The 57,671-nt window shown below is 68.0% G+C and carries 43 protein-coding genes and 1 pseudogene (1 of these 44 running past the window's edge); 20 read left to right on the forward strand and 24 right to left on the reverse strand.

What is annotated here, in order from left to right; translation table 11 throughout:
* Positions 1-139: 139 nt before the first annotated feature.
* Positions 140-1,627 carry an acyl-CoA synthetase gene (locus ACYVDG_RS26170; RefSeq protein WP_460759133.1) on the reverse strand — a complete coding sequence of 496 codons (1,488 nt, stop codon included), beginning with the start codon at positions 1,625-1,627 and terminating at the stop codon, positions 140-142.
* Positions 1,628-2,130: 503 nt separating this feature from the next.
* Here ACYVDG_RS26170 and ACYVDG_RS26175 point away from each other — a divergent pair.
* From ACYVDG_RS26175 to ACYVDG_RS26205, 7 genes are all read left to right on the forward strand, one after another.
* Complete coding sequence (locus ACYVDG_RS26175) at positions 2,131-4,977, forward strand: cellulosome protein (protein WP_460759136.1); 2,847 nt, start codon at positions 2,131-2,133, stop codon at positions 4,975-4,977.
* A gap of 120 nt (positions 4,978-5,097) precedes the next feature.
* The gene (locus ACYVDG_RS26180) at positions 5,098-6,168 is read left to right on the forward strand and encodes a LacI family DNA-binding transcriptional regulator (protein ID WP_460759139.1); all 1,071 of its coding nucleotides are present in this window, start codon (positions 5,098-5,100) and stop codon (positions 6,166-6,168) included.
* Positions 6,169-6,253: 85 nt separating this feature from the next.
* The gene (locus ACYVDG_RS26185; RefSeq protein ID WP_460759142.1) at positions 6,254-7,501 is read left to right on the forward strand and encodes a sugar ABC transporter substrate-binding protein; all 1,248 of its coding nucleotides are present in this window, start codon (positions 6,254-6,256) and stop codon (positions 7,499-7,501) included.
* A gap of 34 nt (positions 7,502-7,535) precedes the next feature.
* Positions 7,536-8,525 carry a carbohydrate ABC transporter permease gene (locus ACYVDG_RS26190; RefSeq protein WP_460759146.1) on the forward strand — a complete coding sequence of 330 codons (990 nt, stop codon included), beginning with the start codon at positions 7,536-7,538 and terminating at the stop codon, positions 8,523-8,525.
* Positions 8,522-9,337 carry a carbohydrate ABC transporter permease gene (locus ACYVDG_RS26195; RefSeq protein WP_460759150.1) on the forward strand — a complete coding sequence of 272 codons (816 nt, stop codon included), beginning with the start codon at positions 8,522-8,524 and terminating at the stop codon, positions 9,335-9,337. The genes ACYVDG_RS26190 and ACYVDG_RS26195 overlap by 4 nt, the downstream gene beginning before the upstream one ends.
* Before the next feature lie 80 nt (positions 9,338-9,417).
* Positions 9,418-11,451 (forward strand): glycoside hydrolase family 127 protein, encoded by a 2,034-nt coding sequence (locus ACYVDG_RS26200; RefSeq protein WP_460759153.1) that lies wholly within the window; start codon positions 9,418-9,420, stop codon positions 11,449-11,451.
* Positions 11,452-11,628: 177 nt separating this feature from the next.
* The gene (locus tag ACYVDG_RS26205; protein WP_460759341.1) at positions 11,629-12,618 is read left to right on the forward strand and encodes a LacI family DNA-binding transcriptional regulator; all 990 of its coding nucleotides are present in this window, start codon (positions 11,629-11,631) and stop codon (positions 12,616-12,618) included.
* A 5-nt stretch (positions 12,619-12,623) separates the two neighbouring features.
* Here the strand turns inward: ACYVDG_RS26205 and ACYVDG_RS26210 are convergent, their stop codons facing one another.
* Positions 12,624-13,310: an RraA family protein gene (locus ACYVDG_RS26210; protein ID WP_460759157.1), complete on the reverse strand. Its 687-nt coding sequence runs from the start codon at positions 13,308-13,310 to the stop codon at positions 12,624-12,626.
* A 42-nt stretch (positions 13,311-13,352) separates the two neighbouring features.
* Here ACYVDG_RS26210 and ACYVDG_RS26215 point away from each other — a divergent pair, with 42 nt between their 5' ends.
* On the forward strand, positions 13,353-14,375 hold the full coding sequence (locus ACYVDG_RS26215) for an FMN-binding glutamate synthase family protein (protein WP_460759161.1): 1,023 nt from the start codon (positions 13,353-13,355) through the stop codon (positions 14,373-14,375).
* Here ACYVDG_RS26215 and ACYVDG_RS26220 read toward each other — a convergent pair.
* On the reverse strand, positions 14,354-15,535 hold the full coding sequence (locus ACYVDG_RS26220) for a low temperature requirement protein A (RefSeq protein WP_460759164.1): 1,182 nt from the start codon (positions 15,533-15,535) through the stop codon (positions 14,354-14,356). The two genes, ACYVDG_RS26215 and ACYVDG_RS26220, sit on opposite strands and share 22 nt — an antisense overlap.
* Before the next feature lie 62 nt (positions 15,536-15,597).
* Here ACYVDG_RS26220 and ACYVDG_RS26225 point away from each other — a divergent pair, with 62 nt between their 5' ends.
* A complete protein-coding gene (locus ACYVDG_RS26225) occupies positions 15,598-16,035 on the forward strand; it encodes a PPOX class F420-dependent oxidoreductase (RefSeq protein WP_460759167.1) in 438 nt (145 codons plus the stop codon).
* Positions 16,036-16,107: 72 nt separating this feature from the next.
* Here the strand turns inward: ACYVDG_RS26225 and ACYVDG_RS26230 are convergent, their stop codons facing one another.
* From ACYVDG_RS26230 to ACYVDG_RS26245, 4 genes are read right to left on the reverse strand one after another with little or no spacing between them, the layout of a single operon-like run.
* Entirely contained in the window at positions 16,108-17,838 is a 1,731-nt protein-coding gene (locus tag ACYVDG_RS26230) for a dipeptide ABC transporter ATP-binding protein (RefSeq protein ID WP_460759170.1), read from the reverse strand.
* Positions 17,835-18,719: an ABC transporter permease gene (locus ACYVDG_RS26235; protein ID WP_460759173.1), complete on the reverse strand. Its 885-nt coding sequence runs from the start codon at positions 18,717-18,719 to the stop codon at positions 17,835-17,837. Before ACYVDG_RS26235 ends, ACYVDG_RS26230 begins: the two co-directional genes overlap by 4 nt.
* Positions 18,716-19,672 carry an ABC transporter permease gene (locus ACYVDG_RS26240; protein WP_460759176.1) on the reverse strand — a complete coding sequence of 319 codons (957 nt, stop codon included), beginning with the start codon at positions 19,670-19,672 and terminating at the stop codon, positions 18,716-18,718. The genes ACYVDG_RS26235 and ACYVDG_RS26240 overlap by 4 nt, the downstream gene beginning before the upstream one ends.
* A gap of 3 nt (positions 19,673-19,675) precedes the next feature.
* Positions 19,676-21,292 (reverse strand): ABC transporter substrate-binding protein, encoded by a 1,617-nt coding sequence (locus ACYVDG_RS26245; protein ID WP_460759181.1) that lies wholly within the window; start codon positions 21,290-21,292, stop codon positions 19,676-19,678.
* Between the two features lie 240 nt (positions 21,293-21,532).
* Here ACYVDG_RS26245 and ACYVDG_RS26250 point away from each other — a divergent pair, with 240 nt between their 5' ends.
* Positions 21,533-23,320, forward strand: coding sequence for a gamma-glutamyltransferase family protein (locus tag ACYVDG_RS26250; protein ID WP_460759184.1), 1,788 nt, complete (start codon positions 21,533-21,535; stop codon positions 23,318-23,320).
* A 42-nt stretch (positions 23,321-23,362) separates the two neighbouring features.
* Here the strand turns inward: ACYVDG_RS26250 and ACYVDG_RS26255 are convergent, their stop codons facing one another.
* Complete coding sequence (locus tag ACYVDG_RS26255) at positions 23,363-24,547, reverse strand: FUSC family protein (RefSeq protein WP_460759187.1); 1,185 nt, start codon at positions 24,545-24,547, stop codon at positions 23,363-23,365.
* 457 nt (positions 24,548-25,004) lie between these two features.
* On the opposite strand from ACYVDG_RS26255, the gene ACYVDG_RS26260 reads away from it, so the two are divergent.
* The 4 genes from ACYVDG_RS26260 to ACYVDG_RS26275 are packed head-to-tail and all read left to right on the forward strand — an operon-like array spanning position 25,005 to position 28,123.
* Complete coding sequence (locus ACYVDG_RS26260) at positions 25,005-26,033, forward strand: acyl-CoA dehydrogenase (RefSeq protein WP_460759190.1); 1,029 nt, start codon at positions 25,005-25,007, stop codon at positions 26,031-26,033.
* Positions 26,023-26,799: a PIG-L deacetylase family protein gene (locus ACYVDG_RS26265; RefSeq protein WP_460759193.1), complete on the forward strand. Its 777-nt coding sequence runs from the start codon at positions 26,023-26,025 to the stop codon at positions 26,797-26,799. Before ACYVDG_RS26260 ends, ACYVDG_RS26265 begins: the two co-directional genes overlap by 11 nt.
* Entirely contained in the window at positions 26,796-27,407 is a 612-nt protein-coding gene (locus tag ACYVDG_RS26270; protein WP_460759198.1) for a class I SAM-dependent methyltransferase, read from the forward strand. The genes ACYVDG_RS26265 and ACYVDG_RS26270 overlap by 4 nt, the downstream gene beginning before the upstream one ends.
* Entirely contained in the window at positions 27,404-28,123 is a 720-nt protein-coding gene (locus ACYVDG_RS26275) for a glycosyltransferase family 2 protein (RefSeq protein WP_460759201.1), read from the forward strand. The genes ACYVDG_RS26270 and ACYVDG_RS26275 overlap by 4 nt, the downstream gene beginning before the upstream one ends.
* 16 nt (positions 28,124-28,139) lie before the next feature.
* Here ACYVDG_RS26275 and ACYVDG_RS26280 read toward each other — a convergent pair whose 3' ends face one another.
* Together ACYVDG_RS26280 and ACYVDG_RS26285 are read right to left on the reverse strand one after the other, a co-directional pair.
* Positions 28,140-30,167 (reverse strand): CocE/NonD family hydrolase, encoded by a 2,028-nt coding sequence (locus ACYVDG_RS26280; RefSeq protein WP_460759205.1) that lies wholly within the window; start codon positions 30,165-30,167, stop codon positions 28,140-28,142.
* A gap of 19 nt (positions 30,168-30,186) precedes the next feature.
* Entirely contained in the window at positions 30,187-31,464 is a 1,278-nt protein-coding gene (locus tag ACYVDG_RS26285; RefSeq protein WP_460759209.1) for an ATP-grasp domain-containing protein, read from the reverse strand.
* A 385-nt stretch (positions 31,465-31,849) separates the two neighbouring features.
* Here ACYVDG_RS26285 and ACYVDG_RS26290 point away from each other — a divergent pair, with 385 nt between their 5' ends.
* Complete coding sequence (locus ACYVDG_RS26290; protein WP_460759213.1) at positions 31,850-33,754, forward strand: calcineurin-like phosphoesterase C-terminal domain-containing protein; 1,905 nt, start codon at positions 31,850-31,852, stop codon at positions 33,752-33,754.
* A 414-nt stretch (positions 33,755-34,168) separates the two neighbouring features.
* Positions 34,169-34,375 (forward strand): annotated as a pseudogene (locus ACYVDG_RS26295) (hypothetical protein); the annotation flags it as partial.
* Between the two features lie 140 nt (positions 34,376-34,515).
* Here ACYVDG_RS26295 and ACYVDG_RS26300 read toward each other — a convergent pair.
* The 10 genes from ACYVDG_RS26300 to ACYVDG_RS26345 form a co-directional block, all read right to left on the reverse strand.
* On the reverse strand, positions 34,516-35,277 hold the full coding sequence (locus ACYVDG_RS26300) for an amino acid ABC transporter ATP-binding protein (RefSeq protein WP_460759217.1): 762 nt from the start codon (positions 35,275-35,277) through the stop codon (positions 34,516-34,518).
* Positions 35,278-35,279: 2 nt separating this feature from the next.
* Entirely contained in the window at positions 35,280-36,122 is an 843-nt protein-coding gene (locus tag ACYVDG_RS26305; protein WP_460759220.1) for an amino acid ABC transporter permease, read from the reverse strand.
* A 113-nt stretch (positions 36,123-36,235) separates the two neighbouring features.
* Positions 36,236-37,132, reverse strand: a complete 897-nt coding sequence (locus ACYVDG_RS26310) for a transporter substrate-binding domain-containing protein (RefSeq protein WP_460759224.1) — start codon at positions 37,130-37,132, stop codon at positions 36,236-36,238.
* 35 nt (positions 37,133-37,167) lie between these two features.
* A complete protein-coding gene (locus ACYVDG_RS26315) occupies positions 37,168-38,250 on the reverse strand; it encodes an NAD(P)/FAD-dependent oxidoreductase (protein WP_460759229.1) in 1,083 nt (360 codons plus the stop codon).
* A gap of 236 nt (positions 38,251-38,486) precedes the next feature.
* Entirely contained in the window at positions 38,487-39,674 is a 1,188-nt protein-coding gene (locus ACYVDG_RS26320; RefSeq protein ID WP_460759232.1) for a PucR family transcriptional regulator, read from the reverse strand.
* A 166-nt stretch (positions 39,675-39,840) separates the two neighbouring features.
* Positions 39,841-41,178, reverse strand: a complete 1,338-nt coding sequence (locus tag ACYVDG_RS26325; protein WP_460759235.1) for a GntP family permease — start codon at positions 41,176-41,178, stop codon at positions 39,841-39,843.
* Positions 41,179-41,334: 156 nt separating this feature from the next.
* Positions 41,335-42,180 carry a fumarylacetoacetate hydrolase family protein gene (locus tag ACYVDG_RS26330; protein WP_460759239.1) on the reverse strand — a complete coding sequence of 282 codons (846 nt, stop codon included), beginning with the start codon at positions 42,178-42,180 and terminating at the stop codon, positions 41,335-41,337.
* An 18-nt stretch (positions 42,181-42,198) separates the two neighbouring features.
* Positions 42,199-43,371 (reverse strand): L-rhamnonate dehydratase, encoded by a 1,173-nt coding sequence (gene rhmD, locus ACYVDG_RS26335; RefSeq protein ID WP_460759245.1) that lies wholly within the window; start codon positions 43,369-43,371, stop codon positions 42,199-42,201.
* Between the two features lie 3 nt (positions 43,372-43,374).
* Positions 43,375-44,400: a zinc-dependent alcohol dehydrogenase gene (locus ACYVDG_RS26340; protein WP_460759250.1), complete on the reverse strand. Its 1,026-nt coding sequence runs from the start codon at positions 44,398-44,400 to the stop codon at positions 43,375-43,377.
* Positions 44,401-44,575: 175 nt separating this feature from the next.
* Entirely contained in the window at positions 44,576-45,364 is a 789-nt protein-coding gene (locus ACYVDG_RS26345) for an IclR family transcriptional regulator (RefSeq protein ID WP_460759255.1), read from the reverse strand.
* Between the two features lie 1,099 nt (positions 45,365-46,463).
* Between ACYVDG_RS26345 and ACYVDG_RS26350 the strand changes: the two genes are divergently transcribed.
* Positions 46,464-48,509 carry a BCCT family transporter gene (locus tag ACYVDG_RS26350; RefSeq protein WP_460759259.1) on the forward strand — a complete coding sequence of 682 codons (2,046 nt, stop codon included), beginning with the start codon at positions 46,464-46,466 and terminating at the stop codon, positions 48,507-48,509.
* 89 nt (positions 48,510-48,598) lie between these two features.
* Here ACYVDG_RS26350 and ACYVDG_RS26355 read toward each other — a convergent pair whose 3' ends face one another.
* The 3 genes from ACYVDG_RS26355 to ACYVDG_RS26365 all read right to left on the reverse strand — a co-directional run bounded on the left by ACYVDG_RS26355 (position 48,599) and on the right by ACYVDG_RS26365 (position 52,205).
* The gene (locus tag ACYVDG_RS26355; RefSeq protein ID WP_460759346.1) at positions 48,599-49,180 is read right to left on the reverse strand and encodes an Hsp20/alpha crystallin family protein; all 582 of its coding nucleotides are present in this window, start codon (positions 49,178-49,180) and stop codon (positions 48,599-48,601) included.
* Between the two features lie 449 nt (positions 49,181-49,629).
* Entirely contained in the window at positions 49,630-51,006 is a 1,377-nt protein-coding gene (locus ACYVDG_RS26360) for a sodium/glutamate symporter (RefSeq protein WP_460759264.1), read from the reverse strand.
* A 29-nt stretch (positions 51,007-51,035) separates the two neighbouring features.
* Positions 51,036-52,205: an NAD(P)/FAD-dependent oxidoreductase gene (locus ACYVDG_RS26365; protein ID WP_460759267.1), complete on the reverse strand. Its 1,170-nt coding sequence runs from the start codon at positions 52,203-52,205 to the stop codon at positions 51,036-51,038.
* A gap of 68 nt (positions 52,206-52,273) precedes the next feature.
* Here ACYVDG_RS26365 and ACYVDG_RS26370 point away from each other — a divergent pair, with 68 nt between their 5' ends.
* Positions 52,274-53,170: a MurR/RpiR family transcriptional regulator gene (locus tag ACYVDG_RS26370; RefSeq protein WP_460759270.1), complete on the forward strand. Its 897-nt coding sequence runs from the start codon at positions 52,274-52,276 to the stop codon at positions 53,168-53,170.
* Positions 53,171-53,700: 530 nt separating this feature from the next.
* Here ACYVDG_RS26370 and ACYVDG_RS26375 read toward each other — a convergent pair.
* Positions 53,701-54,585 (reverse strand): aldo/keto reductase, encoded by an 885-nt coding sequence (locus ACYVDG_RS26375; protein ID WP_460759274.1) that lies wholly within the window; start codon positions 54,583-54,585, stop codon positions 53,701-53,703.
* Positions 54,586-55,118: 533 nt separating this feature from the next.
* Between ACYVDG_RS26375 and ACYVDG_RS26380 the strand changes: the two genes are divergently transcribed.
* Together ACYVDG_RS26380 and ACYVDG_RS26385 are read left to right on the forward strand one after the other, a co-directional pair.
* On the forward strand, positions 55,119-56,741 hold the full coding sequence (locus tag ACYVDG_RS26380; protein WP_460759277.1) for an ABC transporter substrate-binding protein: 1,623 nt from the start codon (positions 55,119-55,121) through the stop codon (positions 56,739-56,741).
* Between the two features lie 4 nt (positions 56,742-56,745).
* Positions 56,746-57,671 carry the 5' portion of an ABC transporter permease gene (locus ACYVDG_RS26385; RefSeq protein ID WP_460759280.1) on the forward strand. The gene runs 40 nt beyond the window's last position, so 926 of the gene's 966 nt are visible here — the first part of the coding sequence; its start codon is at positions 56,746-56,748; its stop codon lies off the right edge, out of view.

The raw sequence follows: 57,671 nt of genomic DNA on the forward strand, positions 1-57,671 counted from the left end.
CTTGGTCTGCGGATGTTGAAGCCGTCCTGGCAGCGGTTGAGATCAGCTTGACGAACCGCCGGATGCGTGGTTCGCATGTCCGGTGGTGTGGGAGGCGGGTCGGGCGACCCGACCCGCCTACCCGATTCCGCTTCCCTGGTCAGGTATGGAGCTCCCGCTTGAGGATCTTGCCCATGTCGTTGCGGGGCAGCGAGTCGACCACGTGCAGTCGTCGGGGGCGTTTGTGCGGTGCCAGCTCGGCGGAGACCAGCTTCGCGAGCTCCTCCAGGGACGGCGGGGCCAACCCGCCCGGGACGATCCAGGCGGCGACGCGTTCGCCCAGGTCCCGGTCGGGCTCCCCGGTGACGGCCGCCTCGGCCACACCCGGATGGGAGAGCAGCACGTTCTCGATCTCTCCGGCACCGATCTTGTACCCGCCGCACTTGATCAGGTCGGTGCTCTTGCGGCCGACCAGCCGAACGGACCCGTCGCCGTCCCACACGGCCATGTCCCCGGTGCGGAACCAGCCGTCCGACATCGCCTCGGCCGTGGCCTCGGGCCGGTTGAGGTAACCGCTGAACAGGTTCGGGCCGCGCACCTGGACCTCGCCGATCTCGTCGGACCCGCCGCCCCCGCTCTCGTCCGCCCCGGATACGCCGTTCCCGGACCCGCCGGGCTCCAGAGGCGTGCCCCCGTCGTCGACCAGGCGCACCTCCACGCCTTCCAGCGGGGTGCCCACTGTGCCGGGGCGCGAGAGGCCGCCGGGGCGGACACTGGTGTTCATCAGGGTCTCGGTCATGCCGTATCGCTCTACCACCCGGTGGCCGGTCGCGGCGGTCAGGCGCTCGTGGTCGGACACCGGCAGCGCGGCCGAGCCGGACACGAGCAAGCGCGCTCGGGCCAGGTCCCGGGCCAGCGACGGGTCCTCGGTGACGGCCTCCGCGAGGCGGTGGTACATGGTCGGGACGCCGAAGAGCACCGTGCCTTCGGCGAAGGACCGGGCAGCCGCGACGGGGTCGAACCGGCCCAGGTGGCGCAGGTGCCCGCCCAACCGCAGCGGTCCCAGAACCCCCAGTACCAGGCCGTGCACGTGGAAGAGGGGTAGCGCGTGCACCAGCACGTCGTCGGCGGTCCAGTCCCAGGTCCGGGCGAGGGTGTCGAGGTTGGTCCGCACCGCACGGCGGGACAGCAGGACCCCCTTGGGCGGCCCCGTCGTGCCGGACGTGTAGACGATCAGCGCGGTCCGCTCGTCGTCGACCCGCCGTACGAGCGGGGGAGTGCCCGGTGCGGGCGCTGCGTCCACTGCCAGGCGGGGTAGCGAGTGCACGGCCTCGGGCAGGTCCTCGCCGCCCTCCTGGGGCGAAGGGGAGTGGAGAAGCAGGTCCGGAGCACTGTCACCGACCACGTGCCGCAGCTCGCTCTCCCCCGAGCGCGGGTTCAGCGGCACGGCCGGAACGCCGGCCAGCACCGCCGCGGTCACGGCGACGCACGTCTCGAGGGTCGGGGTCGCCCACACGGCGACTCGGCCGTCGCGGGGGAGCTCGGCGGCCAGCCGGGAGGCGGTCTCGGAGAGCTCCCGGTAGCTGAGGGACCGGTCGCCGAAGCGCAGTGCGGGCCGGTCGACGGGCTCGGTGACGAGGGGGAGCAAAGGACGGTTCCCTTCGGGGCGCGGACAGGACGGGGCAGGGCACGATCCCCGGGGTATCCCCTTCGTACCCTGGGCCGCCCGCCGGGGAAACGGTCGCGCGCGGGCGGCCTCCGACCGGTGGGAAGCGGTCGCGGTCCGTGCGGTCCGTCGGGGGTGCCGACCAGGTCCGGGAGACCAGCTCGGAGCGGGTCGTTACCGCTCACATTCCGCAGGATCCCCTCAGGCGAACACCACCGCGGATCGGTGTTGTTGACCTTGCGGCGAGCGGGACTTCTACGCGAATCATCTGACGAAAGGGGGTTGACCGTGATGATGTTCGCGTTAACAATTGGCGCAATCGCAAGCGTGACCCCCATACCTGGCGTGTTCGGGCGACCGCGGGTCCGCGCTCATCGTCGAACCGGTTCGACGAAATCGTTCGGAAACAGAGAGGAATCAGGGGATCCCCGTCCGTGGAACGGATCGGAACCCGGCAGGTACAGCCACAACAGGAGCAGCCCCCCATGGTGCCCAAGACGTCGAAAAAGCCCCTCTTCTGCCTGTTCTCGGCCGCGCTCGCCAGCACTCTGGCCGTGAGCCCCATGACAGGAGCCACCGCCTACGCGGGCCCTCCGCCGGGCTCCACCAGCGATCAGTATCCCGCTGACGTCCAAGCTGCAGTCGACAACCCCGCATTGGTGGGAGACGTGAACCACAGCCCGCGGATCAACGACCCCGACGCCCAGCGGCTCACCGTGGACCTGGCCGCTGGTACCGGAGATTTCCACGGAGGAGCCTCCGGCCTCCTGTACGGCCTCTACGGCCCGGGTCTGCCGACCGACAACCTCATCGAGGGGATGAACGTGCGCACCGTGGCCACCAAGGGCCAGGACGGCGCACAGCACCCAGGGTCGGACGCACTGGAGGTCCTGCCCTCCCTGGCGGAGGCGACGGACGGCGACATCTACGTGCGGACCACCGACTACTACCGCGGCTTCCCCTACGAGTGGCCGGGGGAGACCCCGGAGGAGAAGCTCTCCGGCTACATGGAGGTCGTCGAGACCCAGCTCGGCCAGATCCAGGAGCTGGACCCGGCCCTGCTGGACAACATCGTCATCGAGCCCTACAACGAGCCCGAAGGCAACATGTTCGGGGACGGTGAGTGGAGCTACGACGGCACCAGCTGGCTGGACGACCCCACCGACTTCTTCCGGGCCTGGGACGACACCTACGCGCTCATCCGCGAGGAACTGGGCGACGTCCGCATCTCCGGCCCCAACACCAGCATCCTGTTCGACGAGGTCGAGGGGTTCCTCGAGCACACCGTCGCGGCGGGGACGGTGCCGGATGTCATCACCTGGCACGAGCTCAGCCACCCGGACCAGATCCGCGGATCCGTCGAACGCTACCGCGGCTGGGAAGCGGAGGCCTTCGCGGGAACGGAGTACGAAGGCACAGAGCTCCCGATCAACATCAACGAGTACGCCTTCAACTACCACACCTCCGTCCCCGGGCAGATGATCCAGTGGATGTCGGCGATCGAGGAGTCCAAGGTCGACGCCATGATCGCCTTCTGGAACATCAACGGCAACCTGTCGGACAGCGCGGTCCAGGCCAACCGGGCCAACGGCCAGTGGTGGCTGTACAACACCTACGGCAACATGACCGGGCAGACGGTCGAGGTGACCCCGCCCCACCCCGGCGAGAACTACACCCTCCAAGGGGTCGCCACCCTGGACGAGGAACGGGCCCTGGCCCGATCGGTCTTCGGCGGCTCCGACGGCGCGGCCCGGGTCGCGTTCGACAACGTCCCCGAGGAAATCTTCGGATCCAGCGTCCACGCCTGGGTGCGGGAGATCCCCTGGACGGGGCAGATCGGCGACGCCGCCCAGCCCCAATTGATCGCCGAGGAGGTCGTCGACGTCCGGGACGGTTCCGTCACCTTCGACTTCGGCGACGTACTGCCTTCCCTACAGGAGTCCTCGGCCTACGAAGTCGTGCTCACCCCCGCCGGCGACGGCACCCCCACCGGTGAGCCCCCGTTCCAGTGGCAGGGATCGTACGAAGCCGAAGACGCCGAGTACACCGGCAGCGGTTACAGCCTGAACGGCCCCGAGGGGTCGCCCGAGGACGTCTCCAAGTACTACACGTCCGGCGGCTACAACGTCGGGGGGCTCAGAACCGGGTCGGACGGTGTCCTCGACTTCACCGTCGACGTCCCCGAGACCGGGACCTACGACCTGAGCGTCTTCGCCAACTCCCTCTACACCGACGATCTGGTCGAGGACCAAGGGCCCACCAACGTGTTCCTCCGCGTCAACGGAGAGGAGGAGCAGGAGCTCTTCCTGCCCCTGGCCTACAACTGGGTGGTCTGGGACCACACCGACACCACCGTCGAACTCCAGGAAGGGGAGAACGTCATCTCCCTGGCGGCGGAGAGCCTCGACGGTGAGGGCGCCACCCAGGGTGACGCGATCATCGACCGCATCACCCTTGACCTGCCCTCAGGCACGGAGGGCAGTACCTACGAGGCCGAGACGGCCGTCCTCGAGGGGGCCACACCGGTCTACCGGGACGAGCGCCTGCAGGGGCAGGACGTATCCGGCTCCGGCGCGGTCGAGGTCGGCTCCGGAGACAGAGTCACCTTCTGGGTCTACTCGGAGGAGGACGCCGAATCCCTCCTCGAGGTCCACTCGCTGGGTGACGGGGCGGCCGACCTGTCGGTCAACGACCGGGGCGTCGCCCGGGTCAGCGAAGGGACGACCGCCACGGCGGTGTCGCTCTCCGGCGGGGTCAACAAGGTCACCGTGACCGGCGACGAAGGAGCTGTGCTGGTCGACCGCCTCGATGTCACCGACGGTGAAGGGCACTTGGCATCGAACGTCCACGATGCCGAGGAAGCCCGCATCGAGGGTTCGGCGGAGGTCGTGGACCTCTCACTTTCCGACACCGGGTCGGCGGTCGACGGCATCGGCGGTGAGCCCGGCAACCAGAACACGCTCACCTTCGACGTGGTGGCCGCGGAGGCGGGTTCCCACGTCATGCGGGTGCGCTACGCCAACCCGGAGACCTCTCCGTCGACGCACTACAACCCCAACCCCGTCGCTCGCAGGGCCGACATCTCGGTGAACGGAGCTGAGGCCGAACCCGTCCTGTTCCCCCCGACCTACCACGCCAACAACTTCTGGGAGCTCAGCGTCCCGGTGGAACTGGAGGAGGGGGCCAACACCGTCACGTTCGCCTCCGAAGAGCTCCCCGACTTCGACGGCGACTCCTACGCGTCCGAGACCTGGCCGGACTTCCTGCTGCGGTCCCAGTACGCGCCGGTCATCGACAACATCACCGTCACGAGGCTCGCCGCGGACCTCTGACGGGACTGACGAGTACGCGTGGCACCACACGGGGCAGCCGGGTCCCGCAGGACGTCCTCCGGGACCCGGCTGCCCCCTTCCCGAACACTCAGCGAACCGGTTCGACCGGCTGGAGGGCCAATGGTCACCATCGGCGACGTGGCACGGGAGGCGGGCGTCTCCAGGAGCACCGCGTCCTACGCCTTCTCGAACAAGCGCCCCATCTCGGCCGAGGTGCGCCAGCGTGTGGCGGAGGCCGCCGACCGCCTGGGTTTCACCCCCAATGCGGGCGCGAAGGCCCTGGCCACCGCACAGACCATGGTGATCGGCCTGCTCGCCCGGTTCCTGGACGACGAGTTCGCCCCGGCCATGCTGCAGTACATCACCGGTGTGTCCGACAGCGCCAGGAAACTCGGATACGACACCCTCCTGGTCAGCGAGACCGACGGTGCCCGTGCTCTGCGGCGGATCACCCGCTCCAGGAAGGTGGACGGGGTGGTCCTGCTCAACGTGGCCGAGGACGACGACCGCCTCCCGGTCCTGCGGGAGGCACCGCAACCCGGAGCCCTCGTCGGACTGCCCGGGGAAAGCTCCGGTGTGGACGTGTTCGACCTGGACTTCGAGCGGGCGGGGCGCCTGATGGTCGACCACATGCACCGGCTGGGCCACCGGGAACTCATCTTGGTCTCACAGCCCGAACACGTGGTGGAGCGGGGCGGCGCGTACGTGTGGCGCCTCCAGAACGCCGCTCTCGACCAAGCCCGCCAGCACGGGGTTCGCCTGCACGCCGTGTTCGGTGAAGCCCAGCAGCCCGCCATCGGCCGCAGGCTCAACGCCCTCCTGGACACCTATCCGGCGGCCACGGGTCTGCTTCTGAACAACGAAGCCGCGGCTGCCGCGCTGCCGTCCGTTCTGCACGGTCGCGCCAGGAGCGTTCCGGAGGACCTGTCGGTCGTCGGCCGCTACTCCGACGAGTTCGCCCGTACCTTCTCCCTGCCCTACTCGTCCGTCGAGAGCGCACCCCGGGACCTGGGGCACATGGCCGTTCAGCAGCTCGTCCGCCGTATCGAGAGCACCGCACACAGAGCCGAACCATGGGTGACCCGGCTCCTGCCCCCGGAGCTCGTCGACCGGGGCAGCATCGGCCCCCCGCCCGCCCGCGCAGAACAGGAAGCGCACGGGCCGAGGAATCCACCCGTTCCCCGCCGGTAGTCACCGGCCGCTCACCGTCGCCCGCACGCGTCAGCGACCGCGGGCCCAGCAACAGCGAACGACGGCAACCCCCTGAGAGGTAACGATGAAACAGCACGGCAACCGAGGGCGGAACCTCGTCCGCGCGGGAGCTGTCACCGCTTCCGTCCTCCTGCTCGCCTCCTGCTCGTCGGCGGACGGTGACGCGCCCGCCGACACCTACGCCTGGTGGGACCCCTACCCCCAGCACGAGGATGCCTCCGACTGGGCCCAGCGGGTGGACGCGTGCGGCGAGGAGGCAGGGGTGAGCATCGAGCGCGCGGCCTACGACACCACGGACCTGACCAACCAGGCGCTGTTGGCCGCGCAGGAGGGGGCGTCTCCGGACGTCATCCTGCTGGACAACCCGGCGGTGCCCACCCTGGCCGAGACGGACATGCTCACGACCATGGACGAGTTCGGCCTCGACACCTCCGAGATCGACGACAACCTCCTGTCCGCGGGGGTCGTCGACGGCGAGGCCTACGGCATCCCGGTCGGTGCGAACACGCTCGCGATCTTCTACAACGAGGCCGTACTCGACGAAGCCGGGGTGGACCCGGAGTCGGTCACCGATTGGGAGTCCCTCACCGCGGCCCTGGAACAGGTGTCCGGCACCGACTACCGCGGCGTCACCTTCGCCGGGATCGGCACGGAGGAGGGATCCTTCCAGTTCCTGCCCTGGTTCTGGGGTGCCGGCGCGGATCTGCGCGATCTGGACTCACCCGAGGAGGTCGAGGCACTGGAGCTGTGGCAGGGCTGGCTGGGCGAGGGGTACGCGCCCGACTCCGTGCTGACCAACTCCCAGAACACCGTATGGGAGGAGTTCCTGACCGGTGAGTTCGCCTTCGCCGTGAACGGCACCTGGCAGGTCGACAGTGCCGCCGAGGCCGACTTCCCCACAGGGGTCATCACGCTGCCCGGACAGGACGGCGGTATCGCGCCCACCCCCACCGGGGGTGAGTTCATCACCGTTCCGGTCCAGGGCGACGAGGAGCGCTACGAGGTCACGACGACGATCGTCGAGTGCATGACCACGCCTGAAGGACTGGTGGAAACCGCCAACACCTTCGCCTACTACGTTCCGCCCACCACTGAGGGACAGGAGACGCTTCTGAGCGAGGACGGCGAGCTCGAGCCCTGGGTGGATGCCGTCCGCAACGCCAAGGGGCGCACCGGTGACGAGCTCGGATCCGACTACCCGCTCATCTCCGAGGCCCTGTGGAACGCCGTGCAGAACACCCTGAGCGGGTCCATGACCGCGGAGGAGGCGCTGGCGCAGGCTCAGGAAGAGGCGGCCGCCCAGATCGACTGATCCACCTCTCGGACGACCTTAGGAACAGCACGTCATGAGTTCGACGCTGCGGAACACCGGGTCACCGTCCCAGCGGGAGCAAGCCTCCGCCGATTCCGTCCCGTCCCGTGACCAAAGGGGTGCGCGACGGTCTCGGCGGAGACTCCCCGGGCGGCGGTGGGCCGCGATCGCCTTCATCTCACCACTGATCGTCTACCTGGCGGCCTTCTACGCCTATCCGCTCTACAGGAACCTCGACCTCAGCCTGCACGACTACACCCCCCGGGCTTTCGTGCAGGGCGAGGCGGACTTCGTCGGTTTCGCCAATTTCGCCGAGATCGCCTCCTCGGGAACCTTCGGTCCGGCCCTGTGGAACACGGTCCTGTTCACGCTGGTCTCGATCACGGCCCAGTACACGATCGGACTGGCGCTGGCGGTCTTCTTCAAGGCCCACTTCCCGCTCTCCGCCGGGTTGCGCGCCGCCTTCCTGATCCCCTGGCTCCTGCCCATGATCGTCTCGGCCTCGACCTGGTCGTGGATGCTCAACAGTGACAACGGCCTCGTCAACTCCGTGCTCGGCACGTTCGGTATCGGCCAGATCAACTGGCTGACCTCACCCGAATGGGCGCTGGTCTCGGTCATCATCGCCAATATCTGGCTCGGGATCCCCTTCAACCTGGTGATCCTCTACGCCGGGTTGCAGAACATCTCCGACGACCTCTACGAGGCCGCTGAGCTCGACGGGGCCAATGCCTGGCAGCGGTTCTGGCACATCACCGTGCCGATGCTGCGCCCGGTCTCGGTCATCACGCTGCTGCTTGGCCTGGTCTACACGCTCAAGGTGGTCGACGTCATCTGGATCATGACGCTCGGCGGCCCGGGTGACTCCTCCACCACCCTGGCCATCTGGTCCTACCGCAGGGCCTTCGGTACCGGGCAGCCCGACTTCTCCCAAGCCGCGGCCGTGGGCAACCTGCTCATCGTCATGGCCCTGGTCTTCGGGTTCGTGTACCTGTACCTGCAGCGGCGGGAGGAGAGGGCGTGAACGCACGGCGCGCGTGGTGGAAGACTGCGCTGGGAGTCCTCTTCACGGGGATCATGCTCTTCCCCGTGTACTGGATGTTCAACATCTCCCTCACCCAGACCGAGGACCTGCGGGCGGACCCGCCGCACTGGTACCCCAGAGAACCCACACTCGACGGCTACGCCGCGGTCTTCGAGCAGCAGCTGCCCCACCTGGGCACCAGCCTGATCATCGGCCTGGGCTGCGTACTACTCACCCTGCTGGTCTCCCTGACCGCCGGGTACGCCCTCGCCAAGCTGTCCCCGCCTGGGCCCGGCGTGATCGGTTTCCTGCTCCTGGTGGCGCAGATGATCCCGAGCGTGGTCATGGCAATGGGTTTCTACGCCATCTACGTCCGCCTGGGCTGGCTCAACACGGTGTGGGGCCTGATCGTCGCCGACTCGACGATCGCCGTCCCCTTCGCGGTGATGCTGTTCACCGCCTTCATGTCCGGGATCCCCAAGGACATCATCCAGGCGGCGAAGGTGGACGGGGCCAGCACCTGGCGCATCTTCCGTTCCATCGTGCTCCCGGTCAGCCGGAACTCCATCCTGACCGTCTCGCTCTTCGCCTTCCTGTGGGCGTGGTCGGACTTCATCTTCGCCTCCACGCTCAACCGGAACGGGGACCTCATCCCGATCACCCTCGGGATCTACAACTACATCGGCAACAACACCACACAGTGGAACGCCATCATGGCCACGGCCGTGGTCGCCTCCATCCCCGCGGCCGTCCTGCTCGTGGTGGCGCAACGGTACGTGGCCGGCGGAGTGACCGCGGGAGCGGTCAAATGAGCCACCGGGTGCGCAGAGGAAGCGCGCCCGGCCGCAACCCGTCGGCACAGCCGACCGAACAGCAACGTCAGGAGACACGCGTGACCGCCCAAGAGCAAGCAATCTCTGCCGGACCCGCGGGGGGAAGCCCCGTCGTCCCCTCCCGCGGCCGTCACCGCCCCCTGGGTCTGGACGAGATCACCATCGACTCGGGCTTCTGGGCGACGCGACAGCTCGCCAACTCCCGCAACACCCTGCGGCACTGCGAGGAGTGGATGGAGCGGTTGGGCTGGATCGGCAACTTCGACAGGGTCGCCGACCACACCACCGGTCCGGACCGGCCCGGATGGTGTTTCTCCGACTCCGAGGTCTACAAGCTCATGGAAGCCCTGGCCTGGGAGCACGGGAGGACCGGACGCCCCGAACTGGACGCCTCCCTCCGACGGCTCACTGAGCAGGTGGGGCGCGCCCAGGACGCCGACGGCTACCTCAACACCTGCTACGGCCACGGCGGCCAAGAAGCCCGCTACAGCGACCTCGAGAACGGCCACGAGCTCTACTGCACCGGCCACCTGCTCCAAGCGGCGGTCGCCCGGGTGCGCACCCGCGGACCCGGGGACCGGCTCGTCGACATCGCGAGAAGGGCCGCCGACCACGTCTGCGAAGTCTTCGGCCCCGACGGGAAGCACGGCCTGTGCGGACATCCCGAGATCGAGGTCGGACTGGCCGAACTGGGCCGGGCCCTAGGGGAGGAACGCTACATCGAACAGGCCCGGATCTTCCTGGACCGGCGCGGTCACGGGACGCTACGCGGGGACCGGGTGCCGTTGGGAAGCGCCTACTTCCAGGACGACGTACCGATCCGGGACGCGCAAGCCCTGCGCGGACACGCGGTCCGCGCCCTCTACCTCGCGGCCGGAGCGGTGGACGTGGCCGTCGAACAGGCAGACGGGGAACTGCTCAAGGCCGTGGAAAGGCAGTGGGAGCACACGGTGGCCCGGCGCACCCACATCACCGGCGGTATGGGCTCACGCCACCAGGACGAGGGGTTCGGAAAGGACTGGGAGTTGTCGGCCGACCGCGCCTATTGCGAGAGCTGTGCTGGCATCGCCTCGGTCATGGTCTCGTGGCGGCTGTACTTGGCCACCGGTGAGGCCCGGTACGCCGATGTGATCGAGCGGACCCTCTTCAACGTGGTGGCGACCTCGCCCAGCCAAGAAGGAACGGAGTTCTTCTACGCCAACCCGCTCCACCAGCGTGTCAGCGCGGACCGAACGGACCTGGACGCCCTCTACACCAGGGCGGAGGGCGGCATCCGCTCCCCATGGTTCGACGTCTCCTGCTGCCCCACCAACCTCGCCCGCACCCTGGCCACCCTGCAGACCTGTGTGGCCAGTGCCGAACCGGAAGGGCTCAGCATCCTCCAGTACGCCGGCGCGAGTCTGCGCGCACCTTTGGACGACGGTCGGGCCATCGGCGTGGACATCCGGACGGACTACCCCGACGACGGGACCGTCACCGTCCGGATCACGGATCCTCCGCCGGGCGCGGTGACCGTTCGCCTGCGAGTCCCCTCCTGGGCGCGGGGAGCGGTGATCGAGGAGGCCGGAGTGCGCCGAACGGTCGACCCCGGGTTCGCGGTGGTGGACCGCGAGCTGGTCCGAGGCGAGGAGATCGTGCTCCACCTGCCGATGGAACCCCGCGTGACCTGGCCCGACCCGAGAATCGACGCCGTTCGGGGCTGCGTGGCGGTCGAACGGGGGCCGCTGGTGTACTGCGCGGAGTCGGTGGACCTGGCTGGGGTGAGCGACTTGGACGAGGTGATGGTCGACCCCTCCGTCCCACCGGCCGACCACGGAGGACGGGTACGCGCCCGCGGGGCGGTGCGCCCCTTGGCGGCCACCGATCCGCAGTGGCCCTATGCCTCGGATCCCGCCGAGGGGAGGGGTGAACCCGTCGACGTGGTGCTTTCCCCCTACCACCAGTGGGCGGAACGCGGCCCGACCGCCATGCGGGTCTGGTTGCCCGTGGTCCCCGGCGCGGACACGGGTAGCGTGTCCGCGGACGAGCGAAACCGGGGTGGTGGCGGACCGCCGGTCGCCAACGCGCACGTGGTACCGGAAAGCGGGAGCTGAGGTCCGGGTGCCGTCATCGGCGGGGTAGCCGTTGCTGGTGGGTATCCGCACGGGCGTACGGATACCCATCGCATAGCCTGGTCGCCGTGGACATGGACAGTGCGGCAACAAGGGCATGCAAGGAGTAATCGGGTGGACCACTCCGCTGAGGTCATCCGGGGGGAACGCCAACCGTCGATGGCGGACGTCGCCCGACTCGCCGGCATCTCCCACCAGACGGTTTCCCGGGTTCTCAACGGGCACCCCAACGTCCGTGAGCGGACGCGTCTGCGTGTGCGCGCTGCTATCGAGGAGTTGGGGTACCGCCCCAACTGGGCGGCACGCGCCTTGGCGACCGGCAAATCCCAGCACATCGGTGTGGTAGCCCAGAACTCGACCCTGTTCGGGCCCACGTCACTGCTGGCGGCGTTCGAACTCGCCGCCGCGGCGCACGGGTTCGTGGTGAGCGTACGCAGAGTCAGAGTCCTGGACCGGGGCTCCATCGCCCAGGCGGTGGAACACCACCGCGAGCAGAGGGTCGCGGGAATCGTGGTGATGGCGCCGACGGCGGCTGCGGGTGAGGCGCTGGCCGAGGTACCGACGGACATCCCCTTGGTCACGGTGGACGGCGACCCCGAACGCAGTTCCCCCTTGGTGACCGTGGACCAGGAGGCCGGTGCCCGGCTGGCGACCCGTCACCTGTTGGACGCCGGACACGCCACGGTGTGGCATGTGGCCGGTCCCGCTGACTGGTTCGACGCGGCCGGACGGATAGGGGGCTGGCAACAGGCTCTGGAGACGGCGGGGGCGGAGGTGCCTCCGGTCAGCCCGGCCGACTGGAGCGCCGCTTCGGGATACCGGGCGGGACTGCTGCTCGCCCGCATGTCCGAAGTCACCGCGGTGTTCGCCGCCAACGACCATCTGGCCCTCGGGATCCTGCGGGCCATGTCGGAGCAGGGGCGCTCTGTTCCGGGGGAGGTGAGCGTGGTCGGGTTCGACGACGTCCCGGAGGCCCCCTACTACATCCCGCCACTGACCACCGTTCGCCCCGACTTCGACAACGTGGCCACCGAGGCTCTCAACCTGCTGATGGACCGCATCGCCGAACCCCGGGACGGCGCCAGTCGTAGGACCATCACACCCACGCTCGTCGAACGGAGCAGCGTGGCCGCACCGCCCGTGGCCTGACCGGTTTACTGTTCGTTACTGCGCTGCTCGCCCCTGCGCAGCGCTTCGGGATCCTCGCCCCTGATGACCGGCAGAAACCCCTGGTCCGTGCGCCGGATACGCTCGGCCTCGGCGAGGATCCGGTCCACGGAGGCCTCGGGGATGACGAGGGCACCGGAGCGGTCGGCGAAGACGTGGTCACCGGGGTGGACCGTCACACCGCCCACCTGCACGGGGACGGCGGCGGCGTAGGGCGCTACGGTGTCACCGCCCCACCGGGTGGCCTCCCCGGAGCACCAGGTGGTGAAGTCCTGGCCGGCGAGTTCGTCGAAATCGCGCAGGCGCCCGTCGGTGAGCAGCCCGGACAGCCCGTTGTTGGCGATCCGGGACAGCTTCGTGGCGCCTCCGTGGGAGGCATCCGGGTAGCCGCCGCTGGACATCACCAAGACCTTTCCCGCGGGGTCCTCACCCACGGCCCGGTAGAACCACCCGGCGAAGCCCAGCCGGTTTCCCTCGTCGAAGTCGTCGCGGTAGGGGAGGAAGGCCACGGTCGCGGCCGGGCCGAACAGGACCCGCTCCGGGGTGGGGCTGACGAGGTCGAGGACGTGCGCGCGGTGCCCGTGCACGCGGGTCATGGCGTCGACCAGGTCGGCGCAGCCCACTCCTTCGGGTACCGCACAGGTCGCGGACCCGTCGGTGCTTTCTTCCGCCATGACAGCCCCCGTCCGTCGGCGGGCACGGGCGGACCGTGCCCGGTGGTCCCGCAGGTCATCCTTCGCGCCCCGGTCGCTCCGGTCAACCGCCTTGACGGGTTCGGCGCCCTGTCGGAGGAGGCCAAGACCGCCCTGGCCACCGGCGCCGACCACGCGGGAACGGGTATCTGCTCCGGCGAGGGCGGCATGCTCCCCGAGGAACAGGCGGCCAACGGCCGGTACTTCTACGAACTCGCCTCGGCCAGGTTCGGCTTCTCGATGGACAAGGTCTCCCGCTGCCAGGCCTTCCACTTCAAGGGGGGCCAGGCCGCCAAGACCGGGACCGGCGGACACCTGCCCGGGCACAAGGTCCGGGGCCGCATCGCCGAGGTACGCGAGCTGCCCGAAGGGGAAAGCGCCGTATCGCCGGCGCGCTTCCCCGACCTGACCCCGCCCGCCGACTTCAGGGAGGTCGCCGCGCGGGTCCGCGAGGCCACCGGGGGCATCCCCGTCGGTTTCAAACTCTCCGCGCAGCACATCGAGCGCGACATCGACGCGGCCCTCGACATCGGTGTGGACTACGTGATCCTGGACGGGCGCGGCGGCGGTACCGGGGCTGCCCCGCTGCTGTTCCGCGACAACATCTCCGTGCCCACCATCCCCGCGCTCGCCCGGGCCAGGCGCCACCTCGACCGTTGCGAGCGCGGCGACGTCACCTTGATCATCACGGGCGGACTGCGCCTGCCCGCCGACTTCACCAAGGCGCTGGCCTTGGGGGCCGACGCCGTCGCCGTGTCCAACGCGGCCATGCAGGCCATCGGCTGCCTGGGGATGCGCGCCTGCCACACCAATAAGTGCCCCGTCGGCATCGCCACCCAGGACCCGAAGCTGCGCGCACGCCTGCCCGTCGACGAGGCCGCCGAACGCCTCACCCGGTTCCTGTTCTCCTCGGTGGACCTCATGAAGGTCATGGCGCGCGCTTGCGGCCACGACCACCTGAAACGGCTCAACCCCGACGACCTGGTGGCGTGGAAACGCGACCTCGCCGACCTGTCCGGGGTCGCCTACGGCGGGGCGGGCGCCTGACGCCGCCGTTCGAGCTGGACCACGCCCGCGGTCACGGACGCCACCAAGGCCAGGGTGACCAGGGTCGGCAGGAACGGTCCGAGCGCGAACACGGCCAGGAGCGTGCCCGCCGCGACGACGCGTTTGACGCTGAACGCGCCGGTGGTGCGCAGAGTGAAGGCGATCTGCCCGAGCAGGTACAGCGTCACGCCCCCGATGAGCGCGACCAAGGGGAGCCCCGTGAACGGTTCGGAGAGCCGGTAGCCGGGGTCGCCGACGAACTCCAGCGCCTTCTTGAGCCCCAGAGCGGTGAGCAGAATCCCGGTCACCAAGGGAAAGTGCAGATAGCTGTAGGCATCGCGCGCCACACGGGGCTGTTCGGCCTCCGGAACGGCCTCCACGGCCCGCCCGGCCACCGGCGCGTTGACCTCGAAGTAGGCGCGCCACAGCGTCCCGGCCAGGACCAGCCCCAGGATGGCCGCGGCGACGATCGGCCACGACATGGGGAGTCCGGCGACGCCGAAGCCGATCGACAGCAGGGATTCGCCCAGGGCGATGATGATGATCAGTCCGTGGCGCTCGGCGAAGTGCTCCGCCGAGTGCAGGCGCCAGCCGCGTGCCCCGCCGAGGAAGTTGCCGAGGTAGTCGGCCAGCAGCGCCGCGCCCCACAGGGCGGTCTGGGTGGCCCCGTCGGTCCCGGCCGCCAGCAACAGCAGCCCGGTGGCGGCCAGCATCGACGGGGTGAAGCGCAGGAGCTGGGCGCGCAGGCCGTCGTCCCCGCGCGCCGCCGCCCAGAACAGGACGAGGTGCACTGTACGGAAGACGAAGTAGCACCCGGCCAGCAGCAGTGGTCCGGACAGCCCACCGGGTGCGTCGTCGAAGGCCTCGGGGATGGTCAGCGCGAACACGAACATCGTGGCCATGGCCACGAACATGCCGAGCCGGCCCAGGCCCTGGTCGGCCTTGACGACATTGCCCAGCCAGGCGAAGCAGACCCAGCTCCACCAGAGGATGCCGAGGACGAGCATTCCGCGCAGCAGCTGGTGCCAGCTCAGGTCGGCGGCCATGAACTCGGTGACCTGGATCAGGGCGAAGACGAACACCAGGTCGAAGAAGAGTTCCATCGGCGTCACCGCGACATTCCTGCCCGTGAGCTGCAGTCGTCCGCGCGGAAAAGCCATGACGGCATTCTCTGGCGGTCGGGCACGCCGTGTCGAATCCGGATGGCGTTATCGTTGGACGTATGAGTACTGGAGCGTTCGACCCGCGGCAACTACTCGCCGAGCGGAACCTGGGCATCCTCGCCACACTCCACCAGGACGGCCGCCCCCAGCTATCACCGGTGACTCCCTTCTACGACCGCCCCGGTGAACGCATCCTCATTTCGACGCGCGCGGGGCTCGTCAAGGCGGCCAACCTCGAACGCGATCCGCGGGCGGCGCTCAACGTCACCAGCGGCGACGGCTGGTCCTGGGCCACGGCAGAGGGCACCGCCACCCTCACCGGACCCGGGAGCGACCCGCACGACCCGGCCGTCGAGGCGCTCGTCGCCTACTACCGCGCCGCCGCCGGCGAACACCCCGACTGGGACGAGTACCGCTCCGTCATGGTCTCCGACCGGCGGATCCTCCTCACCATCGCCGTCGAGCACGTCTACGGAGCTTCCGTCGGGACTGAGTAGGGGCCACCCGCGGCACCGCGTAGGCGGCAGCGGGGCGCCCGCGGTCCGCTGCCCGCGGGCACCCGAGCCCTGCTAACGCACCCCGGTACGTTTCCGCTGGACTTCGGGATCGGGGACCGGGGCGGCGCTGATCAGCTGCCGGGTGTACTCGTGCTCGGGTGCGGACAGCACCTGCCGGGCCGCTCCCTGCTCGACGATCTCCCCGCGACGCATCACCGCGACCCGGGAGGCCAGCAGTTCCACCACGGCCAGATCGTGGCTGATGAACAGGCACGCGAAACCCAGGCGCCGCTGAAGACCGGTGAGCAGCTCCAGCACCTCGGACTGGACCGACACGTCGAGGGCGCTGGTGGGTTCGTCCGCGATGAGCAGCGAAGGCCCGAGCGCGAGCGCCCTGGCCAAGGCGACCCGCTGGCGCTGACCGCCGGACAGCTGATGGGGGTAGCGCTCCCGCATACCGGGGTCGAGCGCCACGTCACGCAACAGGTCGGCGACACGGCTGTGCAGATCTGCCCCGCGGGCGACACGGAAGCGGCGCAGCGGTTCGGCGATGGCGTCGCCGATGCTCATCCGCGGGTTGAGCGACGAGGCCGGGTCCTGGAAGACCATCTGCATCCGTCTGCGCAGCGGCCGCATGGCACGCCGGGACAGCCCGGAGATGTCCGTGCCGCCCACGGAGACGGTTCCGGAGGTGGGACGGGTGAGACCGGCGGCGCACCTGCCCAGGGTCGACTTGCCTGAACCCGACTCTCCGACCAGCCCCACGATCTCGTCGGCCCCGACCGTGAGTGAGACCCCGCGTACCGCCTTGAAGGACCCGAAATCCACCTTCAGGTCGCGGACCTCCAGCGCCGGGGCGGGCGGCTGCCCCTGACCTTCCTCCGGCGCGGACCGGTCGTCGGGGCCCGCTGCACTCTCCTCCGTGGACGCCCGTTCATGCACGAACACCCGCCCCTGCTCCGTCGCGGCACGGGCCGACCCCAGGTGCGGGACGGCCGCCAACAGCTTCTGCGTGTAGGGGTGCTCAGGGGCCCGGAGCACCTGGTGCACATCACCGGTCTCCACGACCTCACCGCGGTGCAGCACCGCGACGCGGTCGGCGATGTCGGCGACGACACCCATGTCGTGGGTGATGAGGAGGATCGCGGTGCCGAGCCTCCGTCGGAGATCGCGCAGCAGCTCCAGGACCTCCGCCTGGACGGTAACGTCGAGCGCCGTGGTCGGTTCGTCGGCGATGAGCAGCCCGGGGTCGCAGGCGAGCGCCATCGCGATCATCACCCGTTGGCGCTGGCCTCCGGAGAGCTGGTGCGGATAGCTGCCCAGACGGCGCTCGGGGTCGTCCAGCCCGACCAGTTCGAGCAGCTCGGCGGCGCGGGTGCGAGCGGCAGCCCGGGAGAGTCCCATATGTAGGCGCAGCACCTCGCGGATCTGCCAACCCACCGTGAACACCGGGTTCAGCGACGTCATCGGCTCTTGGAAGACGAAGGCGACCTCCTTGCCGCGTACACCGCGCAGGTCGCGCTCTCCCAGCCCGATCAGCTCCCGGCCGCGCAGCCGGGCCGATCCCTGTACGGACGCACCGTGCGGGACCAAGCCGAGCATCGCCATGGTGCCCATGCTCTTGCCCGAACCGGACTCGCCGACCAGCGCGAGCACCTCACCCGAGCGCACCTGCAAGTCGATACCGGATACGGCACGGACCGGGCTGTCGCGGTCCTCGCCGGGCAGGTCGACGGTGAGGTCCGAAGCGCGCAGTACCGGCTCCGTGTCCGGCTCCGCGCCGTCGTGGCGGATGGCGGTCATCGGCGCCTTCCCTTCGGGTCGAGTGCGTCACGCAGGCCGTCGCCGAACAGGTTGAAACCCAGGGTGAGCAGGACGAGCACCAACCCCGGGAACACGGCGAGCCAGGGGGCCTGCGCGAAATAAGCCTGCGAGCTGGACAGCATCGTGCCCAGCGACGGGGTGGGGGGCTGAACGCCCAGACCGAGGAACGAGAGCATGGCCTCACCGATGACGGCGGCTGGGATCCCGACACTGATCTGGACCAGCAGGGCGTTGGCGGCGTTGGGCAGGATGTGCCGGAACAGCACCGCGAAGTCTCCGGCCCCTCCGGCGATCGCGCCGTCCACGAAGTCCTCCTCCGCGAGCCGCATGGCCTCACCGCGCATCACCCTGAGCACGGTGGGGATCTGCGAGACGCCGATGGCGATGGCCGCGTTGACCAGCGAGGGTCCGAGGATCGCCGCCAGGCCCACCGCCAGCACCAGGAAGGGGAAGGCCATCACGGCGTCGTTGACCCGGGAGATCAGCGGGTCGACGTAGCGGCGGTAGTACCCGGCGAGCAGCCCCAGCGGAGCGGCGATCACCAGCGCGAGCAGGACCGCCGCCGCTGCGACCAGGAGCGAGGAGCGCACGGCGTACATCACGCGCGACACCTGGTCGCGCCCGAGCTGGTCGGTGCCGATCGGATCGGCGGCGCCGGGCTGGGCCAGGATGCGGTCGAAGTCGACGGCGGCCGGATCCTGGGGCGCGATCACGGGGGCGAGGAGTGCGACGGTCACGAAGGCCGCGGACAGCACCAGGCCGACCAGGCCCGCGGGATTGCGCCACAGGCGGTGCCAGACCGACCGCCGGGTGGTCGCGGGGTCCGGCGCCCCGGTGCTCTGTGTGGTTTCAGCGCTCACCGGCGGCCTCCCTGGACGCGGATGCGGGGATCGATCAGCGAATAGCACAGGTCCACGAGCAGGTTCACCAGGATGTAGCCGATCGCGGTGACCATGACGGTCGCCTGCACCACGGGGAAGTCACGGGTGAAGACCGCTTCCACCATCAGGTTGCCGAAGCCCGCGAGCACGAAGATCTGTTCGGTGACCACCGCACCGGAGATCAGAGCCCCGAGCTGCATGCCCAGGATGGTCAGCACGGTGATCATGCTGTTGCGCAGGCCGTGCACCAGTACGACCCGGCTGGGGCCGAGCCCTTTGGCGCGGGCCGTGCGGATGTAGTCCGACCCGAGCACTTCGATCATGGACGACCTGGTCTGCCGGGTGACCACCGCCGCCAGCCCGGTGCCGAGCACCACCGCCGGCATGAGCATGCTGGCCAGGTTGCCGCCGACCGAATCGGTCAGGGGCACGTATCCCGACGCCGGCAGCCAGCCCAGGGCCACGGCGAACAGCAGAATCGCCATCAGGCCCAGCCAGAAGTTCGGTACCGACATACCGACCAGCGAGAACGCGTTGGCGGCCCAGTCCGCGGGCCGGCCCTTCCAGACCGCCGCGACGACACCCGTGAGGATGCCGATCGTCGCCGCGACCAGCAGGCTCAGGAGGGCCAGTTCCAGCGTGACGGGCAGCCGGGTCAGGATGGCCTCGGACACCGGCAGGCCCGTGCGTACCGAGTCGCCGAAGTCGAAGCGCAGCATCTGCCCGATCCAGATGAGGTACTGGACCGGTAGCGGCTGGTCCAGTCCCAGACGGTTGCTGATCTCCTCCACGGCTTCGGGGCTGGGATCCTCCCCGGCGAGCAGCATAGCCGGGTCGCCGGGCATGGCCCGTACGCCCGCGAACACGGCGATGGAGACCAGGAGGAGCGTGACGGCCGACTGCCAGAGTCGACCCAGAAGATAGCGTCCCATGCCTCACCCCTGACCCTGGACGTGTCCGGCCTCGGCCGCGCGGATCAGGCCGTCGGGTCGGAGCTCGATCCCGGCGACACCGTCGTGGTGGGCGTTGTAGAGACGGTTGCGAAAGAGGTAGATGATGGAGTTGGTCTCCTGCAGCTGGGGGACCAGCTCGTCGTAGAGCTCCGTGCGGCGCTCGTCGTCGGTCTCCGAGGCGGCTTCGACGATCAGTTCGTCGGTCTCCTCGGTGAAGTGGCCCGAGTAGTTGTTGCCCCCGCCCTGCAAGTGGAACTGGCCGATGTTGCCGTCGGGGTCGACCCGCCCCGACCATCCCTGGATGTAGGACTCGAAGTCGCCCGCCTGCGCGGTGGCGATGGACGAGGCGAACTCGGTGGGCCGCAGCCGGACGTCGAAGCCGACTTCGCCGGCCATGGACTGGATGACCTCGCCCAGCAGCACGTTGGTGGGGTCGTTGGGGATCATCATCTCCATCGTCACGGGGGTGTCCACACCGCTCTCCTCCACCAGCTCGGCGGCTCGTTCCGGGTCGTGGTCGGGGCAGGCCAGGGTGGCTTCCGTCGCGAACTCGCTGATCGGCGGGATGGGTCCGCAGGCGGGTTGGTAGACGCTGTTGAAGACGACCTCGTTGATGGCCTCCCGGTTGAGGGCCAGGGACAGGGCCTCGCGCAGCTCAGGGTGCTCGGCCAGCGGTCCGTCGAACTGCCGCGGATCGTTGCCGACCCCGTCGGCGTTGAGCACGTTCACGGTGAGGCCCATGTACTGGAGGGAGGGCTGGCTGAGCAGGTGCAGCCCGTCCTCCTCCTCGACCTGGGCGACCTCGTGCGGATCGACTTCCTGGATGACGTCGAGCTGCCCGGAGCGCAGGTTGGCCAGCCGGATGGTGCCGTCCGGGATGGCACGGTAGATCAGCCGGTCCAGCAGCACGTTCTCGGAGTCGTAGTAGTGCTCGCTCCTCTCCAGAACGACGCGGTCCTGGGCGACGCGCTCGACGTAGCCGAAGGGCCCCACGCACTCGGGGGCCTGGGCGAAGTCCTCACCGAGCTCGTCCATGGCCGCTGGCGACATCACCATGCCGGCCCGGTCCGCGAGCGTGGCCGGCAGCGCGGGGTCCGGGCGCGACAGGCGCAGCACCACGGTGGAGTCGTCGGGGGCCTCGACGGATTCCACGGATTCGAGTTCGGTGGCCCGTACCGAGCCCGGGAGTTCGCGGTGCCGGTCCAGGCTCTGCTTGACGGCGTCGGCGTCGAAGGCCGTGCCGTCGTTGAACAGGACCCCGTCCGCGCGCAGGGGGATGGTGACCTGGAGCCCGTCTTCGGAAGTCTCCGGCTGTCCGTCGGCCAGTTGGGGGACCAGGTCCAGGTCTGGGTCGACGTCGTAGAGCTTCTCGCACATGGCGTCGAAGATGTGGCGGCCGACCAGGGTCGTGGCCAGTGTCGGGTCGAGCGCGTCGGGTTCCTGGTCCAGGCCGATGACCAGATCGCCCCCTTCGACCAGCTGCCCCTCCACGACGCCGCGGTCCGCGGCGGCGATCTCTTCGGGGTTGACCAAGGGTGTGCACCCGCTGAAGAGCAGGGCGGCGGCGACCGCGGCGCAGCCGGGAACGGTGGGCGGCACACCCCGTCGCCGCTTCGGGAACGGCCCCGTCCGCCGGTGTGGTGTGGGGGGCTGGCGCAACGGAGAACACCTCCGTTCTGGGAAGGGGATCGCCTTCCCTCGTTGGGGCTTTCTTCAGGCAAATGCGACCATATACAGTATCCAGAGTTTGTGGGTCACTATTGAGTTACGACTAGTAGTTCCCGGTGTGCCGATATCCGGCGGACCACCCCGTCCCCACTGGTAGGAGTCTTGGACAACATGCGCGAGTTCACCACCCGGCCCGAGTTGCGCGGAAACTTCGGAATGGCCGCTTCCACGCACTGGATCGCCAGCGGTGTGGGAATGGCGGCTTTGGAACGCGGGGGGAACGCCTTCGACGCGGCAGCCGCGATGGGTTTCACCCTGCAGGTGGTCGAACCCCATCTGAACGGGCCCGGCGGCGAGGCCCCGATCGTCTTCAAGGCAGTCGGCGAACGCGCTACCGTGCTCTGCGGTCAGGGGCCCGCCCCGGCCGCGGCGGTACCCGAGGCGTTCGAGGGCATGGACCGGATCCCTGGCAGCGGCGTGCTGCCCGCGATGGTCCCGGGTGCCTTCGACACCTGGCTGCTGCTGGCACGGGACCGAGGCCGCATGTCCCTGCGCAGCCTGTTGGAGCCGGCCATCGGCTACGCACGCCGCGGCTACCCCCTCATGCCGCAGATCGTCGACAAGATCGCCTCGGTGCAGCAGGTCTTCACCCAACTCTGGCCGACCTCGGCGGAGCTGTGGCTTAAGGGCGGGGACGTTCCCGCCGCCGACTCCTTCCACCGCAACCCGGCCCTGGCGGACACCTACGAGCGGATCCTCGACGAGGCAGAGACCGTCGGCAGCCGCAGGGACCTCCAGTTCGACGCGGCCCGGCGGATCTGGCGGGAAGGGTTCGTCGCCGAGGCGATCGTGGATTTCCTCGCCGAACCCGTGGCCTCGGGCGACGGCCGCTACCACCGCGCCCTGCTCACCGGGGACGACCTGGCCGGGTGGAGTGCCTCCTACGAGGACACGGTCAGCGTCGACTACGGGGGGCTGACCGTGCACAAGACCGGTGCCTGGGGCCAGGGGCCGGTCTTCCTTCAGCAGCTGCGCCTGGCCGAGGCACTCGGGCTGGGCGGCGCGGAGGGGCCCGGCGTCCTCTCACCCGAGTTCATCCACCTGGTCACCGAGGCGGCAAAGCTGTCCTTCGCCGACCGCGACGCCCACTACGCCGACCCCCTGTTCGCCGACGTTCCGCTGGACACCCTGCTCAGCCGGGCCTACGCGGAGGAGCGGGCCCGGTTGGTCGCGGCGGAGGCGTCAATGGAGCTGCGCCCCGGCTCCCCTGACGGGCGCGAGCCCTTCATCCCGCCGCTGTGGCTGGCGGGGGAGACACCCGGCACCGACCGGGCCAGCGGAGAGCCGACCGTGGACCGGACCGGAGACCAGCGCGGCGACACGTGCCACCTCGACGTCGTCGACTCGGAGGGCAACATGGTAGCGGCGACCCCGAGCGGCGGATGGCTCGCCAGCTCGCCGACCATCCCTGCGCTAGGCTTCGCTCTGGGGAGCCGCGGGCAGATGTTCTGGCTGGACGGCCGCTCTCCGGGGGTGGTCGCCCCCGGCAAGCGGCCGCGGACCACGCTCACCCCGACCCTCGTCACCCGCGGGGACGAAGGGGTGATGGCACTCGGTACACCCGGCGGCGACCAGCAGGACCAGTGGTCGCTCACCTTCTTCCTCCGGCTCCTGCACGGCGGCATGAACCTCCAGGAGGCCATCGACGCGCCGATGTTCCACAACAACGCGTTCCCGGGATCCTTCTTTCCACGCGAGATCGCGCCCGGGGAGCTCGTGGTCGAGGACCGTGTCGGCGAGGCGGCCGTCTCCGAGCTGCGGCGCAGGGGCCACCGGGTCACCCACGGCGGTCCGTGGTCGCTGGGACGCATATCCGCCGTCTCCCGCGACCCCGAGAGCGGCGTGCTGCGCGCGGGCGCCAACCCCCGCGGCATGCAGGGTTACGCGGCGGGCCGCTGACCGGCCGGAGGTATGTACTCTGCATCCGGACCGAACGGCGGGTTAACGGGATCTGGTGCCGCCTGAACGGTGGACGTAGTGCTGCAGCACGTCCCGACAGTGCTCGAACTCGTCCATGAGCCGCTGTGCCTCGATCAACAGCACGCCGTATGGCTGCGTCAGGTCACCGAAGGGCGGAGCGCCCTGCGTGCCCTCGGTTTCGGCGAGCACGGAGCGGCATGTCTGGGCGTGCTCGACCAGTTCGGCGACGTCCCGGGTCTGCTGGGACAGGCGGGACTCGTCCAGGCGGCCCAGTACACGGGTGATCTCCGAAATGGCGGTCAGGAAGTTTCCGTAGGAGTCCAGGAACTCCCGGTAGGTGGACGGGCTCTCGTCCTTGCTCCACACATGGATACTGCGGGCGAGTGAGTTCAGCTGGTACGCCGCGCGTTCCAGCGAGGCGACCAGTTGCCGGTAGCCCTCGAACGAGGTGGTCCCGCGGTTCTTGCGCCGAAGCCGGGAGGGGTTGAGGTAGACGCTCTCCCAGGCCCTTTCCAGTGCCGCGTGGGCCTGGCGAACCATGGAATCCAGCCCGCTGGCACGCTGGCGCCAGCGTTCCGCGTCCTCCTCATCGAGATCATCGGATTCGCGCAGGCCGCGCGCGATATCCGTGAGCAGGTGGCACTCGGTTTCGGCGAGGGTGCGGATCGCGTACTCCGCGCTGTGGAAGCGTAGCGGTGGGAAAACCAGGAAGTTGACGGCTGTGCCGATGCAGCAGCCAACGACCACGAGCAGCTGGATCTGGGCCAGGTCGACCAGGCGTTCAGTGTTGTTGCCGGCCGCGACAAAGGTGGCGAAGGCAAAGAACGCCCCAGTGGCGACCTGCGGCCCTTGTGCGCCCAAGGTACGCCATCGCCCGATGCCCAGCGCGAAGAGCGTGACGATCACGAAGGTGAGGATGTTGGGGCCGACGGTGAAACCGAGTACGGCCTGGACCGCGATTCCTAGAGCGACGGCGCCGACGTAACGCAGTGACTGACGGAGTGACTGGTAGACGGTGACCTGCATGATCAGCACCGCGGAGAAGGGTGCGAAGGCGGGTGAGGCAGCGTCTATCAGATAGCGGGCGACGACCCAGGCGAGTACGGCAGCCAGTGTGCTCTTTCCGATGAGTAGCAGCGTGTGCCGTTCGTAGGCGTCCGAGTGGATCGCCCTGCCGAGCCACCGCCGCTGTCCTGGATTGGTCACAGGAATCCTCCGCCGTTTCATCCGCGTGGAGTGCGGTCGCCGAGACCAGTCCCGTCACCCTCCGGTGAACGGTGGATCAGGTGGTCCCGGTGAGACCTCTACCCGGCAACGGCTTCCCTGGCGGCACGGTCCAAAAACGGGCCGGATCCAGGCTCTTGGCCATAACCGCGGGCGGATTCGATCGGTAACCGACACCGCCCCTGCGTGGGACCATCCGACCACCCATGGCCTCCGCTTGAGTTTGTCGCGGCGTGGCCTCGGGCAGCGGTCAGAAGTACGTCCCGCCGAAACAGGGGAGCAGAGGTGATCTGCGAGCCGTGGGATAGGGCAGGCACTTCCCGCATGGGCCTGCTGAGCCGGTACCGCGCCCATGCGCCTGACCGTGTCGACATGGCTGGCCCCTGGGGGAGAAGGAGTACTGGAGGGACGCTGCCGGGCGTAGGAGGGGAGCGATGCGTTGAGAGCGTCGGAGACCGTGGGCGAGGAGGCACACGAGGAGGCATCTTCGGTGTCCGGAATCGAGGAACCGCAGACCCGGGGCGTTGCCGACAGGCTGGTGGAGGAAGTCGTCTCGGGCGGGCTCGACCTGCCGCTCCCCGGGTCCGGCGCCACGTGGTCGCGTTGGGAGCGCCTGCAGACCCTTGCTCGGGAGGACCTCTCCCTGGCGAGGCTGGCCGAAGGGCACACCGACGCCCTCGCGATCCTGGAAGAGCTCGGTGGCCCGGCCGTGGGACCCGGGGAGGTGTGGGGCGTCTGGGCCGCGCATCCCCCCGCCGCGACTCTGAAGGCGGAGCAGTCGGGCGGGCGTTGGACGGTCCACGGTGCCAAACCGTTCTGTTCCGGAGCCCGTGTGTGCACGAACGCCCTGGTCAGTGCAGATGTCGAAGGGGGAGAGCGGGCCTTGTTCGCGGTTCGGACGGCCGGAACGGATCCGCAGTCGGGCACGTGGGCCTCCGCGGGGATGGCCGCAAGCGACACACTCACCGTCCGCTTCGCGGGTCAGCGTGCCGAACCGGTGGGCCGACCCGGCGACTACGTGGACAGGCCGGGGTTCCACCACGGGGGCGCGGGTGTCGCCGCCTGCTGGTACGGGGGTGCTCTCGCCGTGGCGCGTCCCCTGGCTGACCGAGCCGACGGGGACGGCGCCGACCCCCACCTGCTTGCCGCGTTCGGCGAGGTGGACCGGGACCTGTACATCTCGGAGACGGTATTGCGCCGCGCCGCTCGGGAGATCGACGAGAACCCCGGAGCCCGCACCGCAGCGCTCGCCGCCCGGGTGCGTGCGGTCGTGGCCGATACCTGCGCACGAGTGCTGCGCCGTGGTGGGGAGGCCCTCGGGGCGGGTCCGCTCGCGGGCGACCCCTCCTACGCGCGCGCCACTGCCGACCTGGCGGTGTACGTCCGCCAGCACCACGGGAACCGGGACCTGGCCGCGCTGGGCGTTCTCGCGGCCGACCGCTGGAGGAGAGAGGCAGATGACCACTGACACGGGGGCAACTGACACGGGGGCTTCCCCGTGTCCGGTGCGGGAGACCGGCACGCCCGAGGAGGAGTGGGCCCGGTGGCCGGGGTTCGACCGTCTGCCGGGACTGGACCTGGGCGGCGTGCGTGACGTGGTCGTCCTCGCGCCGCACCCTGATGACGAGACGCTCGGGTTCGGTGGGGGCATCGCCGTACTGGCCGCCGAAGGCGCCCGTCTGCGGATCGTCGCCGTCACCGACGGCGAGGCCTCGCATCCGGACAGCTCCGTGTTCACGCGCGAGCAGCTCACCGCCCGACGCGCCGCCGAGCGCACGGACGCGCTGGTGGAGCTGGGTGCCGGTGGCGCGGAGGTGGTGCGCCTCCGGCTGCCCGACGGGGGTGTGTGCCAGCGGGAGCGGGAGCTGTCCCAGCGGCTGGAGGAGCTGTGCGGAGGTGCGGACCTGTGCCTGGCCCCGTGGGCGGGCGATCCGCACCCCGACCACGAGGCGGTCGGCCGGGCCGCCCTCGACGCCACCCGGACACTCGGGCTCCGGCTCCGCTCCTACCCGGTCTGGGCCTGGCACTGGTCGCGCCCCGGTGACGGAGCCCTGCCGTGGGACCGGGCAGTCCGCCTCGACCTGACCCGGGACGCCCGGCGCCGCAAGGACTCCGCCATCAACGCCTTCACGACGCAAACCAGCCCGATCGGGCCTGACGAGGCGGACCAGGCGATCCTGGAACCAGCGATGCTGGCCCACTTCGCCCGCGACCACGAGGTGGTGTTCACATGACGGTCAGCCGAACCTACTTCGAGGCTATGTACTCCGCTTCCGACGACCCGTGGGGGTTTCGGACCCGCTGGTACGAACAGCGCAAGCGGTCCCTGACCATGGCTGCACTGACACGCGAGAGGTACGGGCGCGCGTTCGAGCCGGGCTGCGCGATCGGCCTGCTGACCAGGGAGCTTGCGCTTCGCTGCGATCACGTCCTGGCATGGGAGGGTGCGGCCGCGGCCACCGCACAGGCCCGCGAGGAGCTGAACGGCATCGCCAACGTCCGGGTTCGGCGCGCGCATGTGCCCGAGGAGTGGCCGGAGGGCCGGTTCGACCTCGTCGTCCTGTCGGAGGTCCTCTACTACTTCGACGACGCGGACCTGGCATCGGTACTGGTCGGCGCCCGTGACTCGCTGGCCCCCGGCGGAACGCTGCTCGCGGTGCACTGGCGCCATCCGGTCCCCGAGCACGCCCGATCGGGAGACGACGCGCACCTGGCGCTGACGACCGTTCCCGGGCTGGGGCTGGTGGTCGAGCACGTGGAAGAGGACTTCCGCCTCGATCTGTACCAGACCACGGAGGGCGGACGGCCGGAGTCCGTGGCCCGGGCCGGAGGGCTGGTGTGATCCGCGGCCTCGCGGTGGTGATCCCGGCCCACCAGGAGGAAGCGCTCCTAGGCGCCTGTTTGGCGTCGGTGAACACGGCACTGGACGCCTCACCCCTTGCTGCGCGAGCACGCAATGTCATCGTCGTTGCCGACCACTGCACGGACCGGACCGCTCGCATCGCCCTGGACTCGGGCGCGCACGTGGTGACCACCCACTACGGCAACGTCGGCGCGGCCCGCCGCGAAGGCGCCCGTCGCGCGCTTCGGTTGGCCAAAGGCCTCGACCTCGACGCGGTATGGCTGGCCTCGACCGACGCGGACACGCTCGTGCCCCGGTCCTGGATCACCGAGCAGTTGCGGCACGCACGCGACTGTGACGCGGTGGTCGGCACCATCGAGGTGGGGGACTGGTCCATGCGCGCTCCAGGTTCGGGGCGCTGCTTCGACCTGGTGTATCCGCACAGCGGGTACGGATCACACCCCCATGTCCACGGCGCCAACCTCGGTGTCCGGGCGTCCGCCTACACCGACGTCGACGGCTTCCCTCCGCTGCCCTGTTCCGAAGACCACGCCCTGGTGTCGGCGTTGGAGGCCGCGGGCCATCGGGTCCGCTGCCCCCGGGATCTGGCCGTGGTGACCTCCGCGAGGACGGACTCCCGGGCTCCCGGGGGCTTTGGCGACTACCTCACCCGCTTCCTGGAGGCCGGGGGCGGCACGTTGTCGCTCGAGGTGTGATCGGTGCTGCCCCGGCTCAGACGTGGTCTCTCGGGATATCCGAGCTGTAGATCTTCGACGCCACCCGTTCGCCCCCCTCGTAGGCGTCGAGGGTCGCGTGCAGGTGGAAGTGGGTCGCGGTCGAGGTGAGCTCCGTGCGCGTGACGGTCTCCGCGGACCAGTCGCCCCTGCGGAAGCCCAGGGTCCAGACGGTCTCCCCGCGCACGGAGTCATAGTCGTTGCCGACCCACCCGTAGTTCTCCACCGCCCTTCTGGTCACCTCGAGACCGATGCCGTCGAAGAGGACCGTGCCCAGGTCCTTGACCACGTTCAGCGAGGAACGGTACTGGACGAGGTCGCGCGTGATGTCCCACCGCTGCTCGCCCGGTGCGAGCTGCCGGGTCTCGATGGGGGCCGTCCCCTCGGGCTCCTCGAAGGGGGCCGGTTCGGGCCCTGAGGCCTCGCCGTGAGCGCGCACGGGCAACAGGGCCCGGGTGTGCTCGCCGGGGTAGACGGCCAGCATCACGGGTTCGGGGGAGGGCCACGCGAGCGGCCAGTAGGAGGTCGACACCGCGATCCTGAGGCGGTGTCCGGGCGGGAATACCTGTGCGATGCCGTTGAGGGGTACCGAAACGCGGTACCGGCGTCCCGGCTCGAGCTTCTCCGGTTCCTCGTCGCTGTTCGCGTGGGTGAGGTTGAGCAGCCCGTAGGTGACGCGTGTGGCCTCGCCGTCGGGGGCGACGTCCGAAAGCCGGACAGCGACCATCGCGTCCGGCCGGTCCACGGACAGTTCCAGCTCAACCACGGGTGAGCCCAGGATCTCCACCGGCTCCGTGAGCGGGCCGCTGTCGAAGACCATCGACCCGCCGTCCTCCTCGCGCTGGTCGTAGGGCAGGTCGGGTGGGGCGTTGTAGGAACACCACTTGCCGGCGTACTGGCCCGTGGACAGCGGGGAGGACAGGGTCAGGGTCGTCCGCTCGGGCTCCACGCCCTCCGCCAGCATCCGGCCAGCCGACAGAGGGCGGACCTCCGGCACGACGCTCGGCGAGGGCCACGTGTTCTCCCCGACCCAGCGCCCCGGACGCTCGTCGTAGGTGGTCGAGGGCTCGACGCTGTCCTGCATCCAGGCGCGCAGCATCGGCGCGTCCATGACGTCGTTGTCGATGTCCTTGAGCCACCGGTCCCACCAGCGCACCAGTTCCTGGAGGAAGCCGATGGCGGGGCCGGGCTGGCCGAGGTGGGGATACTTGTGCGACCAGGGCCCGAGGAGACCCAGCCGCGGCACGTCCAGTCCGGCGATCAGGCGGAACACGGAGTTGGAGTAGCCGTCCGCCCACCCGCTCACGGCCATGACCGGCACCCGTACAGCGCTCAGGTCCTCGGCGACGGAACCGTGCTTCCAGTACTTGTCCCGCCGCTGGTGCTGCAGCCACGTGTCGAGCCACAGGCCGCTGTGCTCCAGCCGCTCGTGCCACATCTGGCGCCAGCGCTCACCGACCAGCTCCGGGTCGGGGGGACAGGAGTTGTAGGCGAACATGGTCGAGGCCCACGACAGGTTGTCACCCAGCAGGCACCCGCCCATGTAGTGCACGTCGTCGGAGTAGCGGTCGTCGGTGGACGAGGCCGTGACGATGGCGCGCAGGCTCTCGGGCTGGCGGGCCGCGACCTGGAGGGCGTTGAAGCCTCCCCAGGAAATGCCCATCATCCCCGTGCGCCCGTCGCACCAGGGCTGCCCGGAGATCCAGGAGAGCACTTCCTCGGCGTCCACGAGTTCCTGCTCGAGGTACTCGTCCTGGAGTACCCCCTCGGAGTCGCCGCTGCCGCGCAGGTCGACGCGGACACAGGCGTAGCCGTGCCCGGCCGTGTAGGGGTGGTGGATCGAGTCCCGTTGAGCCGTGAGGTCGCGGCGCCGGTAGGGGATGAACTCCAGGATGGCCGGTACCGGGGTTTCCTCGCTGTCCACGGGCCGCCACACCCGGGCGGCGAGTCGGGTCCCGTCGCTCATGGGGACCAGTACGTACTCGTCCTCTCGGACCTCGTTCGGCAGCGTGCTCACTGTCCGCATGGTGTCGCCCCCCTTGTGCTCAGCGCTGGTCGGCGTCCTGGATGTCGAAGCGGAGTGCGTGCGCGCATTCCCGGTACTTCTCCTCGGCTTCCTCGGGACTGTGTGCGCCCACGAAGACGTCGGCGAGCTCATAGCTGTAGCTGTCCTGTCCGGGCAGCTCGGAGAGCCACTCGCCCGGCTGGGCGGTCACCTCGATGGAGACCCCGGGTATGCGCTGCTGGATCTGCGCGATCTCCTCCTCGGTGGGCACCGAGTGCACGAAACCGTCCCGGAAACGGCGCAGGAACCACTTGGACGCGAAAGCGTACTCGCCGCCGCTGCTGTGCTCGGGCTCCTCTCCCAGCGCGATGCGTAGGACCGCGTCGTGGTTGGCTACTCCGTCCACGCTCTCGAACATCGCGGCGTGCGACTGGGAGTGCCTGGGGTTGATCTCGAGGAGTGTGATGGTGTCCGAGGAGAGGTCGTGGAAGTACTCGACGTTGAAGGCCGTGTTGTCCAGGCGCATCCGGGTGATGACCCGTTCGGTCAACCCGATCAACCGGTCGCGGACCTCCTCCGGTTGTCTGGAGGGGTACTCGTAGCAGAGAAAGCTCGACGTGCCCGAGTAGCACTCGGAGTCGATGACACCGTAGATGTGCGGCGTGGACCCGTGGACGTAGCCCTCCACCGTGACCTGTCGTCCCTGCGCTTCCTCCTCGGCCAGCCCGGCCGTGCCCCCGGCCTCGGCCACTTCGGGAGGCAGGCGCACCTTGTCCATGATCCACTGGAAGGGTGCTCCGATGCGGCTCGCACCCTGGCGGATCTGCTCGACGGCCTGGCGGTATTCAGCGTCGTCGGTGACTCGGAAGGCCAGTTCGGAGGAGAACGCCTTCACCGGCTTCAACCACATCGGGTAGGACAGCTCTTCAGGGATGTGCGGGGCCTCCAGGTCCACCTCGGCGAAACGCGGGACGACCTCGGGGACCACGGCCCGCTGCTCCAGACGGCTCCAGTACTTGTTCTCGCACCTGACGATGGCGGCCAGCGGGGCATGGGGCAGGCCCCGCGGCTCACACAGCAGGGGGACCAGGGAACTGACCGGGAAATCCCAGTAGCCGATGATCCCGTCGACGGGACCGTCGAAGGACTCCAGCTGCTTCTCGGCCTTGGCGAGGAGAGCGGGCATGTCCAGCTCCCCCTGGTTCAGCTCCGCCAAGTCGAGCAGCGGGAGGAAGCTGTATCCCTCCGCCCCGGGGAGGGAGCGGAGCGCTTCGTGGTTGTGCTCGTCGAGTCCGAGGACGAAGACGTTCTTGCTCATCACATCCCACTCTCGGGATCAGGGTCACGGGGTGCAGCCGGAAGCGTCCGGGTGCCTATACGTTCCCGCTGCCCGCCCGCCGCAGACATGAAGCACCGCCCCCCACCTGATCGCTCATGCGCGATGGTGTTCCGGCCCGCGGGGACACTGGGCGGGCCTACGCCCACACCCTCGCCCTCGGCGCAGCGGGTGCCCGCATCGTCGCGAACACCACCTGGGCAGCGTGCCCTCTGGGAGCGCCGCTTCGGCGGTGCTTCCAGTCGTCACCGAACGCTGGTCGACTGTTGGTCGGCAACTCGAACCTCGTTCAGCCGCGTCGACAAAAGTTGCTCTCCGCCGGTCCCACCGACCGGTTGTGTCCCCTAACGCATCGGAGAGCAACCGCATGCTCACGAACAGCCCCCGATATGCGCACCCGCGGCGCGCCCCGCTGACGCGCCGCTGGTTCCGCACCACGTTGGCGGCCTCAGTAGCCGGTGTCATCGCCGGTTCCGTGACCGTGACGCCCGTGCCCGCGGCCGCCTCGCCGACGGAGGACTGGGACGACATCGCCTACCGCGGCGAGGTCGAGGTCGTACAGACCGAGGACGGCCCCGACGACGGTTCGGTCCTGACCGGCACGGTGTTCGTCGACGCCGACGGAGACGGCGCCAGCGAAGGCCAGGACGGCCTGGCCGGTGTCACGGTCACCAACGGCGTCGACGTCGTCGTGACCGACGACGACGGCCGGTACGAGCTTCCCGCCTTCGACAACATGACCGTGTCCATCACGCAGCCGTCGGGCTACCAAGTGCCGATGGACGAGTTCAACGTCCCGCAGTTCCACTACAACCACCTGCCCGAAGGGTCCCCGGACCTGCGCTACGGGGGCATCGAACCCACCGGGCCGCTGCCGGACGAGGTCAACTTCCCGGTCGCCGAGAGCGAGCAGGCCGGCGCGGACGAGCAGAGCTGCGTCATCGCCGGTGACCTGCAGGTCTACGACCTGGACGAGGTCGAGTACGCGCGTGCCGGTGCCATCAAGGACCTGTCCGAGCGCGAGGACTACGCGGGCTGCGGCTCGCTGTTCGTCGGTGACGTCGCCGGCGACGACCTCTCGCTCTACCCGGACATCAAGGAGCTGGCCGGTGAGACCAACGGTCCCGCCCGTTTCCTGCCGGGCAACCACGACCTGGACTTCGACTCCCCGGACCCCGAGCACTCCTTCGACACCTTCCGCGCGGAGCTGGCTCCGGAGTACTACTCCTACGACGTCGGAGACGTGCACTTCATCGCGCTGAACTCCGTCGAGTACCCGTGCACCGCGGCCGACGACAGCCCCGAAGGGATCGACGAGCACTGCTCCGACCCCGAGGGCGACCCCTCCTACAACGGCCGCATCGGCGACGACCAGCTCACCTGGCTCGAGCGCGACCTGGAGAACGTCGCCGACGACAAGCTGGTCGTGCTCGCCGGCCACATCGGTCTGCTCAACTACGCGGACGAGGGTTCCCCGGTGCACCAGGTCGACCAGGTCGCCGAGGTGCACGAGCTGTTGGAGGGCCGCGAGGCGGTGACGGTGGCCGGACACAGCCACACCATCGAGAACCTCGAGGCAGGCGACGACGTCGAGGGCTGGCGCGACCTCTTCGGTATCGAGGGCCTGCCGTTCCCGCACATCACCGCGGGCGCGATCTCGGGTGACTGGTACTCCGGCGAGGTCGGCGACGACGGCTACCCGACGGCGATCGGCCGCGACGGCGGCCGTCCCGGCCTGACGACGCTGGACGTCGAGGGCAACCAGTTCCAGGAGCGCTACACCGTCACCGGTGAGTCCGACGACGTGCAGACGCAGCTGGGTATCAACAGCCCGACCTACCGCGAGTGGTTCGACGAGCGCCAGGAGTGGAACGAGGACCCCGTCGGGGAGGCCCCCGAGCTCGACGCGCCCCTGGTGGTCGACCGTACCGACCTGTCCGAGGGCACCTGGCTGACGACCAACTTCTTCTTCGGCTCCACCGGCTCGACGGTCGACGTCAGCCTCAACGGCGGCCCGGACGAGGAGGCCGCGCGCACCCAGCAGCTGGAGGGCGAGGCGGTCAATGTCGGCGCTGAGTACTCCGACCCGTACGCGGTCTCGCAGCAGCTGGTGCACGGAGGCAGCGTCGCCGACCGGACGATGCACCTGTGGCGCTACGACCTGCCCGAGGGCCTCGAGACCGGTGAGCACACCGCCGAGGTGACTGCGACCGACTCCTACGGGCGTGAGTTCACCGACGTCCTTGAGTTCGAGGTCGCGGAGCAGCTGTAATCGGCTTGCCCGCCCGGAGGGCCGTCTCCTGTACGGCGGATTCCAGCAGTCTGCGCAACACGTGAAGTCGGTTGGCCGCCGTAAGAGCCTAGCGAGACGCTCGGCTGGGGTATCCCAGCCGAGCGTTTTGCGTGGGCGGGAGTTCAGCTGTTCAGGCTGATCGCCCTCGCGGCCGGGGCCACCCATCTCATGTCGGCCGGTGCCTACGATCTCGTTCCCGTACCTCAGGGGAGGGAGGCCGTCGATCCGGATCCGTGCTGTTGCACCGGCGCCGATCCGGTGGGGCTGGTCCACGACATCTCCGGGCCGCCGGTCTAGGCATGACGGTCGTCGCCGAGGTCGACCCACACGCTTTCACCACTGGCCGTGGCCCGGGCCGGCGAGCCACGGCCGGGCCTCAGGGACGCGGAAGTGGTGCTCGACACGGTCGACCAGCTCCCCGCCGTTGCCGCCCAGCCGCTGGGTCGGATAACCCGTGTCCCAAGTCAGCGGATCAGTTCTCAGGCCTGGCACCGGGGGTACGAGGGCACGCCGCTCACTGACGGTTGCTCCGCCGCGCTGGTGGCCCGCATCGGCGAAAGGCTGGAAAGGACGACGCACACGACCTTCATGGGCCACGTAGTCGAAGCCGACCACGGCGATGACGCCCCGATGATCTACAGCGCGGACGGTTTCTACGACGGAGACCGCCTGCCGCCCTTGCAGCGAATCTCGGTACGTGCCCGTGGTGGCTGCCCGGTGCCGACCGGGCGCCACCGGTCTCACTCGACCTTCGCCAGGAAAGTCCGTGTCCGGTCCTGGAGCGGTGCGTGCAGCACTTGTGCGGGTTTTCCGTACTCAACCAGGTGGCCGTCCGCCAGGAACGCGACGTGGTCACTCACCTCGCTGGCGAATCCCATCTCGTGCGTGACCACGACCATCGTCATGCCGTCCGAGGCCAAGTCACGCATGACTTCAAGGACTTCGCCCACCAGTTCAGGGTCTAGGGCGGAGGTGGTTTCGTCGAACAGCATCAGTTTCGGCTCCATGGCCAGAGCGCGGGCGATAGCGACCCGCTGCTGCTGACCTCCGGAGAGGGTTCCGGGGCGCTTCGCGAGATGATCGCCGAGTCCCACCCGGTCCAACAGCCCGACAGCGCGCTTCCGCGCGTGCTTCTTGCGTACCCCGGCCGCGTGGACCGGGGCCAGCATGACGTTGTCTAACGCTGAAAGGTGCTGGAAGAGATTGAACTGCTGGAAAACCATGCCGATAGGTCTGACCTGACGGGCGACCTTTCGTCGGGGAAGTTCATGGAGTTCTGTTCCCTCAGGGCGGTAGCCAATGGTCTGGCCGTCGACGACGATAGTCCCACCATCGAGCGACTCCAGGTGATTAATGCACCGGAGAAGCGTACTCTTTCCAGATCCGGACGGGCCGATCAGGCACAAAACCTCCCCTTCAGTGACCTCAAGTGAGATGTCCTTGAGGACAATGTTGTCCCCGAATTTCTTGCGTACGTTGCTCACTTGGACAAGGGGTTCCATAGTCATCTCCTTTCCCCTGGCCAGCCGTTGAACGGGGTGATGGCCTTGGTTAGTGCACTGATCGATGTCTGGCTCCATCGTTGCCGTTTTCCAGCAAGTCGCTGCTCCAAGAGAGACTGCAGGGCCGAAAGAGCCGAGACGATCACCAGATACCAGATCACCGCAACGATGAGCAGGGGGATCGTTTCATATGTTCGGGAGTAGATCGTCTGAACCGAATGCAGGAGCTCCGACATCGAAATCACACTGACCAAGGAAGTCGCCTGAGTGAGGCGAATCAAATTGTTGCTCAGTGAGGGGATCATGATGCGCAGTGCTTGTGGAATAACCACATGCCACCATGTGCGTGCCGGGGTGAGGCCAAGGGACTGTGCCGCTTCGAACTGGCCCCTGCTCACGCCCAGGATCCCGCCCCGGTAGACTTCTGCCGCATAGGCGGACTCATTGAGCGCCAATCCGAGAACGGCTGCAGTAAGCGGGGTGATAAGATCATTGGCAGTACCGAGCATAATCTGAGGCCCACCGGGAATGCCCAGTCCGATCTGTGGGTAGAGAGCGCCGAGGTTGTACCAGAAAAGCAGCTGTACCAGCAGTGGCGTTCCGCGGAACGCCCAGATGTACACGGAGGCGACGGCGGCCAGGAGCGCCACGCCTGAGATCCGCATGGCTGCCACGACAGCTCCGACGCTTGCTGCGAAAACGGCCGCCAGAACGGTCAGCAGCAGCGTCTGACCCACCCCTCGCAGAACGGACTCGGAAAACAGGTATCCCCCGACGACGTCCCACTGGAAACGATGGTTGGCCCATACTGACCAGGCTAGGAGCCCGAGGAGCACTGCGGCCACCAGAGTCATGGTGTGACGCACGGGATGACGTCGTGGGACCACCGTGAGCCGGGGCGCCTCATCAGCATCGGCCGCATGAGGTATCGGTGGTTTTGGATTGCTAATACGAGCCATCAGGAATGCTCCGCATGGAGTACGATTTCTTCGGAGGCGGCGTCCTCAATGCCCCAGTCATCGAAAATTTCCTGCAATGATCCTTCTTCTTGCAGTTGATCGATGGCGACTTGCAGGGGCTCTCCGAGATCGGTGTCCCGATTGATCACAATCCCTTTATTGTCAATCCCGGATCCGCTGTCGGCCATGGCGAACTCGCCGTCGGACTCCTCAATCCGGTGGAGGACGCCTACCTCGTTCAGGAACAGGACATCGGCTCGTTCGCTTTCCAGGGCCAGGTAGAGAGAGTTCGCGTCCGGGAAGTCACTGCCCGTGATTTCGGGTTCGCCACGGTCAACGCATTCCTCGCTCATCTCCGGCAGGAACTGCTCATGCTGGTGCGACCCCGCGAGTACGCCGACGGTGCGTCCGCAGAGGTTGTCGAAGGAGTAGTCGTCCTCGTCCCCAGCCATGGTGGCGAGCGCGTGTCCGTACTCGGCGTAGGCGACGAAGTCGGCCTGCTCCCCGCGCTCTTCCGTGTACGTGAGGCTTCCGGCGGCGAGGTCGAACCGGTTGGCGAGCACTCCCGGAATGACACTCGCCGTGTCGGTCTCTTCGAAGACGACTTCTACACCCAGGATCTCGCCTGCAGCACGGAGCACGTCAGCCTCCACACCGACCACGGTTTCGTCGTCTTCGTCGACGAACATCATCGGTGCCTGGCCGGAGATCGCCCCCACAGTGATCTGGCCGCCTTGATAAAGATCTGGCAGAAGCTCCGCCGCTGGGCCGGTTCCTTCCCCACCGCCAGTGGCGGAGCCTTCGCCGTCATTGGACGTACACGCGGCCAGGAGTATCCCGACTGTCGTCAAGGAAACGACCGATTGGAACATGCGAAAGTTTGCGTTCTTGCTCATGGTGAATGATCACTCACTCCTGTTGATGGGCAAGGTCAGAAGCGGCTCGGTCGGTAGGCATCCAGCTCTGGTACGGGTCTGCTTTCGAGTTCGTCGGCGATGTACTCCGACACCAAAGGGGCTAGAGTGACGCCGCTGTGCATCAGCACAGTGAGGACCCCTGGGTGAAGCCGACCGATGACGGGCAGTCCATCCGGGGGCATAACGCGCTCGCTGACGCGGACCCGCGCGATACGGGCGGGGGAGAGGTCCGGCATGATCGCAGCGGCCCGGTCGAGAAGGACACGGGGCAGCGACCACAGGTCAGGGTCTTCGTGGCTGAAGTTCGCTGCGGTGGCGTGGTCGGCGATGACCGCCCCGCCCTCGGCTGTGGGCCGGATCGAGACATCGGGGGACCTCAGGACCGTCGTCGGCGGAGTGTCGAGCGGTTCTGTCTCGATGGTCATCCCGATCCTGGCAGTGCCCGAACCAGTGGTGAGCAGCGGCACGGCGACCAGGTCCCGCAGCAGTGGCGCCGCGCCGTTGCCGGCCGTAATCACCACGGTGTGGAACGCGTGTATCTGGCCGCCGGCCGTGTGCAGGGCGACTCCGTGTCCGTTGTTGCTGGGCACAATGCGTGTTACCGGGCAGGACGTTCGCACCTCGGCGTCGACCGCGGTGGACAGCTGATGGGCGATCTGGTGCCGCGTGTCGACCCAGCCCTCAGTGGGGTGAAAGTAGGCGTGGTCAACACCCGGCCCCAGGTCGGGAAACCGCTGCCGCAGTTCGGAACCGCCGAGTTCCTCTATGGGCTCATCCTCGTGCGCGGCGGCTTCCATGCTTTCCTGTCCGCCTGTCCCTCCAGTGACGGCAAGGCTGCCCGTGGGGTAGAACCACGGGGCCTTCCCTTCGCGCCGCCACCGGTGGTGCGTCTGCACGGCCCGCCGGTTCAGCTCCCGGTAAGAGGCGGGCCGCTTGCGGTAATTTGCATTGACCCAAGCGAAACTGGCCTCACTGACAGCGTGACCGGGCTGACCGGCGTCCAAGACAGTGACGGTATGCCCACGCGCACTCAGAGTTGCGGCAATCGTGCTGCCCACGACGCCGGCTCCGATCACAGCGACTTTCTGCAAAGCCATCCTCCAGGGGAAATTCCGACAAGAAATCCGAGCCCATGAAAATTCTTTGGTGGCAGGATAAAATACCGATTAGGCAAACCTGCCGGTCCGCTGCCGCCCTCTTATGAATCGCGAGGGGAACGAGCGGTTCAAGAACTTTCCACGCAGCTTATCCGCGGGGGCAGGAGGAATTCACTAGTGGGAACCGAGAAAGTGGCGGACGCTACCTGTGGGATCGGCAAAGAGGTAATGCGGAATCAATCCGTGGGGCCGATGAGTCGGAGCCCCGCGAGCAGGACGAAGATGCCGGGCGAGGTCAAGGGGTCGTGCCCCGTCAGGTCGTGCACGCGGTGCAACCGGTAACGAACCGTGTTCGGATGCACGTGCAGCATCGTCGAGGCCGTGGAGAGAGCGAACTGCGCCTCGGCGTACGTCTGGAGGGTGACCAGTAGCTCTGACCCTTGCTCACGGTCGTAGTTCTCGACGGGGGCGATGGTCATCTGCCGCAGTTCCTCGGCCAGTTCGCTCTGGCGCAGGATGCGGTTCACCAACGCTTCGGAGGAGGAAAAGGCCCGGCGCTCGCCGCGGCTGGGCGCGTACGTGATCGCGTTGAGGGCCTCAAGGTAGGCGTGCTTGAACCCACCGATGGTCCGATAGGGGCTGCTCACACCGACGACGAAGTCGGATAGTCGCTGGGCGATGTCGTCGGCTGTCTCCCGCAAGGGCCGGGGCGGACTACTGCCCAAAGCGCAGACGGCCACGACATCGTCTCCGTCGAGCCCGCTCACCGGGACTGCGAATTGAGCCGAGCTCAGAATCTGGGTCGTGGTCTGCAGCGCCTGCTGCAGCGCTTCTTGCCCGACGGTCGCGCAGTCACGCGCCCGTACTAGGACCAAAGAGTGCGGCACTGACAAGTCGAGCCTCAACGAGACAGCCAACAGGTGCACGAAATTGCTGGGCTGCTCATCGGTCGAAAGCAGTTCTCGCAGCAGGTCCGATCTGAGGCCGTTCGTCTTACGGAGGCCACGGTTGATGTAGGTGCGTTCGACTGACGACCGTGCCGTCTCCACGTGACGAGTCAGGGCTGCTGCCAGTTCCAGCGTTCGGCCGGGAGTCAGTTCGGCCCCAAAGGCCGGATCCAGCACGAGTCGCCACAACTCTTCTGCCCACATCTCGTAGGACCGCAGCAGCGACTGCAGGGGGACGCCCTGGTCGAACCGGCGGATCGCGCTGTTGACGAAGATGTTCGGTTCAGGATGGTGACGTGTCGGATCCGCTGCCAGGACGACGCCTGAATGCCAGCCGGCGGAAAAGTCGACATCGTTGCGCAGGGCACTGTCTTCGAGCGCTTCATACCCTGGCAGCTCCGCGCGGTACCGCAGGAGCAGAGCCTGCGTGACCTCGTAGGTGAGGCGTCCGCACCACGCACTACTGATCGCATCCATCTTCCACACGATAGGGACCGCCCCTCGTCCATGGGGACACTGCGGAGGCACTCTGTTGAAGGAGAAGGCCGTGCCTGTGGCTGGAGGATCTCGACACAGTCGACGCCTCCGAGGTTCCCGGGCCTTGGGCGATGACCTCAGCGGATCCCCGGCCGCCGCGCACGCGTTAGTTCATCGGCAAAACCGTTGCCCCGATCAGTACGATCACGAGGGTGAACACGGAGGCGATGGACTGCGCCAGCGTATAGGTCTTCAGTCCGCCGGTCACCGAGAACCCCGGGAGCTTCGCTGTGACCCAGAACCCGCTGTCGTTGATGTGCCCGAGGCTCAACGCACCCGACAGGCACGCCATGGCGACCCAGACGGGGTGGATGCCGAGCGTGGGGGCGAGCGAGGCCATGATCGTCAACGTGGTGATGGAGGCGACCGTGCCCGACCCGACAGCCACGCGGAACGCCATCCCGACGAAGTAGCAGGCGAGCAGGCCAACGAGATAGTTGCCGCCGAAGGCAACCACCGAGTCGGCGATGAGTTCGCCGATCCCCGCGGCCTCGATCACGGCCCCGAAGGCACCCCCGGCACCGGTGATGAGCAGTACGATTCCCGCGCTCTGGACCGCGGTCGTGGCCGACTGCTCCATCTCGGGCCGGGCCATGGTGCGGGAGGACACCAGGTAGGCGACGAGCGCCCCGAGGAGCAGCGCCACGGTCTTGTCGGTCAGGACCGTCAGCCACGTGGGAGTCTCGCCAGCCACCGCGGCCCAGGTGGTTCCCGAGAGGATCAGTACCACCGGTGTGAGGATCGGCAGCAATGAGACAAAGAAGCCGGGTTCGGGTCGGGCTACCTGATCGTCGTGTTCGAGGAAGGCGGGCTGTTCCTCCTGGTCCCGTTCCGGACGCCAGATCCTGGGCAGGATCGCGGAGTAGGCCGCGACGGCCAGAACCATCGCGATCACCCCGCTGACCCCGCCGATGAGGAGCATGATCCCCACGTCGAAGTTCAGGATCTCGCCTGCGGCCAGCGGGTTCGGGGTAGGGGGGACCAACGTGTGCGACGTACCCGCGCCCAGAGCCACCGCCCCGACGGCCAAGGGCATGGATTTCTGCGCCTCACGGGCGATGGCCAGTGCCAAGGGGACGAGGATGACGAAGGTGACGTCGTAGAACACCGGAATAGACAGCACGAACGCCGCGCCGGCCAGGCCGTACATGGCGAAGCGTTCCGAGGTTGCGTTCACCACGGTGCGGGCGATGACGCGTGCGCCGCCGGAGTCGGACAGCAGCTGTCCGAGGATGATCCCGAAGCCCACGGAGAGACCGATCCCGGCCATGAGCTCCCCGAAGCCACCGGTCACCGTGTCGGCGAGGTCCGCCAGCGGGACCCGTGTGAGGAGCCCTAGCAGCAGGGTGCCGATCACCAGGGAGATGGCGGGGTGCAGCTTGACCTTGGTGATCAACAGAACGATCACCAGAATGCTGCCAGCGAGCCAGATCAGGTCAGTCATGAGTGCCACCACCGCCCGGCCAGGATCCGTGTTCTGGCCGGGGCCTTGTCCTTTCTGTCGGTCCCTGACCGGGGGAGTGGTCCTCGACCTCCCGACCGCCGCACAGCGATCGGGAGGTCGAGGAATCGGGGGGTCAGGAGCGGAATGCGTCCGCTGTTAGGGACGTGCTTCCACGAGGTTCTGCCGTTGGGGCGAGCCCAGGCCGTCGATACCGATTTCCATGACGTCGCCGGCGTGCAGGTAGGGAAACCGTCCGGAGAGAGCCACGCCCTGCGGCGTTCCGGTGTTGATGAGGTCCCCGGGCTCCAGCACGAGGTACTGGGACAGGTGGTGGACGATCTTCGCCACGGTGAAGATCATGTCGGAGGTGGTCGAGTCCTGTCGGGCTGCACCGTTGACGTGTGACCAGATCCTGAGGTCCTGTGGATCGACCTCGTCCGCGGTCACCAGCTGGGGTCCGAGCGGGTTGAATGTCTCGGCGCACTTTCCCTTGGACCACTGGCCCCCGGAGTGCTGGTTCTGGTAAGTGCGCTCGGAGACGTCGTTGCTGGTGACATATCCGGCGACGTGCGCCAGGGCGTCCTGCGGGGACCGCAGGTACCGTGCCCTGCGGCCGATGACGACGCCGAGCTCGACCTCCCAGTCCACCGTTTCGGCACCGGGCGGGACGGCCACATCGTCATAGGGGCCGACCACGGTGTTGGGGTGCTTGAAGAAGAGGATCGGTACTTCGGGGGGCGGGCTCCCGGACTCGGCCGCGTGCGCCGCGTAGTTCTGTCCGATGCACAGGACGGCGGTGGGCCGGGCGATCGGGGCACCGACGCGCATGCTCTCGGCGCCTGCCAGAGGTTTCAGGCGGCTGGCGTCGACCGCCGCCCGTGCCTGGGGGATGCCGTCGGAGAGGAAGCCGCCGTCGATGTCCTCCGTTACGGGACGAAGGTCGAGCACGCGGTCAGCAGCGATGACGACGGGAATCTCATGTCCCGCGTCTCCCAGTCTCATGAATCGCACGATGGTCTCCTAGTGGGTGAAGGGGCGGACTCGCTCGACCGCGGGGTTGAGCTCGACCCCGAAACCGGGGGCGTCCGGCACGCGGAGCCGACCGTTCTCGGGAACCGGCTCGCCGAGCAGCAGAGGGGAGAACATCGGCACGATCTCCTCAGCCGTCTCGTGCATCATGATGAACTCCGAGAACGGGCTGTTCGTGCGTGTAACCACGAAGTGGTACGAGTACACGGAGGAGCCGTGCGGGACGACCGGGGTGCCGTGCGCGTCGGCCAGGGCCGAGATCTTGAGCAGCTCGGTGATGCCCCCGCACCAGCCCACGTCGGGCTGGATGATGTCCACGCCGGTTTCGAGCAGCTGCCGGAAACCCCATCGCGTCGCTTCGTGTTCGCCGGTGGCGACCAGCATGCTCGGTGGCATCTGGCGTTTGAGCTGCGCGTAGCCCCAGTAGTCGTCCGGGATGAGCGCTTCCTCGATCCACTTCAGGCCGTGTTCCGCCGCCCGGTGGGCCAGCCTCGTCGCGTAGTCGACGTCGAGGGACATCCAGCAGTCCCACATGAGCCAGAAGTCGTCGCCGACCCTCTCCCGCATCTCGGCGAGCTCGTCCAGGTTGCGGCGGAGCCCTTCCTCGCCTTCGGCCGGGCCGTGGTGCAGAGGCATCTTGCCTCCGATGAACCCCAGTTCCTTGGCGATGTCGGGACGACTGCCCGTGGCGTAGAAGTGCAGTTCGTCCCGTACGGGTCCGCCCAGCAGGGCGTGGACGGGTTCGTCGCGGAGCCGACCCAGCAGGTCGTAGAGGGCGAGGTCGACACAGCTGATCGCGTTCAGGACCACGCCGCGCCGACCGTAGTAGAGCGTGGAACGGTACATCTGGTCCCAGATGCGTTCGATGTCGGTGACCGGGCGCCCCTCGAGGAACCGCACGAGGTGCTTCTCGACGATCCACGCGCCCAGTTCCCCGGCCGTGCTCACCGCGAACCCCACGGTCCCGTCGTCGGCCTCGATCTCCACGACGAGCGTGCCCAGGACGTTGATGCCGAAGCTTCGGCGTGACTGCCGGTATTCGGGATAGACCGACATGGGCGTTGCGATGTGGTCGTCGATCCAGTGGTAGCCCGACTGGTCGTGATAGTCCGCGCCCTTGCCCCGCACCGTGTAGGCGCGCACCTGCGCAATAGCTCGCTGCATGGTCTACTGCTCCTCGTCGAGTCTGATCAAAACTTTCCCGGGGGTGTCGTCACCCGCGGCGAGCTCGGCGAACGCGCGTGGTGCGAGCGCGAGCGGAACCTGTCGGGAGATGAGGGACCGTGCTTGAGGCGGGGCGGAGCCGATCCAAGCGGCTGCATCCCGGAAGTCCTGGGCCGAATAGGTGAAGGAGCCCACGATGGCGCGTTCCTGCGTACTCACGAGGAAGGCGTCGAGCGTGAGCTGTTGCGCCCCCATCCCGACCAGGCACACCGTTCCGCCGAGCCTGGTGGAGTTCAGGGCCTGGTTCAGGGTGGCCCCGATACCGACCGCGTCGATCGCCGTGTCGGCGGGACCGCCCAGAGCGTCCGCGATGGCGGCGCCCCCACCATCGGCGTCGACGGCGGTGACGCCCAGCTCATCGAGGAGCGCGCGGCGTGAGGGCAGGACCTCGGTTACGGCGATGCGGCTCACGCCGAGCATGTGGAGCGCCAGCACCACCGACTGCCCGATGGGTCCACCGCCCAGGACCAGGACCGCGTCGGTGGATCGCACGTTCGCGTTGCGCACTGCGTGGACCGCGACCGCCAAGGGCTCGATGAGCGCGCCGAGCTCGACCGGCATGGCCGTCGGCAGCGAGATGACGTTGCGGGCGGGAACGACGATGCGTTGGGCGAAGGACGCGACGATGTCCGGCGTCACACCGATCACCCGCTTGTTCGGGGACAGTTGCTCACGTCCTGCGAACGCCTCGACGTCGTCCTCGGGGATCACGACAGGATTGAACGTGACGGTGTCCCCGACATCGAGACCGTCGACCCCGGTACCGAGGCCCTCGACCGTTCCGACGGATTCGTGTCCCATCACCTGGCCGGGAACGCGGCGCCCGTTCTCTCCGGTGAAGCCGTGCAGGTCCGATCCGCAGACACCTGTCGCGACGACACGGATCAGTACCTCACCAGGGCCCGCTTCCGGTTTCGGTAGGTCGACGACCTCCATCCGGCCGTAGTCCGCGAGGCGGAGGGCCTTCATTCGACCCCCTCCGCGCCGTGGGGCTGGAGCGGCGTGGCGCTCCCGGGCCCAGCTGGCCGAGTCATGTGATCCTCCCTCGAATCCACCTGGGTTCACATGTGTGAACCAAGGTTCTAGTTCGTGAATTCGCGGGAGTATGGCACTTGGTGACCCAAGACACAAGTGCCTGTGCCGCTCAGGGTGAAAGGGAGCCCGTGAGTCCCATGGCGCGGCGGATACGGTTCGCGCCGTCCCGCAGGACCGGGTACATCGAGTGCGGCCACCGGTCGTCGGTGCGCGATGTGGGCATCGTGATACTCAAGGCGGCGCACACGCCCGTCTCGGCCTCCGTGGTCACGGGCACGGCCACGCACCGGCACCCCTCGATGAACTCCTCGTTGTCCACGGCGAAGCCGAGATCGCGGCTTCGGGAGATGACCCGCATGAGCTCGTCGACGTCGGTGACCGTGTTCTCGGTCAGGTTCGGCAGAGCCACAGAGTCGAGGCGGCGGCGTGCCTCACGCTGATCCAGAGTGCTCAGGAGCGCCTTGCCGATCCCGGTGGCGTGCGCGTGCAACCGCATGCCGACCGACGAGGCCATGCGTATCGGCTTCGGTGACAGCCGGATCGCGATGTAGACGTTCTCGATGCCTTCGAGGCGGGCCAGCTGGACCGTCTCCCCGACCTGTGCCACCACGTCGTCCATGATCTCCTGCGATGCCTCAAGCAGGAGCTGGTGGCCATCGTAGGCCTGGCCGATCTGCCAGGCGTGCAAGCCCAGGCGGTAGCGCCTCGTGTCCGGAGAGTGTTCCAGCCAGCCGGATTCGACCAGAGTGGCCAACAGGCTGTACGCGCTCGACTTCGGCAGGCCCGAGTCGACGACATCCTGGAAGGTCACGTTGCCCCGCTCGGCGACGAGGTCCACGATGTCCAACGCCCTACTGGCGGACTTGACCTTCTTGGGCGCATGGCCTGCCTCGGACATCATCGGCCCCTCTCGGTGGTGCGCGCCGCCCAAAGGGCGCGTGGCGGTGTTCCTTCAGAACATCGTGCACCGCGTGACGATACTTCCGCACCGACGTGTCCGACGATCGATCATGAGGGTGCGCCGGCCGTCACGACGTGGAGTGCGCCGGTGTGTGAGGAACGCAACCGGCTCACCATTCGGGGCCACAGTGCCCCAGGGGTCGCCGAGCAGCGGATGTCGGCTAGAGCGCTCGTTGCTGGATCCGCGGCCGATCGCTCGATGTTCGGGGACCCGGTTCGGTCCCGCGACCGGGGGTCCATGCTCTTGCCCGGGGGCGCTTTCAGCTCGATCGCCGCAGGTAGGCTGGCTCAGTACCTCCCGGCGCCGCACAGCCTGCTGCCCCCATGCCTTGGTGCTGCTGTGGATCGGACGGCACCGGGTCTGTGTCCTGCGAAGGAGGGAGAGGACGTCACTACGTCAGTGGAAACCCGCCCGCCCCCATGCGTCCAGGGCCGTGCGACAGGTTGTCAGCGGAGCCGCTTGGACCGGGTTCCTGGCGTGGACGACGGCCGGACCGTATCCTCCCGGTCATCCTGACACCGCTTGCTCGTGAGGGTTAGAGCGAGCCAACCGTGGTCAGGGGATTCCCGGTAGCGTCCTGCACTCCTCCTCGCGCAACCCGTGGTACCCGCACCGGCCCTACGCAACGCCTGGCTGTCCGGGCTCATAGCTCTCTTGTGCGAGTCGGCTCTCCTTGCCTCCTCCGTTGGAGGCCGACCCCGGCGTAAGGGTGACGGGTCCCACGATGGTGGCTGCCTGGGCCGGCAACGGTTTGGCGTTCCCCCGGCCACCCTCGGCCCAGCACCCTCGGCGGCGTCCCGCTGAGGCGGACACCGAACAACACCGCCCTTGCATCCAGCGGAATATGGTTCCCCGCTGCGCTCTGAAGCCCGTCAGTGCGCGGGAACCAGAACCTCGCTGAAGGCGTTGCGGCCTCGTTCCGATCGACGGAGAACAGTCGGCGACGATCCGGGTCCAAGTTGACTCCCGGCCGCGATTCCCGCGAGCCATCGAATGCGCTGGTGGCCAGGGGCGCAAGAAAACCTAGTTAAGGAAAATGCACTTGTCTTCCGTTCTGAGACAGAAAGATTCAGAGAATTCGCTGAAATCCGTGTGGCAAGGCCTCTCAAAACCGGTCTTCGTTCCATCGGTCCTCATCGTTGTCTGTGCACTCGCCCTCGCCACATGGTACGGGGCGGAGTACGGAGACGATGCCGAGGCGGCTTTCACCGGAATTCGTGACGGAATCGGAGAAGTGCTCGGGTGGTGGTACATTCTGGCCGTCACCATGCTCCTGGTGTTTTCCTTCTGGGCCGCACTGTCCAGAGCAGGGAACATCCGACTGGGTCGTGACGGCGAAAAGCCCGAGTTCTCCGTGCTCACGTGGTTCGTCATGCTGTTCGCCGCGGGTATGGGAATCGGCCTGGTCTTCTGGGGCGTGGCCGAACCCTTGAACCACATGGTCGCTCCGCCGGAGGTTCTGGGGGTGGAACCGGGCAGTGACGAAGCTGCGCGTGCCGCCATCGGCCAGGCCATGTTCCACTGGGGTCTGCACGCGTGGGCCATCTACGCCGTGGTCGGACTCGGCTTGGCCTACATGACCTTCCGCCGGGGGCGCCCCCTGTCCATCAGATGGCTGCTCGAACCCGTCTTCGGTCGCAAGCTCATCGAGTCCTGGGTCGGTCACGCCATCGACGTCTTCGCCGTCGTCGGTACCCTCTTCGGAGTGGCGACCTCCCTCGGCCAGGGGGTCCTCCAGATCCAGGCCGGTCTGGCCCACCTCGGCTGGTTCGACCCCTCCGACATGGTTCTCGTCGGGCTGGTCGTCGTCATCACCGCGGTGAGCACCGTCTCCGTGATCACGGGGCTGTACAAGGGCCTGCGCTGGCTCTCGCACGTCAACATGATTCTTGCCGCCCTGCTGGCACTGGGCGTGCTGCTTCTCGGGCCGACCGTTTTCCTCCTGCAGTCGTTGGTCCAGAACACCGGGGAGTACATTCAGGCCTTTCCCGAACTCATGTTCGTGACCGGGGCGGGGGTCGACGACGGATGGACACTCGACTGGACCCTGTTCACCCAGAGCTGGTTCCTCAGTTGGGCTCCTTTCGTCGGTATGTTCATCGCCCGGATCTCCCGGGGCCGCACCATCCGAGAGTTCATTCTCGGCGTCATGCTGGCGCCCACCGCCATCGCGGTCCTCTGGTTCACCATTTTCGGTAGCAGCGGGATCCATTACCAGATCTCCGAAGGCGGAATGGTCGGAGGGGACGGAGCCATCGACACCGACACCTCCCTGTTCTTGCTCTTCGAGAACCTGCCTGTCGGGGGAGTAGCCATCGCACTGCTCTCCGCAGTGGCGATCCTCGTCATCACTCTGTTCTTCGTGACCTCCGCCGACTCGTGCTCACTCGTGGTCGACGTCCTCTGCCATGGCGGTCGGGCCGAGACCCCTCGTGTGACGCGCCTCTTCTGGTCCTGCCTCCTCGGCGCCGCCGGGGCCCTGCTGTTGCTCGCGGGAGGCGAGGCGGCTCTGACCGTGCTCCAGGTCAGCTCGCTGGCCGGAGCGGCGCCGCTCTCCGTCGTCTACGTTCTGGCCGTCGTCGCGCTCGTCAAGATGTTTCGCTACGAAATCGCGGTCATGCCCCGCTATGTGCGCATCCGCCCCCACGCGACCACGTCCGCGCTGGTCTCCACGGTGCGGGAGCAGTCCGACACAGAGGAAGAACTCGAAAGGAACCTGCGCGATCTCGTGAGGGCAGAGGGGAAGAAGAACGGGCACCCCCGGGGCGGGCTCAGCTCAGCCTCAGCCACACTCGCCGGGCTCAGCCCCACGGTGTCGACAGGAGCTGTCTCCACCGGTTCGGGGGACGGAAGCACGGTGGTGGCCGTGCACGATGTCGCTCCGCAGGACACCACGGTGGACCCCCGAACCGGCGCGATCGACTGGGACGAGGAAGCCGCGCTCCAGGACCCCCTCGCCGGCGAGGTTTTCGATACCCCTGAGTTCGCCGAATCCGCCGTCGGCGCCGAACGGGGGACTGAGGAGTACCTGCGTGAGCACTCACCCGAGAGCGAGGGAACCGGGGCTGAGGACCCGCGCTGAGCCGATGTGAAACTTCCTCCGGAGGGGAGGAGGGTCTCCACACTGCTCGAGAGCCGGTGCTCCCTTCGCCGGTTCCGAGCCCGGAGGCATCACCCCGGGCCGATCGGCGCACTCCCGCCGGTCGGCCCGGCGTCTTGCTCCGATGTTCCGGCGTCGACTGGTGTCTCCGGCTGAGAGGAGGTCTGCGGCGGACGCGGAGCGGGAACGGTTGTGACCTCGTTGATCGGGATCACGATCTCCCTCGTGGGGCGGGCCGCATCGTTGACCGTGATCTGTAGGAGCCCCTGGTCGAGCTCAGCCCACACATCACGGCGGACCACGCTCGTGGGAAGGGTGATCTCGCGCCGGAAGGCGCCGCTGGTCCGGTCTTCGTCGTAGACAGCAGTGCCCCTGTCCCGTTCGGGGCGGCGCACGCCGGTGATGGAGAGGTGCCCCGGGGAGTAGATGACCTGTATGTCCTCGGGGAGTACGCCTGGAACGTCACAGCGGATGAGCACGTCAGTGCCGCGCGCGACGATGTCTGTGGCCGGCCTCCACGGGTGGACGACATCGCCGGTGGGGCCTGACCGCACCGAGGCCATCGTGTCGGCGATGCGGTTCATATCGCAGATCAGGTCCCGTATCCCACGGAACGGGGTGGCGATTGCTCCTTTGTAGCGTCCTGTCGTCATGCTCACGCCGCGCTCCTTCCCTCTCCCTGAACCTGACCAGGGCCGCCGAGAGCGCCCCTACGGTCTTGTGTGAACCGCGGCTCCCCGACCGGGGTACGCCGCTGTGGCCTGCCAGCGGGTGCGGCAGGCCACGAATGGTGAAATCGTGCAGAGGTCTGACGGGACTGGCCCGATCCCTCGGTGGTATTGAGCGGGCTTGGCATGTTCGCCTACCGGGCCCGCAGGTCCACTTTTCACTATGATTTCGGCGAGATAAACCTCGTCGCGGTCAAGACGGGGCATAGGTTCCGCAAGCCGCCCATCAAGGACGGAGATGGGGGAAGGGTCCCTAGGCGTGAGCCCGGCTTCTCAGGAAATGACGCACCACAGGGAGCTGTCTTGCCCAGCTCCAAGGGCAACGGCTCGTAAACCTGGGTTTCGGTCTTGTCGGGACAGTAGCCAGGGCGGAACTACGCCGAGGCGGCCGTTTTCACACCGGTCTTCGGTGCCTGCCACAGCCCCAGTAGCCGGGCGAGGACGTACACCAAGAGGGCGACCCCGAGGGCGCCGATCGCCAGACCCCACGGACCCAGGCCCAGTGCCAACATCGGCAGCGCCGCGCTGACCAGACCGCCGCCCAGGAACGGGCTGAAGAACGGTGCCCGCAGAGCGTAGGCGCGGGCGGCGTCGGTTTTCATCCCCGGGTCGGCTGTGCGCAACAGCATGAGGCCGACGGAAGCCACCCCGGTCAGGGTTCCGAAGTTGACGATGGAGTGTTCGAACCAGGACGTGCGGAACATCCGGGGTCCTGCCCAGTAGAAGAAGGCAACGGACACGATGGCGGCCACCGCCATGAGCACGCTCAGCGGAACAAGGTTCTCAACGACGACGGGAACCGTGATCGAGGCCACCGCCGAGACCACCAGCAGGTCGAGCGCGGCACCCTGGATCGTCCGAAGGGTCCCGGGGTCGACGGCAGCCGCCAGCGGTGTACGGGCGATGACCGCCTGGACGATCGCACCACCGATCATGGCCAGAGGGAACAGCGGCATCCCGGGGACGACCTGATCAACGAAGTACTGGAGTACCCACCCGATGAGGATCGCGCCCGCGACGAGCGCTCCATGGAATGCCAAGCCGTCGATGAGGTCCTTGTTCACCGTGGTCCGGCCCGATGGGCCCTGTTCCTCTTCGGGGAGCAGATCGGGCGCGCCGGCTGGGCGCCCGGATCGGGTGGCGCTGAGATCCCCTCGTCGCGCGGCGATGTTGATCATGACGACGCCGACGATGATGCCGAACAACAGACCTGCGGTCGCCGAGGCCAGAGCGAGGGAACCGCCGTCGGACCACCCCAGCCCTTCGTATACGGGAGCCATTCCCGCCGCCGTCCCGTGGCCACCCGGCCAGCCGATCTCGACGATGGTGCCGAACATCGGCCCAACATTGAAGAACGGGACTAGCAGGGCCGCGCAGACCAGCATGGGGACCCCGACCATCAGGGCCACGCCCAAGTAACCGAACAGCAGCTGGGGCATGATGAGGTGGTAGGTCTGGCGTGGAGAGGGCATGCTCATCCCGAGGAGCATGGGAGCGAACACGACCGTGATCAGGATTTCGGGCAGCCCTGCCCAGGTGGCGGCCATCGCTTCGGGGAACAGTCCCGCACCGTAGGGGCCCAGGATCGCGCCGAGTGTCCCGCCGATGAGTGCCGCCGGAATGAACATGCGGCGCAGCGGGGCGATGAGGAGCCGGAGTACGACCCCCGCCAGGATGAGTAGTCCGAGAACGGTGATGGCGAACAGGAGCGTGTTGAGGCTGTCGCCGCTGATTTCTTCGGTAGGGAACATGTGTGCTCCTTGCTGACCGTGGCTGGGACTCAGCCAGCGGTCGGGTTGGGGGGCGCCGCGCTGTCGAATCGGGCGAGCGCGAAGGGGGAGAGGCTGTCCGGGCGCGATCCGGTCCGCACCCAGAAGCTGAGTGCTTCGGCCACTGCCGGGGCGATGGCGAAGCCGTGGCCGGTCCATCCGGTGCCGACCCAGGCGTTGGCGGTGCCGGGGATGCGGTCGATGATGGGGATTTCGTCGACACTGCAGGATTCGGGCCGTTCGGCGTCGGCGATGTCGGGGCGGGTACCGCCCAAGGCGGGGTACACGGCAGCCGCGGTGGCGATGTTGCCGGAGACACTTTCGGCGGTTGTCTCACCGCGGCCCAGTTCGGCGCGCCACCGTCCGCGCCAGCCTCCGCTGAGCATGGTGGAGCCGTCGGGCAGGGCTTTGAGGGACAACGGTCGGTGGTCGTGGCCGATGAGATGGTTGATCCGGGGCGCGTCGGCGCCCGCTGGCAGGCGCAGGGCCTGGGGCAGGATCGGCCAGACTGGTAGTGACAGCTTGAGCTGGTCCTGGAGGAGTTTGGCGGCTCCGGTGTTGTTGAGGACCAACAGGGCCTCGCCTACAGCGTGGCGACTGCCGTCGTTGGTTTCCACCTCAGTGATACGGCCGCCATGGCGGTGCAGGCCGGTGACGGCTGTGCCCTCGCGGATGGTTGCGCCCTTTTTGCGAGCGGCTTGGGCGAAGGCGAGTGTGGTCGCAGTGTGGTCGGCGGATCCGTCCAGGGGCGCGTAGAGCGCAGCGCGGACACCGGGTGCGACCTCCGGTTCGAGTTCGGTGAGCCGTTGCCTGTCGATGAGCTTCGTCGGGACGCCCATCTGGGACTGGATGTGAGCATGGGCGCGGGCGGCGACCAGGCCGCCCTTGGTGCCGGTGGTCTCCCGTTCGATGAGGTACAGGCCTCCGGTGCGCTGGTATCCGGTTGGGCTGCCGAGCCGTTCGTCCAAAGTGGGCCAGAGACGGTAGGAGGACCTCATCAGGGGTAGTTCCCGCAGGTCGCGGCGGTTTCCTCGGACTCCTCGGCGGCCGAAGCCGCCTGAGGCGCCGGAGGCGATGGTGTCGGCTTCGAGGAGGAGGACGTCGGCGCCTGCGTCGGCGAGTGTCCAGGCGGCGGCGCAGCCGTGGACGCCACCGCCGATAATGACGACCTGGTGCTTCATTGGGAGCTCCTAGTGTGGGCCAGTGCACAGGATAGTAGTGTTTACTACATCGAAGGGTCAATCAAGTAATGAAAACTTCATCCGCTGGCGGGGGCGGTCTTCCCGGCCGCGTGTCGGCCAACATCGCCGCGCTGTCACCGCGTGAGCGCACCGTTGCCGACTTCCTGCTCAATCGGCCCGGGGAGGCCGTGACCGCTTCGGCCGCGGAACTGGCCGCGCTGACCGGAACCAGCGACGCCACCGTTGTGCGTACCGCGCGCTCGCTGGGCTACAGCGGCCTGCGCGAACTCAAGCGGGCGCTCAGTGACATGCTGACCGCCCGACGCGACCCCGCACGTGTACTTGACCAGCGGCTGGAGTACATCGGTCGTGCCCGAGTTTTCGACCAGGTCATCGCCGACAGCGCTGACCTCGTCCGGCGCCTTCCTAATGCCGTCGACCCGCATGCCTTCGACCAGGCCGTCGGGGTTATCGAAGAGGCAGAACGCACCGTGGTTTACGGCATCGGCCCCGCGTCCGGAGCTGCCCACTACCTGTCTCTCGAGGTAAGTCGGCTGGGCCGACGCTGCACCGCTCTGGGGGCCACGGGGTTCCGGCTGGCCGATGACCTGCTGGGCCTCGGTCCTGATGACGCGGTGGTGGTCCTGTCCCCGCTGCGCCTGTTCCGTGAGATCGATTCCCTGCTGCGCCGCGCCGCCGAAGTCGGTGCGCCTACCGTCGTCATCACTGAGGCGCTGGGGGATGTACTGGCGGGAGAAGTCGATACCGTCATCACGACCCCCCCTTCCACTTCGGGCGCTGCGGGCGAGAACCTGGCGGGCTGGATCGTCACTCACGCGCTAGCTATGGAACTGGCCGCTCGCGACCGGACAGGGGCGGTCGCGGCACGTGAGCACCTCAATCGGTTGCGCGGTGAGATTGCTGGCGCCGAGATCGACAGCGACGTCCTCGGAAAGTCCGAGTGACGTCCAGGAGCTTTTCCGCAGCTACGCCACCGCACCTTCGGTCCTCGGTTTCCGGTGTATCTGTCGTCATGACGACTTGGATAGTCTAATCACGCGAAGTTATCCGGATTCCGCAAGGATCTTCATGCATGGTGGTTGAATATCTGGGCGCGCGGGAATGGGGTGCCAATATCCATCCTGCTGGTATTAAGTCACATTCCATTTCTGATTTTAAGCACAAGGTCAGTGATCGCGAGAGGCCTGGTCGACGGTGCGACAAGGCCGTGCTCCGCCGGGCCAACCCTGGAACCGGAAGGAAGGACTGTCCCGATATCCCTCATCCGGAAACGGACGCGAACGCAGCTCCTAGCGACGACCTCATGCGGGCGCCTAAATGACAGTTCAGGGGTAGGTGAAACGGGTCGGGTAAGGGGATCCCCATGAAAGACCACGGGTCGGATCCCTGCGGTGTCGAGCTGGATGAAGGGAAGGGGACCGGAGGCGGAGACCTCCGGTCCCTGATCGAGCGTGCGCGTGCGCTCGGTGACTCCTCAGGCCTCGGGGATTTCCACACCGAAGGTCTCGAGGGTGACGTCAGCGGGCTCCGGACCGCCGCGGACACCGGTGTCGAGCGCGTCGATGGCGGCGAGCTGCTCGGCGGTGAGATCGAAGTCGAACACGTCGAAGTTCTCGGTGATCCGCGACGGCGTCACCGACTTCGGGATTACCTGGCGGCCCTGCTGCAGGTGCCAGCGCAACATCACCTGCGCGGGCGTCTTGCCGTGCGCGGCCGCGATCTCTCGGATCACCGGGTCCTCCAGCGTGGAACCCTTTGACCCGTCGCGATAGAACGTGATGCCGCCGATCGGCGACCAGGCCTGGTTGAGGATGCCGAGTTCGCTGTTGTAATTCAGCAGATCGGTCTGCTGGAAGTAGGGGTGGACCTCGATCTGGTTGACCGCCGGTACGACTTCGGTCTGGTCGAGCAGCCGGTCGAGGTGGTCGGTCATGAAGTTCGAGACGCCGATCGCGCGCACCCTGCCGTCAGTGTAGAGCTTCTCCAGGGCCCGGTAGGCCTGGACGGTCCGCTCGAACTCCCCGGGAAGCGCTTGGTGCAGGATCAGCAGGTCGAACTGCTCGACGCCGAGCTTGCGGGCGGACTTGTCGAAGGCGTGCAGGGTCTCGTCGTGGCCGTAGTCGGTGATCCAGACTTTGGTCTCCAGGAAGACCTCGTCGCGGGCCAGGCCGGAGTGCCGGACCGCTTCACCCACCTCGCGCTCGTTGCCGTAGACCGCGGCGGTGTCGATGTGCCGGTACCCGGTGGACAGTGCCGCCTCCACGGCCGCGACGGTCTGCTCCGGCGGGGTCTGGAAGACACCGAACCCGAGGACCGGCATCTCCACCCCGTTGTTCAGGGTGGCGTGTGGAATGTTCATACCCCTCACGCTAAGTCACCGGTGACTCGTGAGGGAGTGCCTATCGAACCTGGTACTCGCGTTCCCCCCAGTGCCTCGCCGTGGCGGCGCGTGCTGGAGGTACGACGGCCTCTCCTCGGCGCCGAAACTGGACGGGGCCGAGCACGACCACCTGATCGCGCTCGGCCGGGAGCCGGGGGCGCGGAGTAGCCGCCGGGGCAGGAGGACCCCGACGACCGTTCGATCAGGAACCGCTTCCCGACTAACAGCCTCCCGCCCCCGCTGGCGCGGTCTCTTGAGCACAGTGCCGGATCGTTACGGCAGCCTGAGTCCAGGCAGTCTTGGCTCCGGATGTCAACTCCCGGCTTGGTGCGAAAACGCGCAGTCAACGAGGTTGTAGCTGAAAGTTTCGGCCAAGTGAACCGTTCGGGTCGCCCTTGACTCAGCTGGGAGCTCACACTAGGTTCACTGCATGCCGGAACGATCCGGCGCTCCGGTCCCGGCCCTCGTGTGTTCCGGGCGCCTTCACCCCCCGTGTTTACAAGGACACCCCCATGACGCATCGACCCACGGTCGTCGGTACGGCGCTAGTGGTCCTCGCCCTGCTCGCCGCGTGCACCTCTGCCTCCGACACGCCCGTGACCGACCCCTCGGTCGAACAGGAACCCGGCTACCTGGCGGTGGCCGACGAATCCCTGGACGGTGGTGGCACCCTCAACGTCCACTTGGACCACGACACCCTCGAAGCCGACGGGCTCGACCCGCGCTCCGCTGAGGCCGCCCGCTCCTGGAGCCTCATGGGGCTCAGCTACGACACCCTGGTCGAGGTCGGCCCCGACTTCGAGTTCCTCCCCGGCCTGGCCACCTCCTGGGACCAGCCCGACCACACCACCTACGTCCTCACCCTGCGCGAGGACGCGGTCTTCTCCAACGGCAGACCCATGACCGCGGAAGACGTCAAACGCAGCCTGGAGTTCCTCCTGGAATCCGAGTCACCGTGGGCCGCCCAACTCGGCCCGGTGGACTCGGTCGAGGAGACGGCCGAATACGAGGTCACGGTCGGTCTGGAGCGACCGCACACGGCGTTCTTGGGTGCCCTGGCCGGCACCCCCGCCGCCGTCCTCCCGATGACCGAGATCGACGAGGGCTCCGTAGACCCGACGACCGAAATGGTGGGCACCGGCCCCTTCGTCGCCACCGAACACGTCCAGGACGAATCCTGGACCTTCGAGCGCAACGAGCACTACTGGCGTGACGACGACCTGGCCATCGACGCCGTGGACGTCTCCATCGTCGCCGACGAGTCCAACCGCCTGGCCGCGCTCCGCGACGGCAGCGCCGACTTCGCATACTTCGACGGGGCCGACGCCTCCGAACACCTCCAGGGCACCGAAGATGCCCATGTCGTCTACCAGCAGAACACCGACTTCTACTACCTCATCCTCAACTCGGCCGACCCCGACTCACCGCTCGCCTCCGACGAGGTGCGGTTCGCGGTCAACGCGGCGATCGATCGCGCCCAGCTCGCCGAAGTCGCACTCAGCGGCCACGCGGTCGCTACCGGTGTCACACCCGCCGGACTCCCGGGATCCTGCAGCGCCGAGGAACTTCCCTCCGCGCTCATGCCGGAAGAGGAGATCACCGAGGTCCTGGAGGGTGAGAACGTCACGTCCCTGGAGATGTCCCTCGTCACCTACAGCTCGGCGAGCGCCCCCGGCCAGATCGCCCAGGTCATCCAGCAGCAGCTGGCCGGCTACGGGCTCAGCGTCGAGATCGACATTATCGACGACGCCGCCTACGGCGATGTCTTCTACAGCGGGAGCACCGCCGACGCCGACATGGGCGTGAACTGGTATGCGGGCTACGGAGACGCCGCCATGATCACCCGATGGTGGAACACCGACCTGTCACCGTTCACGGCCGACTTCATGACCGGGGGCCAAGAGGTCAACGACCTCGTCGTGAGCGCCAGCGAGACCCCCGCCGGCGACGAGCGCGACGAAGTCCTGAACGATCTGTGCGCCGCCGTGGACGAGCGCTCGGAGATGGTGCCGCTGGTCACCCGTCCGAGCGCGATCGGCTACCGCGCCGACGCGGTCAGCCCCACCCTCTACGCCAACGAGGGCTACGGCGACTTCCTCCGCAACATCGTCGACTTCCGACTCCTGGGTTCCTGAGGCGATGCGCTTCCTCCTCTGGCTCTCCGGCAGGCTGCTCGGCGCGGCCGCGGTCATGATCGGCGCGTCACTGCTGATCTTCGCGGTCGTGCGCTTCCTGCCGGGGGACTACGCCCAGATCGTCCTGGGCCCGCTGGCCTCGGAACAGGACCGAGCGGAGCTGCGGACCCAGTTCGGGCTCGACCGCTCCCTGCTCGAGCAGTACGTGCTCTGGATCGCTCAGGTACTCCAAGGCAACTTCGGCCTCTCGTTGGCGAGCGGCACGCCCGTCGCCGAGGAGCTGGGCGCCCGGTTGCCGACCACGGCCCTGCTCACGGCGATGGCGGTCGTGTGGACCGTGCTCATCGGAATTCCGCTGGGCCTGCTCGCCGGTACCCGTACCGGCAGCGTCCGCTCCACCGCAATGGGGCGACTGGTCAGCGGGGTGGGCATCAGCGTTCCGGAGTTCGTGCTGGCCGCGATGGCGGTCTTCGTCCTCTCCCGGTACTCGCTCGGGTTCACCGTCGGCTCCTTCGTCACGCCGGACGATGACTTCTTGGGGGCGGTGGTCTCCTTCCTGCCCCCGTCCCTGGTCCTGTCGGTGTTCTGTATCGCGGCGACGGCCCGGGCCACGCGCGACGCCGTACTCAACGTCATGGTGGAACCACATGTGGCGGCCGCCGCGGCCAGGGGCGAGACCCGCCTGTTCATCATCACCCACCACGTCATGCGCAACGCCGCCATCCCGGTACTCACCCTCACCGGGATGATCACCGCGACCCTCCTGGGAGGCGCCGTCATCGTCGAGAGCGTCTTCAACATCCCCGGTATCGGTTCGTACCTGGTTCTCGGCCTGGGGCGGCGCGACTTCACGGTCATCCAGACCTGTGTCCTGCTCGCCACCGCGGTATTCGTGCTCATGAGCCTGCTCGTGGACGTCCTCACCGGTCT

The sequence above is a fragment of the Nocardiopsis oceani genome (assembly GCF_054777395.1).

What these genes read in the sequence shown, in the direction of transcription:
- ACYVDG_RS26175 (WP_460759136.1), top strand. Translation starts at nt 2,131, where the DNA reads ATGGTGCCCAAGACGTCGAAAAAGCCCCTCTTCTGCCTGTTCTCGGCC.
- ACYVDG_RS26180 (WP_460759139.1), top strand. Translation starts at nt 5,098, where the DNA reads ATGGTCACCATCGGCGACGTGGCACGGGAGGCGGGCGTCTCCAGGAGC.
- ACYVDG_RS26185 (WP_460759142.1), top strand. Translation starts at nt 6,254, where the DNA reads ATGAAACAGCACGGCAACCGAGGGCGGAACCTCGTCCGCGCGGGAGCT.
- ACYVDG_RS26190 (WP_460759146.1), top strand. Translation starts at nt 7,536, where the DNA reads ATGAGTTCGACGCTGCGGAACACCGGGTCACCGTCCCAGCGGGAGCAA.
- ACYVDG_RS26205 (WP_460759341.1), top strand. Translation starts at nt 11,629, where the DNA reads ATGGCGGACGTCGCCCGACTCGCCGGCATCTCCCACCAGACGGTTTCC.
- ACYVDG_RS26210 (WP_460759157.1), bottom strand. Translation starts at nt 13,310, where the DNA reads ATGGCGGAAGAAAGCACCGACGGGTCCGCGACCTGTGCGGTACCCGAA.
- ACYVDG_RS26220 (WP_460759164.1), bottom strand. Translation starts at nt 15,535, where the DNA reads ATGGCTTTTCCGCGCGGACGACTGCAGCTCACGGGCAGGAATGTCGCG.
- ACYVDG_RS26225 (WP_460759167.1), top strand. Translation starts at nt 15,598, where the DNA reads ATGAGTACTGGAGCGTTCGACCCGCGGCAACTACTCGCCGAGCGGAAC.
- ACYVDG_RS26230 (WP_460759170.1), bottom strand. Translation starts at nt 17,838, where the DNA reads ATGACCGCCATCCGCCACGACGGCGCGGAGCCGGACACGGAGCCGGTA.
- ACYVDG_RS26240 (WP_460759176.1), bottom strand. Translation starts at nt 19,672, where the DNA reads ATGGGACGCTATCTTCTGGGTCGACTCTGGCAGTCGGCCGTCACGCTC.
- ACYVDG_RS26250 (WP_460759184.1), top strand. Translation starts at nt 21,533, where the DNA reads ATGCGCGAGTTCACCACCCGGCCCGAGTTGCGCGGAAACTTCGGAATG.
- ACYVDG_RS26265 (WP_460759193.1), top strand. Translation starts at nt 26,023, where the DNA reads ATGACCACTGACACGGGGGCAACTGACACGGGGGCTTCCCCGTGTCCG.
- ACYVDG_RS26270 (WP_460759198.1), top strand. Translation starts at nt 26,796, where the DNA reads ATGACGGTCAGCCGAACCTACTTCGAGGCTATGTACTCCGCTTCCGAC.
- ACYVDG_RS26280 (WP_460759205.1), bottom strand. Translation starts at nt 30,167, where the DNA reads ATGCGGACAGTGAGCACGCTGCCGAACGAGGTCCGAGAGGACGAGTAC.
- ACYVDG_RS26285 (WP_460759209.1), bottom strand. Translation starts at nt 31,464, where the DNA reads ATGAGCAAGAACGTCTTCGTCCTCGGACTCGACGAGCACAACCACGAA.
- ACYVDG_RS26290 (WP_460759213.1), top strand. Translation starts at nt 31,850, where the DNA reads ATGCTCACGAACAGCCCCCGATATGCGCACCCGCGGCGCGCCCCGCTG.
- ACYVDG_RS26300 (WP_460759217.1), bottom strand. Translation starts at nt 35,277, where the DNA reads ATGGAACCCCTTGTCCAAGTGAGCAACGTACGCAAGAAATTCGGGGAC.
- ACYVDG_RS26310 (WP_460759224.1), bottom strand. Translation starts at nt 37,132, where the DNA reads ATGAGCAAGAACGCAAACTTTCGCATGTTCCAATCGGTCGTTTCCTTG.
- ACYVDG_RS26315 (WP_460759229.1), bottom strand. Translation starts at nt 38,250, where the DNA reads ATGGCTTTGCAGAAAGTCGCTGTGATCGGAGCCGGCGTCGTGGGCAGC.
- ACYVDG_RS26320 (WP_460759232.1), bottom strand. Translation starts at nt 39,674, where the DNA reads ATGGATGCGATCAGTAGTGCGTGGTGCGGACGCCTCACCTACGAGGTC.
- ACYVDG_RS26325 (WP_460759235.1), bottom strand. Translation starts at nt 41,178, where the DNA reads ATGACTGACCTGATCTGGCTCGCTGGCAGCATTCTGGTGATCGTTCTG.
- ACYVDG_RS26330 (WP_460759239.1), bottom strand. Translation starts at nt 42,180, where the DNA reads ATGAGACTGGGAGACGCGGGACATGAGATTCCCGTCGTCATCGCTGCT.
- rhmD (WP_460759245.1), bottom strand. Translation starts at nt 43,371, where the DNA reads ATGCAGCGAGCTATTGCGCAGGTGCGCGCCTACACGGTGCGGGGCAAG.
- ACYVDG_RS26340 (WP_460759250.1), bottom strand. Translation starts at nt 44,400, where the DNA reads ATGAAGGCCCTCCGCCTCGCGGACTACGGCCGGATGGAGGTCGTCGAC.
- ACYVDG_RS26345 (WP_460759255.1), bottom strand. Translation starts at nt 45,364, where the DNA reads ATGTCCGAGGCAGGCCATGCGCCCAAGAAGGTCAAGTCCGCCAGTAGG.
- ACYVDG_RS26350 (WP_460759259.1), top strand. Translation starts at nt 46,464, where the DNA reads ATGCACTTGTCTTCCGTTCTGAGACAGAAAGATTCAGAGAATTCGCTG.
- ACYVDG_RS26355 (WP_460759346.1), bottom strand. Translation starts at nt 49,180, where the DNA reads ATGACGACAGGACGCTACAAAGGAGCAATCGCCACCCCGTTCCGTGGG.
- ACYVDG_RS26360 (WP_460759264.1), bottom strand. Translation starts at nt 51,006, where the DNA reads ATGTTCCCTACCGAAGAAATCAGCGGCGACAGCCTCAACACGCTCCTG.
- ACYVDG_RS26365 (WP_460759267.1), bottom strand. Translation starts at nt 52,205, where the DNA reads ATGAAGCACCAGGTCGTCATTATCGGCGGTGGCGTCCACGGCTGCGCC.
- ACYVDG_RS26370 (WP_460759270.1), top strand. Translation starts at nt 52,274, where the DNA reads ATGAAAACTTCATCCGCTGGCGGGGGCGGTCTTCCCGGCCGCGTGTCG.
- ACYVDG_RS26375 (WP_460759274.1), bottom strand. Translation starts at nt 54,585, where the DNA reads ATGAACATTCCACACGCCACCCTGAACAACGGGGTGGAGATGCCGGTC.
- ACYVDG_RS26380 (WP_460759277.1), top strand. Translation starts at nt 55,119, where the DNA reads ATGACGCATCGACCCACGGTCGTCGGTACGGCGCTAGTGGTCCTCGCC.